Origin of the sequence: Streptomyces sp. CA2R106 (assembly GCF_037034245.1) — a bacterium.
GTDB lineage: Bacteria > Actinomycetota > Actinomycetes > Streptomycetales > Streptomycetaceae > Actinacidiphila.
In genome coordinates this window covers 115,225-172,502 of record NZ_JBAGKC010000013.1, presented here as the reverse complement: position 1 = coordinate 172,502, position 57,278 = coordinate 115,225, and the positions used below count along the sequence as shown (strand labels likewise).

The window sequence follows — 57,278 nt, the reverse complement described above, 5'->3', positions numbered from 1 at the left end:
CACCAGCCACGACCCGGGCACCTGCTTGTCGAACCGCGGCGCCCTCACATGCTCCGGCCCGCTCAGCCCGACCACCAGACGGTTCCCGGCCGCGAGGAACGCGGTGTTCACATCGACACCGACGACGTGCTGCCTCGCGCACTCCGCGTCGGTGAGCAGTCCCGTGTCGCGGACCCAGTCGAACGCCTCCTCGTCGAGCACCTCCTCAGGAGTCCGCTCATGGTGACGGGCGAACAACGCGCTGACGACGGGGTGTTCGTCGGGCGCCTCCGGCGGCGCCGGGTCGACCGCCGCAGTGAGCGAACCGGGCACCGGCCCGGACACCCACGTACCGGTACTGCCGTCCTCCACCGCCCGCGTCGGCGGCCGCAACGCCGTCATCAGCTCCAGCCCCGCCACCGCAGTGGAGCCGCGCGGAGTCAGCACGCGGGCGGCGTAGACGGACAGCACCCGCGCGAGTTCCGCCGGCGGCAGATCGCCCGCGCTCCCCCAGGCACGCGTATCCAGCGCGCCCCACGGCAGCACGGCGAGTTGCACGCACTGCCGCTGCTGCCCCAGCGCCGGGCGGTAGACCCGAGCCCACGGCCCGAAGCCCCGCCTGGTCAGCTGCCACTTCGCCCGGGCGATCTGCCGGACGACCTTGTGGTCCTCCGGCAGCCGCATCGCCCGCCGGTCCGCCAGGTGGTCCGGCAACCCCAACCGCTCGGCAGCCGCCGCGGTGAGCACGATCAGTGGGTCGAAGTCCTTTCCCGACCGGTGCAGCCGCCCTGCCCCGAGTCGGGCGTCGGCGAGGGTCCAGGCCACCAGCTCCGGCACAGTGGCGGCCGGGCACTCCAGCACCAGGCCGCCCGCGCAGTACAGGGAGCCGTCACCGTCCAACACACCGAGCGGACCATGCGCGAACCGCGCATCCCCCGGGCCCGGCGGAAGAGAAGCAGGGGCAGGGGCGGGAGCGGGAGCAGGAGCGGCAACGGGCTCCGACACGCCGCCCACAGCCAACGCCGACGCCACCGGGGCCGGGGTCTCCTGGGGCTCCGGGGTCTCCGGAGTGACGGGCGGTCCGGCGGGTGTCACCGGCGCCGCCGCAGGCACCGGCCGATCCCCCGGGGCCGGGGCGGGGAAACGCTGCGCGAGACCTTCCAGGAGCCGGGCGTAGGCGGCGCGCTGCGGCGGCCGCGGCTCACGCTGCCCCGCCTCCCAGCTACCGACCGCCTCACGACGGGTGCCCAGCGCGTGAGCGACCTGGGCCTGGCTCAGGCCCGCGGCTTCGCGTAGCCGCCTGCGCTCCACCGGAGACGGCAACTCATCGGCAGGCACCTGCTCCAGCAACGCGTCGACCGCTCCGAACAGCTCGTTTTCCGTGGGCACAAGCTCACCTCCACCCGCACCCTACTCCACGTCACACATCCAATCGCTCTTCAACCACGCACCGGCGGTCAAGTTTTCAGGTCCCCGTCGACGGCTCGCGGCGCCGCCTGCCCAACCGCTTCGCGCCGGGCACAGGGCGCCAGGCCACAGCCGTACCGGCAACCGGCAACCGGCGGCGGGAACCGGACGCGGCCGGTGGATGTCGTTCACTGCATCCACCGTGCCGATCGAAGCGAGGGACAGATGAGGCAAGGACGTGTGACGAGATACCTGGCCGCCGCCGCGTTGGTGCTCATCGCGCTGCCGGCCGCCGCGGGGTGCGCCAGCGAAAAGCGTGGTACGGGAGACTCGCCCGTGGCCAACCACCGCGGTGAGGACAGCCCCGCGAACGTCACCAACTTCCCCGACCAGTTCGCCAACATCGCCACCAAGTGCGTTGCCGGCGCACCCGGGTTCCGCGCGTTCGTCACCACCCGCGACGCCGCACCGGTCATCATGGCCGACCCCACCTGCAAGGGCTGAACGGCACACCCGCTCTCGCCGCCGGGCACCTCCCGCACGCTATCCGGCGTCCGCCCCCGTAGGACGGTCCGGGGAGGCGTCCCCCACGGCCGGGCCCGGGGCCGGATGCCGCGCAGCAGGGGCGGCCCCTTCCACCGCAGCCGCCGTCAGGACGGGGAGCGTGGACGGGTCGAACGGGGGCGCCTGGCCGGCGGGCGGGGCGGAGACGGTGACGCCCCGGGCCCGGGCCGTGGCGGTGAAGCTCTCCACCACTCCGGGGCTCGCCAGCAGGATAGCGGTCGGGTAGAGACTCGCCGACAGGGAGCGGCTCCGACCGAAACGGCCCCGGTGGACGATCTCGCCCGGCACCAGCACCTCCGCGAAGGCCCCGCCGCCGCGCTGCACCTGGGACATCACCAGGCCGGTCAGCGCCTCCGCGGCGCGGCCGAGCACCCACTCGCGGCCCGGCACACCCCACAGCGCGCCGCGGATGCCGTCCAGCGCCGTGTCGATGAACTCCCGTGTCAGCAGGCGGTATCCGTCCACCATCCGGATCTCGGTGACCTTCTCCCATGGCACGCTCTCACCGTCGAAACCCACGCTCTGCGGAGCGAGATGGATCGCGCCCAGCCGGTCCAGCAACCGCAGCGGCCGGGCCACCGCCGACGGGACCCGCGGGTGCGCCCCCAGCAGCCGGCTCAGCGAGATCTCCCACGGCTGCGTGACCGGCGCCTGCGGCGTTCCGAGCCGGGCCACCGCGTCCATCACCCAGTCACCGCCCGCCGCGGCCTGCGCGCGAGCCGCGTCCGCGGTCGAGGCGGCCTGCGTCCTGACCGTGGCAGCCGCCGCCACCGCCTGCGTCCTGCCGGTTCCGGCCGCGGCACGCCCGGCAGCGAGCGAACGGCCCGCGGCCCCCCGGCCCGCGGCAAGCACACGGGTAGCGGCACTGCGCGCGGAGGCAACGGGCGCCGGGGCGGGGGGCAGGGGCCGGTGCCGAAACCGGGACCGGGGCGGGAGCAGGCGGAGCGGCCTCGTCCCCGGCGGCAGGCCCCGCCGCGCCCTCCACGCCGGCGGCACGGTCGGGCCCAGCGCCCGACCCAGCGTCGGAACCACGGCCGGACCCGGCGCCCGACCCAGCCTCGGAACCGGTGCCGGTTCCGGGAACCTCGCCCGGCACGGGCCCCGCCGCCGCGCCGTTCACCCGACTCGTCACCGCGCTGCCAATGCCGCGCACCCGGTCACGTAGTGCCATGTCCCCTCCCGTGGGCCCCCACCCGCACCACGCACACGCGCGGCACACACCGCACATCACCCTAAACGCCCCCACCGCACCGGCCGACACGGACAACGGCTCCGGGGCCGGTGGCGGAGAGCGATGGGGGCAGGGCTCAAACCGCCGCGAGTCGGCGGGGGCCGGCGCGTCTCCGCTGCCCGCGGCAGTAACGTGTGGGCCTGTGAACGACAGCGCGACCGAGGTCGACGAACTCCTCTTGCGCCGGCTGCTGCGCGAGCAGCATCCGGACCTCGCCGGGCTGCCCCTGCGGGAGGTGGCCGGCGGCTGGGGCAACCAGATGTGGCGCCTCGGGGAGGAGTTGGCGATCCGGGTGCAGCGGATGGACGCCGGCCCCGACCTCCAGCTCAAGGAACGCCGCTGGCTACCCGCCCTCGCCCCGCGCCTGCCGCTTCCGGTCCCCGTACCGGTACGCGACGGCGCGCCGACCGAGCACTTCGCCAAGATCTGGACCGTCATGACCTGGGTCGCGGGCACGCCACTCGACCACGGCGCCCTCACCCGCACCGAGCACGCGGCCGGCGCACTCGCCGCCTTCCTCGCCGCGCTGCACGACGAAGCGCCCGCCGACGCACCCCGTGCCTCGGACTTCGGCGCGCACCCCAGGGACTGCACCGCCGGCTTCGACAACTTCCTGCACGCCGTGGACCTCGGCCACCTCGCCGACGCCGAGGACCGCATCCGGGCCGTGTGGGACGACGCGGTCACCGCTCCCCCGTGGCAGGGACCACCCGTGTGGGTGCACGGCGACCTCCACCCCGCCAACGTCGTGACCGCCGAGGGCACCCTGACCGGCGTCATCGACTTCGGCGCCCTGCACGCCGGCGACCCGGCATGGGACCTCGCGGCCGCATGGGTCCTGCTGCCCCCAGGCGGCGCCCCGCACTTCTTCGCCGCCTACCCGCCCATCGATGAGGCCACCATGCGACGCGCGCGCGGGCTCGCCGCCATGAAGGGCCTCTTCCTCCTCCTCATGGGCCAGAACGGAGACCGCGGCCTCCCCGGCGGCAAACCCCACTGGGCCCCCGCGGGCCGCGCCGCACTCACACGTGTTCTCCAGGACACACCCGGGTGCTGAACACCTGGGCGGGGGCTGCGACTCACACCTTCCAGCGGCCGGGTCCGCCCGCGGCGGGCCGGTAGCGCACGAGACGGCCGTTACGCAGACAGGCGCGCAGGTGGGCGGCAGTGAGGGGCGCGCGAGGTTCGAGGCGGCGGACGGTGCCCCCACCGGACACGGGTAACGCTGCCACCGGCCCGTTCGGCCCCCGCGCCAAGGGAGCACGCACGGCCGCCGAGACCGACGGCGTGCCGCACCTCCACCGCCAGCGCAGCACGTTCAGCATGGACGACGACGGCGGACTCGATGCCGCCCGCGCGGTCCACGGCGTCAAGTCGCCCGTCCGGAAACGCGATTCGGCCGCGGTAGGCGGCCTCGGCGGGCCCGTCGAGCACCGGATCGGCAGCCGGGGCAACCGGGCGAGCGGCCGGGAGCGGGTACCACCAGGCCGCCCCGCGATCGGGCGGCGCAACGCTCAGGCGGCTTGCAGCGGCCGCCCAAAGGACCTGCGCAGGCTGCCGGGCGCGGCCAGCGGCAGCATCGCGGCCAGCATCCTGCCCTTGACGGTGGCCGGCCGCCGGACGAGTTCGACGTCCACGCGGGTGCCGGCGCCCTCGGGGGTAAGGGTGAAGGTCCAGCCGCCGCCGGCGCCGAAGAGCTTGGAGTCGAGCGTGGTGACGGTGACGGTGTCGCCGCCGGGCTGCCAGTCGTAGCGGGCCCGCTCCCACGCCGCGGAGGTGCCTTCGGTGACCTCGGCCCAGTTCTCGCCGCGGTCGTGGACGACGAAGTGCTCGGCGTCGATGGTGGGCCACGCGGCGGGGCGGTCGGGGCCGAAGTCCGTCAGGACGCCGAGGACGGCGGACGGGCTGAGCGTGGAGACTAGGTGGAACCGGACGACGGCCATGGCGGGATTTCCTTCACCCAAGAAGTAACTGCTCTGACAGGTGACGATCCTGTCATTCGCATGCGTTACCAGTCAAGTCGGTGACGTATAGAGTAGGTGTTCCGGCGTGGCCGCCGCACGCACCGTCAACTGACTGACGCGGCCCGCGGCGCCGCCCGCCACACACCGGCCGCACGGACGGCCATCGCACTCACGGGACACAGAGGTCGCACATGATCGACAGGCGTACTTTCGGCAAGGCGTTCGGGCTCGGCACGGGCGCGGCGGCCGTGACCCTGGCGGGCCTGCCGGGCACCGCGCACGCCGCGGGCGGCACCGGCCACGGCGCGGGGCACACCGCCGCCCCCACCGTGCCCCCGATCACCCCCGGCACCCACACCACCTTCCCCGCGCTCCAGCAGGTCAAGGCGGGCCTGCTGGACGTCGGCTACGCCGAACTCGGCCCCTCCCACGGCCCGGTGGTGGTGCTGCTGCACGGCTGGCCGTACGACATCCACAGCTACGTCGACGTCGCACCGGCCCTGGCCGCTCTCGGCTACCGGGTCCTCGTGCCCTACCTGCGCGGCCACGGCACCACCACGTTCCTGTCCGGCCGCACCCCCCGCACCGCCGAGCAGTCCGCGGTGGCGCTGGACGTCCTGGCGTTCATGGACGCCCTGCGCATCGACCAAGCCGTCCTCGCCGGGTTCGACTGGGGCTCACGCACCGCCGACATCATCGCCGCCCTGTGGCCCGAGCGCGTCAAGGCGCTGGTGTCCACCAGCGGTTACGTCATCACCGACGTCGAGGCGCAGAAGACTCCGGCCGCGGCCGCCGTCGAGCACAACTGGTGGTACCAGTGGTACTTCTCGACCGACCGGGGCAAGCAGGCCCTGGAGGACCCGGAGCAGTGCAAGGCGCTGTGCCGCCTGGTCTGGCAGATCGTCTCCCCGAACTGGGCGTTCGACGACGCCACCTTCGAGCGGACCGCGCAGGCGTTCACCAACCCCGACTACGCCGCCATCGTGCTGTTCAACTACCGCTGGCGGATCGGGCTGCTGGAGACCGGCGCCCGCTACGCCCCCTACGAGAAGCAGCTCGCCGCCGCGCCGAAGATCGGCGTGCCGACCGTCACCCTCGACCCGGCGCTGGACCCCTTCACCCCGGCGGGCGACGGCGCTAACTACCGCCAGTACTTCACCGGCCCCTACGACCACCGCACCATCCAGAACATCGGGCACAACCTCCCGCAGGAGGCGCCCGCGGTCTTCGCCCAGGCGGTCGTGGACGCCGACCACCTCTGAGAAGGCCCCGGCGGCGGGAGTCGGCTGGGACTCCCGCTGCCGGTCCCCCCGCGGGAGAGCGTCGACGGCTTTCGCCGGGCCGGCCCGCAGGTGCGGCGCCCGGTCCGGTCCGCCGACGGCGAAGGCGAACGCGAACGCGAAGGCGAAGGCGACAACGGGCAGTTCGCGGCTGGAGACGGCGTCGCGCCGGGGAAGGAGATGCCGCCGCCCCGGCTCGCGCTCCGGGGCCGCCTCGGGCGGTGGACGCGGGCGCAGTGGTGCCTCACCGCGGGCGGCTGCGCTGCTTTGCGGCCCCCGGGTGTGGCGCAGCCGGATGCCGTGGGCGGGTCGGCGACGGGCACGTTCGAAGGGAAAGGCGGCCGGGTGGGTCGCGGCGCGCTCGTGCAGGGTGTCGGCCTCGGCGGGATCGGTGGCGGCCATGGCCGGCCGCGGACTGACTCAGGTCACCCGGCCCGTTCGCCTCCCGCGTCGCTCCGGCGGGTACGGAGCCGACCGGACCGGACGGGGACGGCTTCCTCGCCGGGGTGCTCGACGGCCGGGGCCCGGCGTCCGCCTGACGGGAGGCGCGGGTGCCCGCGGGCGGAGACGTCCCGGCCCGCGCCGGTGGGGCGCGGGCCGGGACGTCCGGTGGGGCGGGGGTCTTCCTGGGGTGGTGGAGGTCGCCGGCTGCGCGGTCAGTGCCGGTGGGACGGGTCGACGCAGTGGAAGCTGCCGGCGGTGGCCGGGTCGCTGTGGCCGTCGTAGCGGCTGACCTGGGGATAGGTGCACAGGTTGCGGGTGACGGACTGCCCGGCGGCGTTGGTGAGGGTGGCGGGCAGGGACTTGGGCGCCTTGCCGTGCTCGACCCAGGCGGTCACCGCGGCGAGGCCGTCGGTGGTGCCGTCGATGCCGTTGAGTCCGCAGTGGCTGGTGCCGGGTGCGAGGAAGAGGCGGTAGAAGTCGCCGGTCTTCGCCGCGCCGCCGGTCTTGTGCTGGACCTGGTGGAGGTACTGCACGGTGCCCTGCGCGGGGATGTACTGGTCGGCCTCGCCCTGCCAGGTCAGCAGCTTGCCGCCGGCGTCGCGGAAGGCGGTCAGGTCGGGGTCGTCGGTGCCGATCACCTGGTCGTACTCGGCCTCGGACTGCCGGAAGAGCTGGGTGAACCGGCTGTAGGTGATGGTGGACAGGTCCAGGGAGGGGTCCTTCGCCACCCACAGCTGGACCCAGGCGGCGGGCACCTGGAAGGGCGCGCCCTTGACGTTGCCGTCGGCGTCGGGCGCGGTGACACCGGCCAGGCCGCTGATGTCGGCGCCGATCGGGGTGCCGGCCCACAGCTTCCGGCCGGACGTGGTGCGCGGGCCGTCCCAGATCTTGCGGACGACGGTGGCGTCGGCGGCGGTGACGGTCAGGTCCTTGCCGTCGCATGCGACGGTGGTGCCGATCAGCGTGCGGGGGTCGAAGTCGCAGCGGTCGGGGTCCTCGACCAGGCCGTCCTGGACGCCGTCCAGCTTGTCGCAGGCCTTGACCGCGGCCGAGGTGAAGGCGTTGAACTCGCAGGCGGTCGGGTAGGTCTTCTCGTTGTTCATGACGACCTGCGGCCACAGGGTGGCGACTTCGAACTCGTCCCAGTTGACGGCGGGCGCGTCGGCCACGATGCCGTCGTAGTCGTCCGGGTAGCGCTGGGCCTCCATGTAGCCCTCGCGCCCGCCGGTGGAGCAGCCGGTGAAGTAGGAGTAGGCCGGGCCCTTGCCGTAGACGCCGTTGACGACTTCCTTGCCGACGGCCGACGCCTCGTGCTGGGAGCGGGAGGCGAAGTTCTCCAGCAGGGCGGTGTTGACCTGGCCCTTGCTGTTCAGCGCCCAGCTGGTGTCGAGGGCGTCGCCGACGCCGGCGTCGGTGCTGACGGCGGCGTAGCCGCTCTTGACGGCGTTGGCCAGGCCGACGCCGTTGTCACCGGCGAGGAAGGCGCTGCCGCCCAGGCCCTGGAAGCGGCCGTTCCAGCCGGTGGCGGGCAGCCAGGTCTGCACGGTGGCGTGGTCGCCCTGGCCGGGGTGGGTGAGGGTGACGGTGATCTGGCAGTAGGCGGGGACGTCCGTGGCGGTGCCGCCGAGGACGCCGGTGCCCTGGACGGTGCCGCCGGCCCGGCTGACCGCGGTCACGGACTCGACCCTGGTGCCCGAGGGGGCCTTCACCGGCGGTGCGGTGCAGCTGAAGGCGGCGGGGACGGTGCTGTGCCGGGGCGTGGCCGACGCGGTCGGCAGGTACACGCCCGCCGCGGCCAGGGGTACGCCGGCCGCGAGGAGGGTCAGGAGTCGTTTCAAGGGTTTCTCCAAACAGTGAGTGTGCACCTGGGTGTGCGGCCCGGGGCCGTCTTCGCCGAAGACCGATCAGACCGTATCACCGCTTTGAGTGGTGACGAAAGACGGATCGGCGCGGGATAGTTCGCGTCCGTCGGGACGTGGACACACGTGTGTTTTGCGGAGGACATGTGACCCCGCGGCCCCGCGGGGTGCGCCGTCCACCGGTGGAGATCCGGAAACTGCTAGACTTCGCGGCAGGTAGATCCACGAGTCGAGGAGTCACGAACGTGGCGGGTGAGGACGACATCTCCGGGTGAGCCCCGGACCTGACGGCCATCGGACGCGCTGAGCGCGCCTTCCTGGTGGTCGGCTTCGTCGTATCTCGTTTCCCCCATCTGCCCAGGGCGGAAGTCTGCCTTCTGCCCGCAAGCCGTCGAGGTCACCTCCATGTCCGACGCGTCCATCGTCTGCTCGAACCTCTCCTTCGCCTGGCCGGACGACACCCCCGTCTTCCACGAGCTGTCCTTCACGCTCCCGGCCGGCCGCACCGGCCTGGTCGCCCCCAACGGCGCCGGCAAGTCCACCCTGCTCAAGCTGATCGCCGGCCGGCTGCGGCCCACCGCCGGCTCGGTGACGGTCAACGGCACGCTGGGCTACCTCCCGCAGTCCCTGCCGCTCACCGGCGGCCTGACCGTCGCCGAAGTGCTCGGCGTCGCCGACGTGATCCGCGCGCTGGACGCCGTGGAGTCCGGGGACGTGAGCGAGGAGCACTTCACCGCCATCGGCGACGACTGGGACATCGAGGAGCGCACCCGCGCCCAGCTCGACCGCCTGGGCCTTTCCGGCCTCGCGCTGGACCGCACTCTGCACACCCTCAGCGGCGGCCAGATCGTCTCGCTGGGCCTGGCCGCCCAGCTGCTCAAGCGCCCCGACGTGCTGCTGCTCGACGAGCCCACCAACAACCTCGACCTGCCCGCCCGCCACCACCTCCACGACGTGCTCGCCGACTTCTCCGGCTGCCTGCTGCTGGTCAGCCACGACCGCGCCCTGCTGGACCGCATGGACCGCATCGCCGAACCGGGCAGCAGTGAACTACGCCTGTACGGCGGCGACTTCACCGCGTACGAGGAGGCGGTGCGGGCCGAGCAGGAGGTCGCCGAGAAGAACGTCCGCAACGCCGAACAGGACCTCAAGCGCGAGAAGCGGGAGATGCAGCAGGCCCGCGAACGCGCCGAGCGGCGGGCGAGCAACGCCGCGAAGAACCTCAAGAACGCCGGGCTGCCCAAGATCTTCGCGGGCACCATGAAGCGCGGCGCCCAGGAGGCGGCGGGCCGCTCCGGCACGCTGCACGCCTCGCGGGTCGGCGAGGCGAAGGCCCGGCTCGACGAGGCCGGCCGCGCCCTGCGCGACGAGCAGCGCCTGACCCTGGAGCTGCCCGACACCCAGGTGCCGGCCGGGCGCAACCTCTTCCTCGGTACGGCGATGCAGGTGCGGCTCGGCGAGCGGGACGTCTTCGCGCCCGGCGGCGTCGACCTGACCGTCCGCGGCCCGGAGCGCATCGCGCTGGTCGGGCCCAACGGCGCCGGGAAGACCACCCTGCTGCGGCTGGTCACCGGCGAACTCGCCCCCGACAGCGGGGAGATCCGGCGCAACGACGGCCGGATCGCCTACCTCTCCCAGCGGCTGGACCTGCTGGACGTGGACCGCACCGTGGCGGAGAACTTCGCGGACTTCGCCCCCGAGCGGCCCGAGGCGGAGCGGATGAACCTGCTCGCCCGCTTCCTGTTCCGCGGCGCGCGCGCCCATCTGCCGGTGGGTGTGCTCTCCGGCGGCGAACGGCTGCGCGCCACCCTGGCGTGCGTGCTGTGCGCGCAGCCCGCGCCGCACCTGCTGCTGCTCGACGAGCCGACCAACAACCTCGACCTGGTCAGCGCCGGCCAGCTGGAGGGCGCGCTCAACTCCTACCAGGGCGCCTTCCTGGTGGTCAGCCACGACGAGCGGTTCCTCGCCGCGATCGGGGTGGACCGGTGGCTGCGCCTGGCCGGCGGGGCGCTGACGGAGGCGGCCGCGCCCGAGGTGTGAGCCGCCGGTGTGCGACCGGGCCCGCGTGCGAGGCTCCACGCCCCGCGGGCCGCCCCCGACCACTTGGAACGGTTCCCGCCATGCCCCATCCTGCTCTCATCGCCGACGGCCTGGTCCGCGTCCTCGGCGACCGCCGCGTCCTGGACGACGTCTCGCTGACCGCCTCCCCCGGCCACCGGATCGGCCTGATCGGGGAGAACGGCGCCGGAAAGTCCACCCTGCTGCGGCTGCTCTCCGGTGCGGACGAACCCGACGCGGGCAGCGTCACCCGCCCCGCCGACCTCGGCTTCCTGCACCAGGAGATGCCGTACGACGCCGCCACCGCGGTTGCCGCGGTGCTCGACGACGCGCTGCGCGAGGCCCGCGAGGACCTGGCCGTGCTCGACCGGCTCGGCGCGGAGCTGGCCGCCGTCCCCGAGGGCGACGCCCGCCACCAGGTGCTGCTGGACGCCTACGGCAGGCGCCTGGAGCAGGCCCAGGACCGGGAGTCCTGGGACGCCGACCGCCGCGCGGCCCTGGTGCTGGAGGGACTGGGCCTGGGCGCGCTCCCCCACGACCGCACGCTCGGCTCGCTGTCCGGCGGGCAGCGCGGGCGGCTGGCGCTGGCCGCGCTCCTGGTGCGGCGGCCCTCGGCGCTGCTGCTGGACGAGCCGACCAACCACCTCGACGACGGCGCCGCCGCCTTCCTCCAGGAGCAGCTGCGCGCCCTGCCCGGCGCGGTGGTGCTCGCCAGCCACGACCGGGTGTTCCTCGACGCGGTCTGCACCGACCTGGTCGACCTCGATCCGGCGGTGGCCGGCCCGGTCCGCTTCGGCGGCAACTACAGCGCCTACCTGGCCGTCCGCCGCGCCGAACGGGCGCGCTGGGAGCGCCGGTACGCCGAGGAGCAGCAGGAACTGGCGCGGCTGCGGGTCTCGGCGGAGGTGACCGCGCACCGGGTCGCGCCGGACCGCGGGCCGCGCGACCACGAGAAGATGGGGTACGGCCACCGGGCCGGCCGGGTGCAGAGCCAGGTCTCGCGCCGGGTGCGGGACGCCGCGCGGCGGCTGGCGGAACTGGAGCGGGCCCAGGTCGCCCGGCCGCCCCGGCCGCTGCGCTTCGCGGCCGCCGCGCTGGCCGCCACCGCCGGACCGGACGCGGGGCCGGCGGTGGCGCTGCGCGAGGTGCGGGTGCCGGGGCGGCTGGCGGTGGCGGCGTTGGAGGTGCCGGCGGCCGACCGGCTGCTGATCACGGGCGGCAACGGGGCGGGCAAGTCGACGCTGCTCGCGGTGCTGGCCGGGCAGCTGCCCGCCGAGGGCGAGGTGCGGGCGCGCCCGGGGCTGACGGTCGGGCTGCTCACCCAGGACACCTCCTTCGCCCGGCCCGACCGCACGGCCCGGGACACCTACGAGCGGGCACTGGGTGCGCGGCGGGCACAGGAGGTGCCGCTCGCCGCGCTGGGCCTGATGCACACGGCGGATCTGGACCGGCCGGTGGGGCAGCTGTCCGTCGGGCAGCGCAGGCGGCTGGCGCTGGCGCTGCTGGTGGCGCGCCCGCCGCAGTTGCTGCTGCTGGACGAGCCGACCAACCACCTTTCGCCGCTGCTGTGCGACGAGTTGGAGGCCGCGCTCGGGCCCGGCCCCGGCGCGATCGTGGTCGCCAGCCACGACCGCTGGCTGCGCGGCCGGTGGCGGGGGCGCGAACTGCGCCTGGCGCAGGGGCACGTGGTGTATGAGCAGCCGGCGCGGGAGCGGGAGGCGGAGGCGGGCTCAGAGGCGGGCTCGGGGCTGGGGTCGAGGTCAGCGCCGGGGTCGGAGCGAAAGGCGGCGCCAGCGGCGGGGTCGGAGTGAGCGGCGGGCAGCCGGGCGCAGCAGCAGCGCGGCCACGACCCGGCGGAAGACGCCGCTGAGGACGTCGCGTTGCGCACCGGCGTCGTCCGGCGGTCCGGAGCGCGGGGCGGCGAGGAGGAAGAAGAAGCGGAGGCCGGCGGTGAGGCGCTCGACGTCGGCGGCGACCACCTCGATCGGGTGCAGGCCGGTCAGCTCGTGTCCGCGCGCGCCGCGCAGGACGTACCAGGCCCCCCGGGGGGTTGGGTGCGGCGGGGTCCGGGCAGCCGGCCGACGGTTCCCGACGACGCCTGCCGGTGTGGCGGCGGGAGGTGTGCGCCGCGTCGGCCAAGTGGCCGTAGGGCGGGCGGTGGGGCTGCCCCGCCTGCGGTCATCACCGATCGGACCAGTGATGGAGCACGCCTGATAGCGTCCCTCCATGACGACGGAGCCGCCGCCGCAGCAGGCCGTGCCCACCGTGCGGCAGAAGATCGTGCTGGCCGCCGCGCACCTGCTGGAGGCGGAGGGGCCGGAGGCGGTCTCGGCGCGTGCCGTGGCCGCCCGCGCGGGCGTGCCGACGCCGTCGATCTTCCGGATCTTCGGGGACACGGACGGGCTGCTGGAGGAGGTCGCCGAGCACGGCTTCCGGCACTATCTCGCGGCGAAGGCCGAGGTGCTCGCCGGGTCCGACCCGGTCCAGGCACTGCGGGACGCGTGGGACCTGCATGTCCGCTTCGGCCTGGACCACCCCCGGTACTACGCGCTGGTCTACGGCCAGGTCCGCCCCGGTCACCTGCCGCGGGCCGGGCTGCGGACCGCCGCCAGGCTGCGCGGGATGGTGGCGCGGGTCGCCGCCGCTGGGCGGCTGCGCACGAGTGTCGAGTCGGCGACCCAGGTGCTGCACTCTGGCGGGGTGGGCACGGTCCTGACGCTGACCGCCCTGCCCGAGGACGAGCGCGACCTCAGGATCTCCGCCGCGTCCCGCGAGATGGCGCTCGCCGCCCTCACCCTGCCGCCCGCCGCGGCCGGTGCCGCCGCCGGTGTCACCACCCCCGGCGGCGCGGTGGCGTACGGCGCCAGGGCCCTGACGGCCGCGCTCGGGCGGGAGGGCACCGAACTCCTGAGCCCCGCCGAGCGGGCTCTGCTCGCCGAGTGGCTCGACCGGTTGTCCGGCGCGCACCGCTCGGCCGGCTCCTGACCTGCGGCCTGCGCCCGCACCGCGCCGCCGTACGCTTCTGCTGCATCCACGGCCCCCCGGAGCCGTTTCCGGACCGCGCCCGCTCATGGGCCCGAGCCCAGCCAGGAGCCCCGCCCCATGCAGACGTTCACGCCGCCGCGGCCCCCGGCGTACCGAGCCGCGCGACCGCGCGAGAAGAGCGCCCTGCTCCTGTCGCACGTCCTCGCGCCGGCCAACCTGGTCATCGCGCTGCTGCCGCTGATCGGCTGGCACAGCACGCGCAGTTGGCAGGGCGCCGCGTGGGGCCTGCTCGCGACGGTCTTCTGCGGGGCGGTGCCGATCGGCATCGTGGCCCTGGGGGTGCGCCGCGGGGCGCTGACCGACGCGCACATCCGGGTCCGCCGCCAGCGCCTGGTGCCCATGGGCGCGAGTCTGCTGTCCGTCGTGGCCGGAATGGCGCTGCTGTACGGGGCGCACGCGCCGCGCGCGGTCCTGGCCCTGGTCGTCTCGATGCTCGTGGGCCTGGTGCTGTCCCTGGCGGTCACGGCCTGGTGGCAGATCTCCCTGCACAACTCGGTGGCCGGCGGCACCGTCACGGTCCTGGCCCTGGCCTTCGGGCCGGTGGTGCTGGCGGTCGCGGTGGTGGGCGCCGCGGCGATCGGCTGGTCGCGTCTGGCGCTGCGCGCCCATACGGTGGCCCAGGTCGTGGCCGGGACCGCGCTGGGGGCCGCCTCGGGTCTGGTCTTCGCGCTGCTGCGCTGAGCCCGGGTGCGGTCGTGGGCATGGGCATGGGCGCGGATATGTGTGCACATGTGCGGGGGGCCGGTCCCGGCACACCTTGGTGGCCGCCGTTGTCGGGGCCCCGTACGACAACATGTCACCCGCGGTTAAGGTGCGCCCATGACTTCTGCGCACAAGGGCCTCGTCCTCGATTTCGGCGGGGTGCTGACCACGCCGCTGCTGCCCTCCGTCCTCGTCTTTGAGCGGCGCGAGGGGCTGGCCGAACACGCAGCGGTGCGGGTGCTGCTGGGCGACGCGGAGACGGTGCGGCGCACCGAGGCGCTGGAGCGCGGGGCGCTCACCCAGGCCGAGTGGAACGAGGGTGCCGCCGCGCTGCTGGGTGTCCCGCCCGCGAACCTGCTGGGCCGGCTCTTCGCGGACCTGCGTCCGGAGGCATCCGTCATCGCGGCGGCGGCGGCCGCCCGGGCGAGCGGCAGTTGCGGCGCATGAGGGAAGTCCAGGGCTGCTCATATGTTTCTCGGCCCGGGTGCCCCGGAAGTGTGCCCGGTCCGGCACGGCGGGTGCCCGTGCGCTTGCCCGCCGGTGCACGGCCGGTACGCCGAGCGCCGGGCGGCCGGTGCGGCCCGGCTGAAGATCGCCGGCGACGGCACCACCACCCTGTTCGAGCCGCCGGTGCCGCCGTCGGTCCAGTGACTGCGGCAGGCCTGCGCCCGGGTGCCGCCCGGGCAGGAGGGGGCCGTACTGGGCTGGGACGCGTTCGCCGCGGGCCTGCTCACCGACCCGGACGTGTCGGCCGGCTGAGCGCTGCCACCGCGGAACGGTCCGGGAGGACCGGGCGGTAGGTGTGAGTGCGGTGTCGAAACCCCGTATTTGCCACCCATGACGGGTGCGGGAATGATAGGTGGATGCACATGGGCGCCTGTTCCCACGGCCCCGGCGTCAGCGCGCTCGCCGGCGTGGAGCTGTCGGCCCGGTTACCAAGCGCAGCCCATCCACGCCAAGGGAGTGAACGGCCGTGACCAGCCAGTCCGCCTCCACACTCCGATCGCGGTACGTCGAGCAAGCCGCGTCGGACCTGGAAGAAAACCGCCGAGTGCAGCACGAACTGGCCGAGCGGATCAAGGTGTTGCGGCAGGAGGAGGCGCTGCTGCTCGACATCCTCACGCTCGCCGAGCGCCTGGGCCCCTCGGCCGAGTCCGCTCCGCTGCCGGAACAGGCCCACGGCGAGGCCGAGTTCGCCGTGCCCGCGGAGAGCCCTGCGCCCGCGGAGAAGCCCGCACCGGCTGCGAAAGCCGCACCTGCTGCGAAGGCCGCGCGGGCGGGCGGGACGTCGGGCGGCGGGGCCGACCGCGCCAGGCGGGCCGCGAACCAGCCGCTCCTGGGTGACCTGCTGACGCAGCTGCTCGGTACCTACCAGGAGCCGCGGCCGGCCAAGGAGTTGCGGGAGGAGCTGATGGCGAAGCACCCGGAGCGCACCCCGACTCCTCAGGTGGTGCGCAACACCCTGGAGGCGCTGGTGGCCAAGGGCCGTATCCGCCGGCACAAGCAGCAGCGCTCGGTGATGTACTCGCTGGTGCCGTCCGCGCGGTCGGCCGCCGCCACCAAGAGCTGACCTTCTGCCCCGGCGCGGGGCGGCAACGCCAGGCGTCAGGCCACGGAGGCGTTGACGGTCACGGGCACGTTGCCGCGGGTGGCCTTGGAGTACGGGCAGATCCGCTCGGCGGCCGCCGCCAGTTCCTCGGCCGTGGCCTGGTCGACCCCGCCGAGGAAGGGGTTCAGCACGGCGGTGAGGTGGAACTCGCCGTCGTCGCCGTGCACCAAGGTCACCTCGGTGGTGATGTCGGTGCTGGTGAGCTTGATCTTCCGCTCGGCCGCCGCGCGGCGCAGCGCCCCGAGGAAGCAGGCGCCCCAGCCCGCCGCGAAGAGCTGCTCGGGGTTGGTGGCGCCGCCCGCGCCGCCCAGCTCCTCGGGGTGGGCCAGGCTCGTGTCGATCAGTCCGTCCTCGGAGCGGACCTTGCCGCCGTTGCGGCCCTCGCCGGTGACGGTGACGCGGGCGGTGTAGGTGACGGTCATGGGGTTCCCATCTGCGTATGTGTGTGTGAGCAGGGTGCGTCGTCATATGTGCTCGCATCGGCGGGATTTCATCACCGGCTCAAGCAGTGACGTCACTCTGACATCGATCATGTCACCCGTCAATAAGGTGACGCGCGGGCGGAGTCGGCACAGGTTCCGGGGCCGGGGGTATGGTCCCCTGGTGGCCTCGGCCATGCGCGGCGCGCGGGCGTCCGCGCAGATCAGCACCGTCACACCGTCACGAAAGCGCGCCGGCCGGGTCCGGCCGCGGCAGCGGAGAAAGGCACGCGAGCACATGAGCGGCACCGTCAGCTACACCGTCCCCGGCATGCGGATCAGCGAGCAGTCCGTCGAGGTGCCGCTGGACTGGTCCGATCCGGCCCGCGGCACGATCGAGGTGTTCGTCCGGGAGATCGTCGACCCGGCGCGGGCCGGTGAGGACCTGCCGTGCCTGGTGTACCTCCAGGGCGGGCCGGGCGGGAAGGGGCCGCGCCCGGTGGACCGGGGCGGCTGGCTGGGGGTGGCGCTCGAGGACTACCGGGTGGTGCTGCTCGACCAGCGCGGCACCGGCCGCAGCAGCCGCGTGGACGGCCGCCGGATGGCCGCGTTCGCCTCGGCGCAGGAGGGCGCCGACTACCTGGCCTGCTTCCGCGCGGACGCGATCGTCGCCGACCACGAGCATGTCCGCAAGACCCTCTACGGCGGCCGGCGCTGGTCCACGCTCGGCCAGTCGTACGGCGGGTTCCTCACCATGAGCTACCTCTCGCGCGCGCCCCAGGCCCTGAGCGCCTGCTACGTCACCGGCGGGCTGCCCGCGCTCGAACCGTCGGCGGCCGAGGTCTACCGGCGCACCTACCCGCGGGCGGCGGCGAAGAACGCGCTGCTGTACCGGCGCTACCCGCACCTGGTCGAGCAGGTCGCCCGTGTCGCGGACCGGCTGGCGGCGGGCGGGGTGCTGCTGCCGGACGGCGACGTGCTGACCGTCCGCCGCTTCCAGTCGCTCGGCGTCGACCTCGGGATGAAGCCCGGCCACGAGCGCCTGCACTGGCTGCTGGAGGACGCCTGGAGCGGCGGGGATCTGTCGGCGTCCTTCCTGTACCAGGTGCTGGCCCGCACCTCCTTCAGCGGCAACCCCCTGTACGCGGCGCTCCAGGAGAGCATCTACGGCCACGGGCCGGGGCCGACCGGCTGGGCCGCGCAGGCCGAACACGCCCGCCACCCGCACTTCGCCGAGGACGCCCGGCCGCTGCTGTTCACCGGCGAGATGATCTACCCCTGGATGTTCGAGGAGATCGCCGAGCTGCGCCCCTTCCGCGCGGCGGTCGAGTTGCTCGCCGCGCGCGAGAGCTGGCCGCCGCTGTACGACGCGCCGCGCCTGGCCGCCAACGAGGTGCCGGTCGCCGCCGCCGTCTACCACGACGACCTCTACGTGGACGCGCAGTTGCAGCTGGACACCGCGGCCCGGGTGGGCAACGCCCAGGCGTGGGTGACCAACGAGTACGAGCACGACGGCGTCGGCGACCAGCGGGTCTTCACGCGGCTGCGGGAGCTGGTCCGGCAGACCGGCGGCGGCATCGCCGGTTGACCGCCGCGGGCGACCCGTTTGGATGACGCGTCACCCATATGGGCGGGGTGCGGCACGGTCCGAGCCGCGGTTCGGCGCCCCGGTCGGGGCGGGGCTTCAGCGGTCGGTGCCGGCCTGGTCGATGACCGTCTCGCAGATCTCGGCGAGCATCGTGACCTGGCCGGGCGTCAGGTGGTCCAGCAGCAGGCGCCGGACGTCCTCGACATGGCGGGGGGCCGCGGCCTCGATCGCGGCGCGCCCGGCCGGGGTGATCGCGACGTAGGCGCCCCGGCCGTCCTCGGCGCAGTCCTCGCGGGCGAGGATGCCGCGCTTGGCCATGCGGCCGAGGTGGTGGGAGGTCCGGCTCTTCTCCCAGCCGAGCACCTTGGTGAGTTCGGCGATGCGCAGCCGGCCGCCGGGCACGCGGCTGAGCTCCGCGAGGACGGAGTAGTCCGACCCGGACAGCCCGAACTCGCTCTGCATGACCCGCCCGGCCTCGCCCACCAGCAGGTCGTGCATGCGCAGCATGCCGCGCCAGGCCCGTTCCTCGACCGGGGTGAGCCAGCGGGGTGCGGTGTCCATGGACGCATCGTACGAGAAACGCGGTGCCACCGGTGGCCGCCGGCGGGCGTCAGACCTGGTTGGCGCCGCCGTCGACGTACATCTCGGTGCCGGTGACGAAGCTCGACTCGGCGGTGGCGAGGAAGAGCGCGAGGCTCGCGACCTCCTCGGGCCGGCCCATGCGGCCCAGCGGCACCCCGGCGGCCAGCGCCTCGCGCAGCTGGGCGGCCTGCTCCTCGTCGGGGGCGAGGCCGTTGACGCCGGGCGTGGTGATCGGGCCGGGGACGACGGTGTTGACGCGGATACCGCGGCCGCGCAGTTCGTTCGCCCAGGTCCGGGCGAAGGAGCGGATCGCGGCCTTGGAGGCGGCGTAGACGCCGAACGCCTCGCCGCCGACCGTGGCGGCGGCGGAGCCGGTGAGGATCACCGAGGCGCCGTCGGCCAGCAGCGGCAGGGCCTTCTGCACGGTGAAGAGGGTGCCCTTCACGTTGGTGGCGAAGGTCGCGTCGAAGTGCTCCTCGGTGACCTCCTCCAGCCTGGCGAACTCGCCGCCGCCGGCGTTGGCGAACAGCACGTCGATACGGTCCCCGGCCTCGGCGACGGTGGCGTAGAGGCGGTCTAGGTCCGCGAGGTCGGCGCTGTCGGCGCGCACGGCCGTCACCTTCCCGCCGATCTGCGCGGCCGCCCGGTCCAGGACGTCCTTGCGCCGCCCGGTGACGTACACGTGCGCGCCCTCCCGGCTGAAGCGCTCCGCGGTGGCCAGCCCGATGCCGGTGGTGCCGCCGGTGACCACGACCGTCTTGCCGTCCAGCTGTCCCATGACGCACTCCCTTGTCTGTTCAGGTCCCACCAACCCTAAGCAGAGGTGGGTGACACGTCAACCAAATCTGGCCCGCCGCCGGCGCCAGGTCACAGGCGGCGGATCGCGTCGGCGATGGTGGTGGCCAACGTGGCCAGGGCGGTGGCGCCCGGGAGCGCGTCGGCGAGGGCGCGGGAAAGTGCGCGGAGCGTGCTCAGCCGGGGCGCGGGCGCGGCGAGGGTGTCGCGGGCGGCCTCGGCGAGGTCGATCAGGTCGTCGCGGTCGGGGCGCCCGGACCGGGCGAGTTCGTCGACCAGGCGGCCGAGCAGTGCGGAGATCTCCTCCGGTGTGCCGGGCGGCCGCGGCGCCGTCTGGTGCACTTCGCTGTCGGTGAGGGTGACCTCGGCCCTGGCGTCGAGGCCGCTGGCGACGGCGTTGCCGGCCACGTTGGCGCCGCCGCTCGCCTGGATGCCGTTGTTGTGCTGCATGGTGCCCTCCTGTCTGCCCTGCTGCGGGCGTCAGTTCGTGTTCACCAGGGGAATACGGTTGAGCGGGCGCAGCGAGATCCTCGACTTCGGTCCCGAGGCGACGGAGTTGGACGAGACGGACGCGCCCTGGGTCGCGATGATGCCGTTGTTGACGATGACTTCCTGGCGCTGCACCAGTTCGCTGCCGTCGATCCCCCGGGCCTCGGCGAACTCCACGAGCGCGTCCAGGGCCCGCTTCTCCATCGCCTTGAGCGCCATCGTGGCGTCCGCCTTCTGGAAGTGCCGCTGGTGGCGCGGTACCGCGGCCGCCTCCCGCACCCCCGACCCGGGCCCCGTAGTCGAAGCGGTTCAGTGCGGTGATGCGCTTGTTCTGCCGTCGCGTCCGCCAGCTGATCCAGCGGTCCGGGGAGAAGCCGCGCACCGCGCGCACCGGGGCCAGCAGTATCAGGAACGGCGTGCTCACCAGCGACTGCGTCAGCACTTCCACCACGTCGCCCGGCGACGGGCTGGGCAGGAGGCCGTCGATCACGCGGTAGCGCTCCGCCAGCGGCAGCAGTACCGTCTGGAACCCTTCCACGCTCAGGTTGGACCGGGAGCGGACGAAGCGCAGGAAGAGCGAGGTGACCAGTTCGCCGTCCCACGCCGTGGAGTGGGCCGCGAGATACGGCCGGGCGTTCTCCTCCGGGTGGCGCTTGAGCGCGTCCATCGCGTCCTGGCCGATCGTGGTCAGCGGCCGGCCGAGCGGGTCGGCGAGGAAGCGGGGGTCGCCGATGAGGTGGTCCCCGGCGACGAAGAGCCGCTCCTCGATCTCCAGGGCGGGCAGGGCGAGGGTGCGTAATCGCTGGGCGACATGGGTGTACAGCTCCACCACGTCGACGTCCTGCGGGGCGCTGCCGGCCGCGGCCGGGGCGGTGATGTCGAACATCAGGGACCAGGACTCCAGCCGGGTGCCGTACCCGGTGTAGGGCGAGTAGCCGCTGTAGGCGGTGATGTTCCCGCGCGCGTACGCGTCGATCTGGCGCAGGCGGGCGGTGCTGCCGGGGTTGGGCGGCTCGGGCGCGGCCGCGGGGTGGAAGCGGTTCGGGCGCAGGCTCTGGAGGTGGCTGCCGTAGCGGGTGGAGAACTCGAAGGTCAGCGCGGTGGACCAGGCGCCGAGTAGCGCGAGCGGGGTGGTCCAGGGGGCAGGATGCCGAGGAGGCCGGCGAGGGTGAGCGCGAGCAGGGCGGTGAGCAGCAGGTCGCGCTGGTGGCGCCGGGCGTTGGCGAGGTAGGCGTGGCGGAGCACCACGGGGACGTCGCAGGCCGGGGCCGGGGCCACGCCCAGGTGGGGTTCGGCGGCGACCTGCCCGATGAGCGTCTCGGCGTATGCGCGGTCCAGGTAGGCGGCGGCGCACAGGTAGCGGGTGATGTCGTGGCCGCCGCCCCAGCGGGGCGCGGGACCGGCGGGGCCGGGCGTACCGCCGTTCCAGGTGGACGGCCCACCGGAGGCGGCGGTGCTCGCGCCCGCCGCCGGGGCCGCGCCCGCCGTCAGGGCCATGGTGGGCGGTGGCGCGCCGCAGGCGTCGCAGTGCGTGGCCCATGTGCTCGTGCTGGTCACGCCCCGGCCGCATCCGGGGCACTGGGTCGAAGCCGTCATGGCGCTCTCTTCTCCGCGGTCGGGACAGGTGGCTGCTACATGTCGGGGAGGCCGTGGCGCTTGTAGATCGCCTGGCCGCAGATGCTGGTGCCGTTGTCGGTCTGCCAGGTGTGGGAGTCGGTGCAGGCGCCGCCGGGGACCGCGCCGTCGTAGACGTCGGTGAGGCGGACGATGTACTGGTAGTCGTCGGGGATGTCCGCGTTGCAGGGGGTGGCGGCGTTGAAGTAGATCGACAGCGAGTCGTCTTTCTTCTCGGCGTACATGCACTGCCCGGTCACGTAGTTGCGGTTCAGGCAGAGATCGGTGTCGGTGTCGTCGTCGTTGCTGTGGTACCAGGTCATGTCATCGTCGTCGCCGCAGTCGTCGGACGCGACGGAGGTGACGACGTAGTAGGCGCCGGGGTCGGAGCAGTCGGTTGTCTCCGGAGTGGACGGGGTCCAGTCCAAGTCCTCGTCGTTGTAGTTGCTCAGGCAGTCGTCGGCGGTGACGGCGCCGAACGCCTCGTCCTCGGCGCTGAGCGGGGGGACGGTGTCGGTGGGGTCCGCTCCCCCGCTGTCACTGCTGTCGCTGCTGTCGTACGCGTCGCTGCCGTCGTAGGAGCCGTCGTCGCCGTACGAGCTGTCGTCGCTGGTGGTGACGGTGGTCCGGGCGGTGTCGGTCGTGCTGTGGGAGCCGCTGTGCGCGGCCGCGACTGCGATCAGCACGACGAGCGCCACGCACGCGGCGATGGCCACCAGCCACCGCTGGACCGTCGCGTTGCCGCCGGAGACGGCACCGGGCGGCCGTCCGGTGCCTGCCGCCGGGACCGCCGGCGGCTGCACGGCCGGGTCGCGCGGCCGGTTCGGCGTGGCGGCGCCGGAGGACGGGGCGGTGGCGGGGGTGGTCGACGCGGTGGCGGCGGTTGCGGTGAGTTGCTCGGCCCACGCGCCCGGGCTGGGCCGCCGGGCCGGGTCGGGGTCGAGCCCGGCGCGGGCGAGTTCGGCCAGCGCGGGGCTGACCGCGGTGAGCACGGCGGGGTCGCGGGCGGTCTGGTGGCGGGCGAAGAGCCGGACGGCCAGCAGCGCCAGCTTGTGCACGTCGCTGGTCCGGGTGGCCTTCTCCTCCCCGGCGGGGACCTGCCAGTCGGGGGTCTCGGCCTGCGGCAGCACGGTGGCGCCGCGCAGGCGCATGGCGTCGCAGTCGATGAGGAAGCACTCAGGCCGCGGGTCGGTGGTGAACAGCAGGTTCTTCGGCGAGAGGTCGCCGACGGTGATGCCGATCCGGTGCAGCCGGTCCAGGGTGGCGGCCAGGTCGGCCAGGAGCAGCAGCCGGTCCCGCTCGCTGATGGTCAGGCCGATCCGGGCCACGTAGCCGTCGTCGTTGAGCAGGTACTCCAGGTTCGCCAGGCGCGAGCCGCCCGCGGCGGCGCCGGCCATGCCCCGGTAGGCGAAGCGGAAGCGGTCGGGCACGGCGCGCATCAGGAACCCGCGGGCGCGGCCGTCGCGTTCGACGACCGCGGCGGGCCAGGCCGCCTTGCCGCACAGCCACCGCGCGTCGGCGCCGGACAGCTCGCGCAGCAGGCCGACCTGCGCCGCCAGCGCGTCGGCGTCCAGGTCGGGCAGCACGGCCGCGGCGTACTCCTTGTACACCACGTCCCAACCGCCGTCCGGGGCGTGCTTGTTGATCCTCCGGCCGGGGACCTCGTACACGGTGCCCTGGCCGCCGGTGCCCAGCCGCTCGCCCAGGACGAGGGTGCCGTGGTCGACGGCGGGCTTGCGCTCCTCGCTCATCGCGGTGTGTCCCTCCCCGGGTTCAGTTGCCGATGTCGGTCAGGCCGCCGCCGGCCTCGACCACGTTGAGGACGGTGCGGGAGATGGCCTCGCGGGGCACTCCGGCCGGGGTGTAGCAGACGGCGACCATCACGAAGCCCTTGGGGATGCTGCTGTCGGGCGCCGCGTAGATCGGCTCGACGAGGTAGCGGACGGTGCCGTCCGGCTGCCGGGCGAGGACGCCGGCGACCTCGCTCTCGAAGCCCGACATGCCGAGCGCGCCGTTGTTGCTCACCCGCTGGCCGCAGGGGCTGAGGTTCGCCTTCAGCTTGTTGGAGCCGCCGAACCGCGCCGCCACGATGTGGCAGCGTGCGAGGTCCTCGTCGGGGTTCAGGCCGAGCCGGCGCACCGCGAGGCGGGCCTCGTACCAGCCGAACGGGTTGGCCTTCTTCTCCTTGCTGCTGTTGCTGGGCGGGTCCTTCAGGCAGGCCTGGCCGGTCTCGCTGCGCCCGGCGTGCCCGGTGGTGTTGAGAATCCAGCCGGCGCCGTTGGGCTTCGCGCCGGACGGGCGGGAGCGGGTGCAGTCCTCGGCCTCGTCGGGGTCGTCGTCGGTCAGGGCCTCGTGTGCGGCCACGTCGGCCGGGGAGGGCGCGGCGTCGAGCTGCTGCTCCTCCTGCTGCGTCTGCTCCAGCGCGGCGGTGTCCACCTGCGCCAGCACCTGGGTGGTGGCGTCGGCGAGGGAGTGGACGTCGTACGGGACGGGGGCGCCGGTCGCCTGGGCCTCCGCCTGCGCCTGCTGCTTCTTCTGCGCTTCCTGCGTCGCGTAGACGGGCCCGGCGCCGGAGTCGTGGCAGGAGATCTCGCCGGCGCTGTCCAACGGCATCTGAGCGGTGGCGGTGCAGCTGCCGGCCGCTTCACCGTCGACCGTGACGGTGGCCGACAGCTGGACGGTCACCCGGCCGCTGGTGATGCGCCGCCTGGCCTCGCTGGTGGGGGTGATGGAGGTGATGTGGATGTCCACGTCGCAGCCGGCGTCGGAGCAGGCCAGCTCCGGCTGGTCGACCACCTTCGCCGAGACCCCGGCGTCGACGGCGTCGGCCAGCTCCGCGGTGTCGTCGCGGATCTCCTTGCGCAGGGTGCTGTTCTCGGCCGCCGTCAGGTAGCTGACGGTGAAGGCGTCCGCGGTGGTCGCGGTGGCCAGCGTGTAGAGGGCGGTGGGGGCCGCGGTCACGGGGGCCGCGGGGGCTCCTGCCGCGGGGCTCGGCAGGAGAGGGGTGCGCAGGGCGGCCTGCTGGCCGGTGGTGCCGGCGTCGGACGTGCCGGTCGTATCCGTCGTACCGGTGCCGGCGGTCTCGGCGCCGGACCCGTTCGGCACGAACTCCAGCAGCCGGTGCGGGCTCGCGCTCGACACGTACAGGTCGCCCTGGGGCGTGGTCGCCTCGATCGCGGGCACGCCGTCGACGTACCGGGTCGCCGGGTGGTCGCCGGGCAGGACCGTCGCGTCGCTGTCGAGCGCGGCCAGCAGCAGGTTGGCGAGGGTGGCGGGGCTCTGCCCGGCGTCGGGGGTGCGGTCGGTGCCGGTCCCGGGGTCCTTCGCGGCTCCCGCGACCCACTTGCCCGCGAGGTCGGAGCCACCGCCGGTGCCGGCGGCGTCGGAGGAGGGCGCGCCGGGCATCTTGACGTAGGTGGTGCCGCCGACGTTGAGCGTGGTGACGCTGGTCCCGTCGACGGTGGTCTCGCCGAGGGCCTCGCCGGTGGCGGTGGCCCGGGAGGAGGACCAGGTGGCGCCGGCTCCGGCGGGGCGGTACCCCACGCCCGGCTGGAGGGCCAGGTCCACCAGGGCGGCCGCGAACGGGGCCCGGCCGTCCGGGTGTTGCGTGCCGGAGCCGTGCCAGGTCAGCAGGCCCGCGGCCAGGGCGGCGGCGACGCCGGCCGCCACGAGGGCCGCCCAGCGGACGCGTGCGGTCGGGGAGGTGAGCGGGGCGGGAGCGGGGGCCGGGGCGGGACCGGCAGCGGCGGGTGCGGGTGCCGGCTGCGCGGCCGGGCTGCTCCACGTCGAGGTGCCGCGGCCGTGCCCGGCCGGGCCGGCGGAGGCGGTGGGTGCGCAGGCGGCGGGCGCCGCCGGTACGGACCTCGGGGCCGGCGCGCTGGGCGCCTTGGGTGTGGCCGCGGGTGTGGCGGCCTGTGCGCCGGACTGCGCCAGGGACGGCGGCGTCAGGCGCTTGCTGCGGGACGGCTGCGCGGGCCTGCCCAGCGGCGGCGGCACCGCGCGGGGCGTCTGCCGCCACGTCGGCAACGTCGGCTCGTCGGCGTCCTGCCGCCAGTAGTGATCCCCCATCTTGGGCTCCGCTCGGTGTCGTTCCTCGGCGTTCTCCGGTGCCGGCGTCCGGCCCCTGCCGCGGTTCCGCCACCGCGGCACGACGCGTGCCGGACGGTTCGCCACCGCACCAGAACGCTAGGAACGGCCGATGAAATCGTGGTGAAACGGCTCGGGCGCCGCCCGGCCCCGTCGGTGGCGGCTGGTACAACTGCTGTCCGGGCGCACCGCACTTGGGCGCGTACGCCGTGAACCGGCCCGCGGGCGGCGGGCCGCACCTCCACCGGAACCTCCACCCGATCCGACCCCCGGGAGCAGCGCGGATGCGCACCAAGGACCAGCACCTCGACGAGCTGTACGGCCTGCCCGCCCTCACCTTCCCCGGCCCCGGCGCGGCCGGGGAACTGCCCGCGGCGGACGCCGTGGCATGGCGGATCGGCCGGGAGAAGTGGACGTCGGAGGAGCTGTGGCGGGAGGACTTCGCGCGCTTCTGCGCCGAGGTCGACCTCGGCCGGGTGCGGGCGCTGGTCGTCGGGGCGTGGGAGGACCCGGAGGACACCGACCCGTCGGAGGCCATCGACGCGCTGGTGGCCGTACGCGACCGGCTGCCCGCGCTGCGCGCACTGTTCCTCGGGGACATCACCGACAAGGAGTGCCACCTCGCGCGGATCAGCCAGACCGACGTCACCCCGCTGCCGGCCGCCTTCCCCGCGCTGGAGGAGTTCGGGGTGCGGGCCGGCTGGGGCATGAGCCTGGGCCGGGAACTCCGGCTGGACTTCCCCGCGCTGCGCCATGCCGCGCTGCGCCGGCTGACCGTGCAGAGCGCGGGGATGCCGGCGGCGGCCGTACGCGGCATCGCGGCGAGCGGCCTGCCCGCGCTGGAGCACCTCGAACTGTGGCTGGGCGACGCGGAGTTCGGCGCCGACCACGAGGTGGCCGACCTGACGCCGATCCTGTCCGGCGCGCGGCTGCCCCGGCTGCGGCACCTGGCCCTGCGCAACAGCCGGATGCAGGACGAGGTCGCCGCCGCGGTGGCGGGCGCGCCGCTGGTGCCCCGGCTCGACGTCCTCGACCTGTCGTGGGGCGCCCTGACCGACGACGGCGCCGCCGCACTCCTGGACGGGCAGCCGCTGACCCACCTGAAGAAGCTGGACCTGCACTTCAACTTCCTCGGCGAGGCCATGCGCCGGCGCGTCCACCAGGCGCTCGAACCGGCCGGCGTCGAGGTCGACACCGACCCCGGCGCGGCGGACGGCGCCCTGGACCCCGAGATCTGCGCGGGCCCGGTGAGTTACTGACCACTACCGGTCTGGGGCGCGGGTGCTGCGCACAGCCGCCGGGGGGCCGTGATCTACTGCCGTCCGGACGTCCGAACCGACGGAGGCACCCGCCATGGCCACTCCTTCCCCCTCCACTCCGGACCGCGCGGCCTCCTTCGGCCTCGTCGCCGAGGACTACGGCAGGCTGCGCCCGGCCCCGCCGGACGAGGCGATCGACTGGATGCTGCCGGAACACCCGTCCGACGTCCTCGACCTGGCCGCCGGCGCCGGCACCCTCACCGCGCTGCTGCCGTCCCGCGTCCGGCAGGTGCACGCGGTCGAACCGGACGACCGGATGCGCGCCGTGCTCGCCGGCCGCCTGCCCGGCGCCGACGTCCGGGCCGGCACCGCGGAGTCGATCCCGCTGCCGGACGCGTGCGTGGACGGGGTGATCGTCGCCTCCGCGTGGCACTGGTTCGACACCGGCCGGGCGGTCCCCGAGATCGCCCGCGTGCTGCGGCCCGGCGGCCGGCTGGGCATCGTCTGGAACGGTATCGACCGCAGCGTCGACTGGGTGGACCGCTGGTCGAGCGGCCTCGGCGACCACGGCGGCCAGCCCGCCCCCGAGGGCCGCGTCGCCCGCCGGGGCGAGCTGCTGCGCGCGGCGCTGGAGGCGCCGGACTCCCCCTTCGGCGGCCTGGAGCACGCCGTCTTCACCACCACCCGGCGCAGCACCCCCGCGCAGACCACGGCGCTGCTCGGCACCTACAGCCGCGTCATCCTCCTGCCCGAGGCCGAGCGCGAAGCCCACCTCGCCCGGGCCCTCGACGCGCTGTGCGCCGAGCTCGGCATCGGGCCCGACGACGCCTTCGCCCTCCCCTTCCGCGCCCTCGCGTGGCGCACCACCCGCCGCTGACGGCTGGTCGGCGGGGCCGGACCTGGTGGGGGCGGAAGGTGCGGCGCGGGCCGCCGCCGCTCGTCGTCGTGATCTGACAGGCGCCCGCCGCCGGTCCGGCGGTTCCGGACGGGCCGCCCGGCGGTGGGATCGCGGGCCGCGAGGCGGCAGGTCCGCACAAGCGAAGGACCGTAAGGACATGACCTGTGCCCGGACATCCCGGGGCGAGCGGCTGCGGCGCTTCCCTCACCGCCCGGCGGGTGCACCGCGCGGCGGCTGCTGCGTCTGCGGGAGGCCGGGTAACGCGGCCAGCCGGGCCAGGCCCGCGGTCCGCCGGTGGGCGAGGTCGGCGGCGGGCGCCGGGGGTGCACCGGTGGCGGTGGCGGCGACGGCGGCGAACTCGGCCGGGGTGAGGTCGGGGTGGCGGTCGATCCAGCCGGGGTCGGCGAACGGCATGTCCAGGGCGGCGCGGTGCAGGTCCAGGACGAGTCGGGGCGGCGCGGGCGCACGCCCCGACGCGAGCGCGGCCAGCACCGCGGGCCAGTCCACGCGGCCCTCGCCGAGCGGGCGCATCCGGCGTTCCAGGCCGCGGGAGGTCCAGGCGGTGTCCGCGTCGTCGAGGAAGACGGTGTGGGTCCAGTCGGCGACCCGCGCGGCCGCGGCGACCGGGTCCTCCAGCCGGCACAGCACGTTGACCGGGCTGTAGCCGACCAGGAGGCCGCCGTGGCCGACCTGCTCGCGGAAGCGGGCCAGTTCGAAGGTGGTCATCTCCTCGTGGGTCTTCAGCACCAGCGGGAGCCCGTGGTCGGCGCAGCGTTCGGCGAGCCGGCGGACCAGGGGCGCGGTGGCGGCGAGCTGGTCGGCCCAGGGCGGTGCGGTGCTGAAGCGGTCCTCCTCGGTGCCGACGGTGAAGTGCGCGGACTCCGCGCCCAGCCGCGCGGCGGCCCGCACCATGCGGTGCAGGCCGGCTTCGAGGTCGCCGTGGCCGAGCCGGAGCGCGTCGCCGGCGCGCTCCGGCCGGGTGGTGTTGACCGCGCCGAGGCCGACGGCCACGGTGACGTCCGCCGCGCCGAGGGCGGCCCGGGCGGTGTCGAGCGCGGCGCCGTCCAGGTCCGCGTCCACCCACTGCGGGCCGGGCAGGTGGCAGCGGCGCAGGCCGAGGGCGTGCAGCGCGGCCACCATCCCGTCCAGAGTGCCGGGGGCGCCGGGCAGGTCGCGCAGGACGATGCCGCGCGGGTCGCCGCTCATGCCCGCGTCGCCGCCGCGTCCAGCGCGATGCCGTGGCTCTCGGCCGCCGCCCGCACGTGGTCGAGCGAAGTGTGGACGTAGGCCCAGGCGTCCTCCAGCGTCCAGGACGCGGCGGCGTACGCGGCGTGTCCGGGGACCTCTCCTGCGGCCACGCGCTCCTCGTGCCGCTGGACCAGCAGGAAGTAGGCGGCGAGTTCCCCGGGGGTCAGGTCGGGGTGGCCGGCCATCCACTCGGGTTCGTAGACGGAGATCGCCGCGCGGCGGTCGGCGCCGCGGCGCGGCAGATGCGGGGCGCCGCCGTAGTCGCGCACTTCGAGGGAGAGGTTCAGGTCGGGGTTGGCCTCGTACAGGATCGGCAGGATCGCGCCGATGTCCACGCAGCCGTCGCCGACCGGCCGCATCTGGAAGGCGAGTCCGTCGGGGCGGCGGAAGAGGGCGGCGTCCTTGATGTGGGTCTGGCGGACGTAGGGGGCGATGCGGCGGGCGGCCAGGACCGGGTCCTCGGCGCGCTGGAGGACGTTGGCGGTGTCGAAGGTGATGCCGAGGGTGTCGGGTCCGACGGTCTCGACCAGGCGGACGAGTTCGAAGGTGGTGATCTCCTCGTGGGTCTCGAGGTTGATGTGGAGGCCCAGGTCCCGGGCGATGGGTGCGAGGGTGGTCAGGAAGCGGCCGGTGGCGGCGAGTTGGTCGCTCCAGGGGACGTCGGTGCGGAACCGGTCGTAGGCGAACCGGCCCTCGTACGGCTTGATGGTGGCGGTCTCGCCCCACAGTTCGGTGATGCCGACGGCGGCGGCCGCCTCCATCATGCGGCGGAATCCGGCGACGGTGTCGCCGTCGCCGAGGGCGCGCAGTTCGGGCGACTCGGCGGTGTTGTACGGGTTGACCTTGCCGAGGCCGGCTTCGAGGTAGAGGCCCAGTTCGTCGGCGCGGGTGCGCACGTCGGCCAGCTCGCCGGGGTCGAGGGTGTCGCTGAGGTGCAGCAGGGTGCGGAAGAACAGTCCCGCCAGGCCGTGTTCGGCGGCGCGTTCGAGTTGCTGCACGGCGGTGTACTTCGCCGATTCGGGGAGCTTGAGGGCGTCGCTTCCGAGCCGCATGGCGGCTCCTTTCTGCGCGGGGCGGCTCTGCCCAGGGGTTCCGGGGAGAGCACCGGGAAGGAAGGGGGAGGAGCGGGCAGGGGGTCAGGTCAGGTGCGGGCGGCGAGCGCCCGGTCGGGGTCGGGGGCCGCGTCGAGCAGCCGGCGGGTGTAGGGGTGCCGGGGGTCGGCGAGGATCTGCTCCCGGGGGCCCTCCTCGACGATCCGGCCGGCTTGCAGGACGTACACCCGCGAGCACAGGTGGTCGACGACGGCGAGGTCGTGGGAGACGAAGAGGAGGGACAGGCCGAGCTGTTCGCGCATGTCGAGCAGGAGGTTGAGCACCTGGGCCTGCACGGACACGTCGAGCGCGGAGACGGGCTCGTCGCACACCAGGAGCCGGGGCGAGACCGCCAGCGCCCGGGCGATCGCGATCCGCTGGAGCTGCCCGCCGGAGAAGGAGGCGGGGTGGCGGTCCTGGTGGCCGGGGTTGATGCCGACGGTCTCCAGGAGTTCGGCGACCTTCTCGCGGCGGGCGGCGGCGGGCAGCTCGCGCCGGTGGACGAGCAGTCCCTCGGCGACGAGTTGGTGGGCGGTCATCCGCGGGTTGAGGCTGCCGGCGGGGTCCTGGTGGACCATCTGCACCTCGCGGCGGTAGCCGCGCAGCGCGTTGCGGCCCATCGTCAGCAGGTTGCGGCCGTCGAAGGCCAGCGACCCGGCGTCGGGCTGCACCAGCCTCATCACGCACCGCAGCAGCGTGGACTTGCCCGAGCCGGACTCGCCGACCAGGCCGACCACTTCGCCCTGGCCGACCGTCAGGTCCACGTCGGTGAGGGCCTGGTGGGCCGGGCGGCCCGGGGACCGGTAGGTCTTGGACAGTCCGTCGACGGCGAGCAGGCTCATGCGGGTGCTCCTTGGGCCGGGCGGGCGGGGTCGGCGGTGACCGGGCAGGCGGCGCGGTGCGGGCCGGACTCCGGCTGGGGTACGGGCCTGCTGGTGCGGCAGGCGTCCTCGGCGAGCGGGCAGCGCGGGTGGAAGGCGCAGCCGCCGGGGCGCGCGGCGGGGTCGGGCGGGGTGCCGGGCAGCGCGGTGAGGCGGTGCCGGTGGGCGCCCAGCCGCGGCACCGCGCCGAGCAGGGCCCGGGTGTAGGGGTGGCGCGGTTTCTCCAGCAGCGGCCGTACGGGGGCGGACTCCACGACGCGGCCGGAGTACAGGACCTCCACCCGGTCGGCGAAGGAGGCGACCACGCCCACGTCGTGGGTGATGAGCAGCACGGCGAGGCCGCGTTCGCGCGAGACGGTGGTGAGCAGTTCCATCACCTGCTGCTGGACGCGCGCGTCCAGGGCGGTGGTCGGTTCGTCGGCGAGCAGCAGGGCCGGCCGGCAGACCAGCGCCATGGCCAGGGCGACGCGTTGGCGCAGGCCGCCGGAGAACTCGTGCGGGTAGGCGCGGGCGCGGCGTTCGGCGTCGGGGACGCCGAGTTCGCCGAGCATGGCGGCGGCGCGGCGGCGGGCCTGCTTGCGGGGGACGGAGCGGGCCAGCAGCGGTTCGGCGACCTGGTCGCCGACGGTCATCAGGGGGTTGAGGGCCGCCAGCGGGTCCTGGGTGACCATGGCGACGCGGCTGCCGCGCAGCCGGGTGAGGTCGCGTTCGGGCAGGTCGAGCAGTTCGCGGCCGTCGAGGCGGACGCTGCCGGTGAGTGTGACGGAGTCGTCCAGCCGCATCAGGGCGCGGGCGGTGACGGACTTGCCGGAGCCGGACTCGCCGACCAGGGCGAGGCGTTCGCCCGCGTCGATGCCGAAGGAGAGGTCCTCGACGAGGGGGACGGGGCGGCCGCCGGGGCCGGTGGCGGTGATGTGCAGGGCGTTGACATCGAGCAGGCGGGTCACGGCCGGCTCCCCTCGGCGTGTCCAGCGGTGCCGGTGGTGGTCCCGGTGCCGGCGGACGGGTCGGCGGACGGGTCGGCCGCGGTGAGGGCGTCGGCGGCGCTCGCGGCGCGGGCGCGCAGCGCGGGGTCGGTACGCAGGTGCAGCATGTCGCCGAGCAGCCCGAAGGCGGCGGTGGTCACCGCGATGGCCAGCCCCGGGAAGAGCGCGGTCCACCAGGCCGTGGAGACGTATCCCTTGGCGCTGTTCACCATGGCGCCCCACTCCGCGGAGGGCGGTTGGGCGCCGGCGCCCACGAAGGACAGGGCGCCGATGACCAGGACGGTGTTGCCGATGTCGCCGGCCCACTTCACCCACACCGCGGGCAGCGAGTTCGGCAGGATGTGCCGGGCCATCAGCCGTACGGGCCCGACGCCGAGGGTGCGGGCGCCCTCGATGTAGGGCAGGGCGCTGGTCTCGGCGATGATGCCGCGCAGCAGCCGGGCGGTCATCGGCCAGCCGGTGAGGATGAGGGCGACGATCGCGGACTTGAGTCCGGCGCCGAGTGCGGCGGTGACCGCGAGCGCGAAGACCAGGCCGGGGAAGGCGAGGACGACGTCGGTGAAGCGCATCAGCGCCTCGTCGACCAGGCGCGGGCCGAGCGCGGCGGCGACGGCGACGAGCGTGCCGAGCAGCGCGTAGCCCAGGACGATGACCACCGAGGACAGCAGGGTGGTGCGGGCACCGGCCACGATGCGCCAGGCGATGTCGCGGCCCTGGTCGTCGGTGCCGAGCAGGTGCGCGCCGTTGGGGGCGTGCCGGGCGAGGTCGATGTGCGAGGTGTACACGTCGGGTGCCAGCAGCGGCCCGACGACGGCGACGAGCAGCAGGAGCGCGACGAGGGCGACGGTGGCGGTGTCGAGCAGCGGGTTGGGGCCCGAGCGCAGGCCCCAGGCCGTCTTCGGCCGGCGGCGCAGCGGGGGGCGGCGGCCGGGCCGGGGCCGGGGCGCGGCGGAGGTGAGGGTGGCCATGGTCATGCTCCGATCGCGGTGGCGCGCACGCGCGGGTCGCGGACGATCTGGATCAGGTCGACGACGAGGCTGGTGGCGACGACGATCACGCCGATGACCAGCACGCCGCCCTCGACGGAGACGGTGTCCTTCTGCGCGACGGCGTTGGTGAGGAAGGCGCCGAGGCCGCTGCGGCCGAAGACGGACTCCACCAGCACCGCGCCGCCGAAGAGGTAGCCGAACTCGATGCCGAGCAGGATCACCACCGGGGTGAGGGCCTGCGGCAGGACGTGCCGGCGGATCAGCCGCCCGCGCGGCACTCCCCCGGCGCGGGCGACCAGCACGTGCTCGCGGGTCAGGACGCGCAGCAGTTCGGCGCGGGCGACCCGGTAGGTCATGCCGATCTGCGGCACGGCGAGCACCAGGGCGGGCAGGAACAGGTGCTGGACGGCGTCCCAGGCCGCGGCGGGGTTCCCGGCGAGCAGCGCGTCGAGCACGGTGGACCCGGTCACGCGCGGCACGTCGTACCAGGCGGACAGCGAGCCGGAGATGGGCAGGAGGCCCAGCCGGGAGCCCAGCAGGTACTGGAGCATCAGGGCCAGCCAGAAGACGGGCAGGCCCGCGCAGGCCACGACCAGGACGCGGCGTACGGCGTCCCCGGCGCCGCGGTCGCGCAGCGCGGACAGCGCTGCCAGCGGCAGGGCGACGGCCACGCTGATCACCAGGGCGGCGACGACGAGTTCGGCGGTGCCGGGCAGTACGTCCCAGACGGCCTTGGCGACCGGCCCCTGGGTGGAACCGGACGTGCCCAGGTCACCGCGGGCGATCCGGCCGAGGTAGCGCAGCCACTGCACCAGCAGTGGGGAGTCCAGGCCCAGCCGCTGCCGGGCCGCGGCCACCTGGGCGTCGGTGGCACCGGTGCCCGCGGCCACCCGGGCCTCGTCGCCGGGGACGAGCTTGAGCAGGAGGAAGACCACGGTGGCCAGGGTGACCAGGGTCGCGGCCGCGCCCAGCAGGCGGCGCAGCGCCCACAGCGCGGTGGCGGTGGCGGGCCTTCTCATCAGCTCGCCCTGCCCGCGCCGACCGTCAGGTCCCGCAGGGAGACGCCGCCGGCGGCTGCGGGGGTGGTGACGCCGCCGATGTCGGCGCGGCCGGCGTAGGTGTTGTCGATGGTGTAGAGCGGCATCGAGGCGGCGTCGGCGTCGATGGTCTTCTGCGCGTCCTCGTACAGGCCGCAGCGGGTGGCGGCGTCGGCGGAGCGGGCGGCCTGGTTCAGCAGGGCGTCGACCTTGGCGTCGTGGTAGGCGCCCTTGTTGGTGCCGGTCGCGGCGGAGGAGTAGGTGTCGGCCACCATGACGCCGGCGTCCGGGTAGGGGGCGGACTCGGTCAGCAGCATGATGTCGGGGATCTTCGCCGGGTCGTCGAGCATGGTCAGGTAGTCGGCGAAGGCGATCGGCTGGAGCTTGAGGGTGACGCCGATCTGCTTCAGGTCGGACTGGAGCAGGGTGGCCTCGCCGGCCTGCTCGGCGAAGGCCGGCTGGTAGCGCATGGTGAGGGTCTTGCTCTTCAGGCCGGCGGCGGCCAGGTCCTTCTTCGCCGCGGCCAGGTCCTGGTGGACGGCGGGCAGTTTCGGGCGGCAGGTCATGTTGGTGGGCAGCGGGCCGTCGGCGAGGGTGCCGCGGCCGGCGCGGATGTTCTTCAGGCCGCCCGCGTAGTCGTAGGCCGCGCGCAGCGCCTCGCGCAGGGACTTGTCGGCAAGCGGACCGTGGGAGGTGTTGAAGTAGATGACGGCCTGGCCGCCGGATATGTCCTGCGTCTGGAGGCCCGCGCTCTTCAGGTCGGCGGCGGAGTCCGGGGAGACCTGGCCGAGGTCGACGGTCCCGGCCTTCAACTCGTCGCGGACGGTGGCGAACTCGTCGATGCGGCGCATGGTGAAGGTGCGCGGGCGGTCGTCCTCGAAGTCCCAGTAGCGGGCGTAGCGGGTGGTGGTGTAGGTGCCGGCGGACGCGGACTTCAGGGTGTAGGGGCCGGAGCCGGCGTCGTGGTCCAGCAGGTAGGACTGGCCGCGGTCGCTGCCGGCGTGCTGCTTCACCAGGGCGGAGTCGACGATGTAGACGCGGCTGAGCGCGCCGAGGAAGAGCGGGTCGGCCTTCTTCAGCCGCAGCGTCAGGTGGTGGGCGTCGGTGACCTGGGCGGAGGCGTAGGTGCTGATCTGGGCGGCGATCCCGGATTTCAGGTCGCGGTAGCGGTCGAGGCTGTAAGCGACGTCGGCGGCGGTCAGCGGGGTGCCGTCGTGGAAGGTGACGCCGTCGCGCAGGGTGATGGAGACGCTGGTCAGGTCCTTGGCGTAGGTGGAGGCGGTGGCCAGGCGCGGGACCATCCGGCCCTTGCTGTCGTAGCCGACGAGCGTGTCGTACAGCAGCTGGTCGACGTTGTCGGTCTGGGCGTAGCTGGACTGCGCCGGGTCCAGGGTCGTGACCTCGTTGCGGTAGGCGTAGACGAGGCTGCTGCTGCCCGCGCCGGAGGTGGAGCCGCCGCCTGCGGTGCTGCCCGCGGTGCAGGCGGTGGCGCCCAGCAGGGTGGTGGCGACGACGGTGACGGCCAGCCGGCGGGACCTGGCCGGGGCGGGCGGGGCGAGGTGCGACCGCAGGAACGCTGACATGGAAAGGCTCCTCACCTGAGAGACGGGTGTCCTCGAAGCGGGCGCCGCCGCCGCGCGGTGCGCCCTCGGGCTGCCGCGACGGCGGCCCGGAATGCCAGGACGGTATACCGTTTTGTATGAGCGATCCGACGACATCAGGTAAAACCCGTGTTACATGGCTCGTCCGACCGCGAGACCTTTCCCGGATATGCGATTCTGGTATACAGATGGGGTTGGAGCGGGGCGCCGGACCGGCGCCGGCTCCCCCACCACGGCCCCCGACAGCGAGGCGAAGACACCCATGCGCGTGCTAGTGGTCAACTGCAACACCTCGACGGCCATGACCCGGGGCATCGAGGCCGTGGCGCGCGCGGCGGCCCGGCCCGGCACGGACGTCGTGGCCGTCCAGCCCTCCTGGGGCGTGGAGTCCGCCGAGGGCTACTACGACAGCTTCATCTCCGCGGCGGCCGTACTGGACCTGCTGAGCACCACCGCGGAGCGGTTCGACGCCGTGGTGATGGCCGGATTCGGCGAGCACGGGCGGGAAGGGGCGCGGCAGTTGCTGCGCGTACCGGTCGTGGACATCACCGAGGCCGCCGCCCAGCTCGCCTGCCTGCTGGGCTCGCGCTACGGCGTGGTCACCACGGTGCCGCAGGCCGTCGCGCCGGTCCGCGACAGCCTGCGGACCGCCGGGCTGCTGGAGCGCTGCGCGGGCGTGCGCGCCTGCGACATCGGGGTCCTCGCGCTGGAGGAGGACATCGCGCGCACCGCGGACTCGCTCGCCGTCGAGGGCCGGCGGCTGCTGGCGGAGGGCGCGGACGTGCTGGTGCTGGGCTGCGCGGGGATGGGCGGGCTGGACGCCCGCCTGGAGGCAGTACTCGGGGTGCCGGTCGTGGACGGGGTGGCCGCGGCCGTCGCGCTCGCCGAGGCGCTGGTCGGCCTCGGCAAGCGCACCACGGCCGCCGGGCCCTACACGCCGCCGGCCGCCAAGCACCGCCCCGGCTGGCCGGCTGCCCTCGCCGCGCTCACGGCGCCGGCCCCCACCCGCTGACCTCCGCTCCCCGCCCGCCTCCTGCCCTTGCCCGCCTCCTGCCCTTCGTGCCTGAACTGGAGTTGGAATGCTCAATCCCGAACGCCGGCCGCATGTCCCCGGCAGCCACGCGGTCAGCCCGGTGAACTTCGACCCGCAGGTACTGGCGGAGTTCGACTTCCCCGCGCCGCTGCGGCTGATCGACTCCACGCTGCGCAAGACGCTCTTCACCGCCGGGCACACCACCTCCCGGCTCGGATTCCAGCGCATCGCCGAGGCGCTGACCGAGCTGGGTGTGCGCGAGGAGAGCATCAACGTCAACTGGACCGGGGCGACGTACCCGGCCCCGCAGGACTGGGCGCTGCTGGAGGCCGTCGTCGAGGGCGGCTTCCCGTTCCGGCTCAACGTCTACACCGACACGCTCGTCGGCAACGGCCGCGACCACCAGCCGGTCTCGATGCGGCAGACCGTCGACATGCTCGCCGCGGCGGGCGTGACCACCGCCGCCCCGGGCATCCTCCAGGCGCCGGACGACGACGCGCAGAAGCGCCAACTCGACGAGCTGGAGGCGTACTTCGCCTACGCCGGGCAGGCCGGCCTGGACACCACCATCACCTTCGCGCAGGTCGGGCGGCGCGACTTCGACCGGATGCTGGCCATGGCCGACCACGCGGTGCGGCTCGGCGCGCGCCGGCTTGACCTGATGGACTCCACCAGCAGCCTCGCCCCCGAGGCGATGAAGCGCTTCGTGCGCCGCTTCCGGGCCGGGCTGGCCCGGCAGGTGCCGCTGACGATGCACGTCCACGACGAGTTCGGGCTCGCCACCGCGGGCGCGATCGCCGCGGCCACCGCGGGCGCCCACCCGGACGTCGCCATGAACGGCATGTCCTACCGCTGCGGCTTCGCCCCGCTGGAGGAGGTGGTACTCGCGCTGGAGACCCTCTACGGCGTGGACACCGGCCTGCGGCTGGAGCGCATCCAGCACGTCGCCCGGGTGGTGGCCCGCGAGTCGGGTGTGCCGCTGCCGCCGCTGAAGCCGCTGACCGGCGGCTACGCCTACCTCAAGCACATGCCCGGCGACGTGGCCGCCGCCCTCACGCAGGGGCAGGACGCCTTCCCCCCGGTCAGCCACGGCCTGGTGCCGGCCCGGATGGGGCAGGAGATGACGTGGGTGTGGGGCGGCCTCAGCTCCGAGGGCATGGTGCGGGCGCTCGCCGCGCAGCAGGGCCACGACGACCTGACCGGCGCGGAGACCCGGGCCCTGCGCCGCTGCCTGGACGCCGCGGTCGCGGCCGTGCCCGCCTACCCGCGGTGGCTGTCGCCGCAGCAGGCGGCCGCGCGCTTCGACGCGGTGCTGGCGGGCCTGCGGCAGGTGCCGGAACCGGCGTCGGCGCGCTGGGCGTTGCACGCCGCGAACCCGCACGGGCCCTGGCGGGAGCGGGTGCTGGCGCGGGCCGGGGACTCCGCGACCGTCGCCGAACTCGTCGACGCGGCCTGGCAGGAGGTCGAGGCGGCGTCGACGGCGGACCTGGTGGCGATGCTGGCCCACTGCAAGCCGATGGCGGCAGAGCCGGAGCGGGCCGAACCGCACCAGGACGGTGCGGCGGCCGAGGCGCGGGCGGTGCGCGACGGGATGTCGGCGCGCGAGGAGTCCGGTGTGCTGGACGCCGACGGCGCCGTGCGCCGCCTCGTCGCCGAACTCGCCGCGGGCTACGAGCGCGGCCTCGGCTTCCGCTACGTGCTCTCCAGCGCCGGGCTCGGCGCACAGGACGTACTGATGGACGTACGCATCCGCTCCGGGCGCGAGGAAGAGGTCGAACTGCACCGCGCGCGCCGGGAGTTGCGCACCATCATCGACAATCGTCTGGCCCAGCTGCTGATCCTTGCGGAGGTTACCCCATGACCAGCCGGCCCGCCGGAGACACCGCTGCCGGCCCGCCCGCGGCCCGCCCGTCGTCCGCCGAACCCTCGCTGGCCGCGCAGACCTACACCGCGCTGCGCCGCCGCATCCTGGTCGGCACCTATCCGCAGGGGTCGCGACTGCCGGAGCAGAAGATCGCCGAGGACCTGTCGGTCTCGCGGGTGCCGCTGCGCGAGGCGATCCAGCAGTTGGAGACCGACAGCCTGGTCCGCACGGTGCCGCGGCGCGGCGCCGTGGTGGACACCTGGACCACGCAGGCCGTCCACGACCTGTTCGACGTCCGGCTGGCGCTGGAGGTGTCCGCCGCGGGGCTCGCCGCCCGGCGGATGGCACAGGGCCAGGACGCGACCGACATGGAGGCCGCGCTCGCCCGCTCGCACCGCTACCTGGACGGCGCCGGCGGGCACGACGACCTCAGCGTGGCCGAGGCGAGCGCCGCCTTCCACCAGGCGGTCGTGCTCAGCACCGGCAACGCCCTGATGTCCTCGCTGATGAACGCGGTCGTCAGCCGCATGGTGTGGCTGTTCTACCTGACCTCCGGCCGCGACCAGAACCTCGCCTGCCAGGAGCACCACGAACTGTTCGACGCGATCCGCTCCGGCCACCAGCGCACCGCCGAGTCGGTGGCGTACGCGCACATCGAGCGCGGCCGCATCCCGACCCTGAGCGCTTTCGGGAAGTGACATGACCCAGCACGACCAGCGGCCCGGCCACCGGGCCGGCAGCCTGCTTCTGACCGGCGCCCGCCCGTGGGGCGGCGACGCCGTCGACGTCCTGATCCGCGACGGCGCCGTCGCCGCCGTGACTCCCCCGGGCGCCGCCGCGCCCGCCGGACCGGGCACGCCCGCGCTGGACGCGCCCGAGCTGGACGCGGCGGGCCGGCTGCTGCTGCCCGCCTTCAGCGACACCCACGTCCACCTGGACTCCAACCGGGTCGGGCTGCCCTGGCGCCCGAACGACTCCCCGGGCGGCATCTGGCCCAACGTCCTGCACGACCGCGCCCACTGGCGTACGGCGGAGACCTCGATCGAGGAGCGCGCCCGGCACCTGCTGGGCGTGCTCGTCGCCCACGGCACCACGCGGGTCCGGTCGTTCGCGCAGATCGACGCCGACGCGGGGCTGGAGCGCTTCGCGGCGGTGCGCGCCGCGCGCGAGCACCACGCGGGCCGCGCCGAGGTGCAGATCGTGGCGTTCCCGCAGGCGGGGCTTCTGCGCGAGCCGGGGGTGCCCGAGCTGATGGCGCGGGCACTGGAGGAGGGCGCCGACGTGGTCGGCGGCATCGACCCCTGCGCGCTGGACGGCGACCCGGTGCGGCACCTGGACATCGTCTTCGGACTGGCCGAGCGGTTCGGCGCGCCGGTGGACGTCCATCTGCACGAGCCGGGCGAACTGGGCCTGTTCAGCCTGGCGAAGATCATGGAGCGCACCGCGGCCCTGGGGATGGCCGGGCAGGTCACCGTCTCGCACGCCTTCGCGCTCGCGCACCTGCCGGAGCCGAAGCTGCAAGAGGCCCTGGAACGGATGGCGGAGCTGGACATCGCCGTGACCACCTGCGCGCCGGCCGGTCCGAACACGCTGCCGCTGACGAAGCTCACCGGGGCGGGCCTGCGGGTCGGTCTCGGCGACGACGGCCAGCGCGACTACTGGTCGCCGTACGGAAACGGCGACCTGCTCGACCGGACCTGGCAGCTGGCCTTCACCAACGGCTTCCGCAACGACCCGCAGGTGGAGCACGCGCTCGCCGTCGCCACCGCCGGGGGCGCCCGCATCGTCTCGGGCACGGCGCCGCGGCCGGGCGGCGGCCCGTACCCGGGGGTCGCGGTGGGCGACCCGGCGGACTTCGTGCTGCTGGACGCGCAGGCGCCCGCGGCGGCCGTGATGGACCGGCCGCGCGGCCGGGTGGTGCTGCGCCGCGGCCGGGTGGTGGCCGTGGACCTGATGCTGGTCGACGCGTGATCCGGCTGCGCGCCGACCACGTCCTGGCCTGGGCGGGCGCGGACCACGTGCTGCTGCGTGACGGCGAGGTGGCCGTGGACGGCGGCCGGATCGTGGGTGTCGGGCCGCGGACGGCGGCGGCGCCGGCGCCGGGCGTCGAGGTCGTGGAACTGGGGGCGGCGCTGCTGATGCCGGGGCTGATCGACCTCGACGCGCTCGCCGACATCGACCACGCCCTGCTGGACTCCTTCGGCGACCCCCAGCTCGCGCGGGACCTCAACTGGTCGCAGCGGTACGCCGCGGACGGCCCGCGGGAGGTGTTCAGCCGGGCGGAGAAGGCCTTCGTGCGCCGGTACGCCTTCGTCCAGTTGCTGCTGCACGGCGTCACCACCGCGATGCCGATCGCCGCGGAGACGCACAGCGGCTGGGCCGAGACCTACGACGAGGCCGTGGACATGGCGGACGAGGCCCGCGCGCTCGGGCTGCGCTGCTATCTCGGACCCAGTTACCGGTCCGGGGTCAACGTGGTGCGCGCGGACGGCACCGCGGCGGTGTGGTGGGACGAGGCGGCCGGGCGGGCCGGTTTCGACGGCGCGGTGCGCTTCGCGCGCCTGCTGCGTGAGCGGGGCGACGACCTGCTGCGCCCGGTCCTGCTGCCCTGCCGGATCGAGACGGTGACGGACGAGTTGCTGACCGCCACCGCCGAGGCGGCGCGCACTTTGGACGTCAAGGTCCGGCTGCACTGCCTGCAAGGCGTCGGCGAGCGGGCCCGGCTGGCCGAACAGGGGCGCGGCGACCCGCTGTCGGTGCTGGCGCGGACCGGGCTGCTGGGCGGACGGCTGCTGGTGCCGCACGGCATCCACCTCGACGCGCACTCCTCGGTCGGGGCGGGCACCGACCGGGACCTGGCGCGGCTGGCGGCCCACCAGGTCAGTGTCATCCACTGCCCGTTGACCTCGGCCCGCTACGGCTCGGCCATGGAGACCTTCGCCCGTTACCGGGCGGCGGGGGTGAACATCGCGCTGGGTACCGACTCCTTCCCGCCGGACCTGGTGCGCGGCATGGACTTCGGGGTCAACCTCGCGAAGGTGCAGAGCGGCCGGCTGGACACGGCCACGCCCGCGGACTACGTACGGGCGGCCACCGTGGCCGGGGCGCGGGCGCTGGGGCGCGCGGACCTGGGCCGGATCGCGCCGGGCGCACAGGCCGACCTGGTCGCCTTCGCGCTGGACGACCTGCGGGACGGGGTGCTCGACGACCCGGTCCGCACCCTGCTGTACAACAGCAGCGCCCGCGCCGCCCGCCTGTCGATGGTCGCCGGGCGCGTGGTCGTCCGGGACGGGCGAGTGCCGGGGGTGGACGCGGCCGTCCTGCGGGCGCGGGCGCAGGAGCTGTTCGGGCGGATGAAGGCCGGCTACGGGGTGCGGGACCGGCGGGGGCGTTCACCGGAGCACCTGTTCCCGCCGAGCTTCCCGCTGTCCTGAACTCCGGTGCGCGCGGGGGGCGTCAGCGGCGGTCGTAGCGCAGGTCGGGCCGGCGCAGGACGTCGCCGATCCAGTCGAGGGTGAAGGCCGCCAACTCCCGTGGGGGGCCGGTGTGGCGGCGCGGCTCGATGCCCGGCCACTCCTGCGTGGGCTGGAGGCTGCAGAGGTGCAGTTCGGTGCAGAGCACGCTGTCCGCCTCCAGGCAGGCGCCGACGGCGAAGCCGTGGACCCGCTGCCAGGGCAGGTCCACCACCAGCCGCATCTCGTCGTGCTCGGCGGTGTTGCCGTCGTCGTCCGGTTCGTCGTGCGGGAAGAACAGCACGAACGTGTCGTCGGGCCGGCAGGGCCAGTCGGCGGCCCCGGCCCGTACCAGGCGCAGGAACTCCCGTTGTGACGCCGCGCACGTCGCCGGGGTGGGGTCGTCCTCGTCGAAGGAGAACCAGAGGGGGTCCATACCGGGAGCGTAGGGCGGTGCGGCCCGGTCGTACGACGGGTTTACCCCGCGGGGCGGGCGGGGGCGGGGACTTGACGGCGCCCATCTCTAAGGTAAGGCTTACCTAAGCATTAAATGACAGCGTGTTGCGCCGCCCGGACGCGCGGCGCCGCCCTGCCCGTACGCCCTATCAGCCCCAACCTCCCCAACCGCCCGATCCGTCTGGAGGACCGACATGCCCCTGGAGCACTCGGAGACCATCGCCCAGCTCGCGAACGGTGAACTCAACGACGTCGTCAAGGCGTTCGCCGCGAACCCCGCGTACCGGGCCGCCGAGTGGGAGGAGCTCACCACCGAGCAGAACCCCTACCGCCGGCCAGTGCGCCCGGACGACCTGGCGTGGCTGGACTACGGCCGGAAGATGCCGGCGGCCAAGGCGCTCAAGCTGAGCGCGCTGCTCGGCCACCGGATGCTGCGCAACGTCTACGACAGCGGTCTGCTCTTCCTGCCGCCCGCCGCCGACGAGGCCGCCGGGCGCGACGCGGCCACGTTCTACAGCGACGAGAACCGCGTGCTCGGCGCGCTCGCCGCCCCGATCCTGGAGCAGCACCTGTTCAGCCTGCTGGACGGCGAGCGCAAGTCGCTGCCCGGCTACTCCCCCGACCAGGTCGCCACCGCCGTGCAGGAGTACCACCAGCAGCGGCTGGCCGAGCCGAACCGCGCGTTCACCACCGCGCTGGGCACCAAGGACCGCAAGGCGTCGGCGACGTTCGTGCTGCTCCAGCTGACCGCCTACCTCCCGGCGGCCTACCTCGCCACCGGGCGGGCCGCACTCGGCGAGTTCGACACCGCCCACCCGGGCGCGCGCACCGCGCTGCTGGACGACTACCGCACCTGGGCGGGGCTGCACGAGGAGTACCGGGCCCTGGTGGAGGGCGGCGGCCTGAAGACCACCACGGGCGCCTACTGGCAGCTGTACCTGGGCACGTCGCTGGCCCGGGGCAACCACCTGCACTGGCTCTCCCGCGACCGCGAGCGCTACCCGGAGTTCCTAGGCGCGCTGGTGCAGCACAGCATCGACCGGGCGGTGACCGCGGCCCGCCTGGCCGAGGTCTTCGAGGACGGCCTCGGCGTACGCTCCGGGCTGCTGCCGCACCTGGCCGAACAGACCAGCCACCTGCGGGAGTCCACCGACCGCTGGATCGCGCCGCTGCACCGCCTGTACGGGCCGGCCGGCGTGGAGCGCTTCCACCACGGCTTCGCGGACGCCGCCTGGTTCGCGCAAGCGTGGGACGAGGACCTGGCGCTCCAGCTCGCCTGGGCCGACGACATCCCGCTGCACCAGGAGAAGGCCGAGCGCATCCACCGCCACATCCAGGACAACGGCATCACCGTCGACCTCGACACCTTCGTGGAGAGCCACGAGGAGACCTCGACCACCCATGTGCACAACGAGCACCGGCTGGTGATGGTCGAGCGCGGCGAGATGCACTTCTGGAACAACGTCACGCACAAGATCGACCTGCACGAGGGCGACAAGGTGCTCATCCCGGTGTCGCGGCTGCACGGCTCCACGGTGCTGTCCGGCGAGTGCACCTACCACCAGCCGATCATCCCCGAGGAGATGTACGCCCGGTTCTGACCGCCGGCCGCCTCCGGTCCCCGGCGACCGCGCCGGAAGCCCTCCGACCCGGGATGGAGTCCCCCAGCATGCCCTCCCCTGTGCCCGACGCCCCTTCCTCCCGCCTTCCCTCCGACGGCCCCTCCCCCGGTGCTCCCGCCGGCTCCGGCTCCGCCTCCCCCCGCCCGGCGGCCCCCGGGGTGCGGACCCTCGGCGACGTGCCGGACTGGGGCCCGGCCGCCGCCTCGGACTTGCTGGCCACCCTGGTCGGCACCGAGCAGCCCTTCCCCTGCACCTTCGCGGTCGCCGCCGCCAAGAAGGAGTCCCTGCGCTTCGGCTTCGTCGGCAGCGCGCACGACCCGGCCGCGTGGGCGCCGCTCGCCGGCATCCTGCGCGAGTACCTCGACATCTACCGCGACCTGGGCAAGGACACCTCGCTGGTGGTGTTCTTCGGGCCGCCCGAGGAGCATCCGCTCGGCCTGGCCGAGTACTTCCACCGCTTCTGGGCGGTGCTCCAGCACCTGCACGACGGCGACACCGAGCCGTGGCCGGCCGGCACCCCGCTGGACCCCGAGGACCTGTGGTGGGAGTTCAGCTTCGCCGGCACCGAGATCTTCGTGGTCTGCAACACCCCCGCGCACGTCGACCGGCACAGCCGGCACAGCCCGCACTTCATGATCACCTTCCAGCCGCGCTGGGTCTTCGAGGGCCTGGAGCCGCACACCCCGCGCGGGGCCAGGGCCCGCCAGGTGATCCGCAACCGCATCCGGCGCTTCGACGGCATGGAGCCGGCCCCGCAGCTCGGCAACCACGGCGAGGAGGGCAACCGCGAGTGGCGGCAATACTTCCTGCCCGACAGCCCCGAGGGCAGCACCCCCTCCTGCCCGTTCCTGGCCCGGGCCGGCGCCCGTGAGCCGGCCGCGACCGGCGGCAGCCACCTGGTGCTGGTCAACGACGAGGGCCAGTCCTCGCTGTGGCCGGCGGCCGTCCCGGTACCGCCGCACTGGCACCCGACCGGCGTACGCGGCTCGCGCGAGGCGTGCCTGGCGTATGTGGTGCGGGTGTGGACGGACATGCGCCCGGCCTCCTCGCGCCGGCGCGACCTCGATCCGGTGGGGTAGCGCGGCGCGGGCCCGTACCGGGGGCGGGGACGCGAACTCCCGCCGCCGGTACGGTCGCGAGTGGGGGCGCCGTACGGGCGGTCCACAGCCGTACGGACGGTGCGCCGGTCCTTACCCGGCGCCCGGGGCCAGGGGGGCGAGGCCGTCCAGCAGCACGTCGAGCTTGCGGGCGAACCAGCGCTCCGGCTCGCCCCGGACGATGCCGGCCAGCGCCTCCCGCAGCCGCGGGTCGATCTCCTCCAGCGCGTCCGGCAGTTGTTCGCGCCGCAGTTCGGCCGCCCGCTGCGGGGTCGTGGCCTCCCCGTCGTCCTCGCCGCCCTGCCCGGCCAGGAAGAACATCAGCACCTGCTCGTGGACGACGTCGTGCGCCAGGATCGCGCTCTCGGCGCGGAAGCCGGCGTCCACCAGGCGGCTGACGACGCGCCCGTTCACCTTGCCGTACGCCTCGGAGTTGCCGCGAAGCGAGACGATGTGGCCGGCCAGGCCCGGGTGCCGCTCCAGCAGCCGGTAGGTCGCCCACGCGTGCGCCGCCAGGTCCTGGCGCCAACTCCCGGTCGGCTCGGGCCAGTCCGCGGCCGCGACGACCGCGTCCACGGTGGCCGCGACGAGGTCGTCGCGCGTGGCGAAGTAGCGGTAGAGCGTGGAGTGCTTGGTGCCCAGGCGCTGGGCGACGGTGCTCATGCCGAGCCTGCCGAAGCCGACGGCGACGGCCGCGCGGACGATCGCCTCGCGGTCGACCTGCGGCGGGCGGCCCAGCCGGGGGGTGCGCGGGGCCCGCCCCGCGGCCGGCGGCGCCTGGGTCCGTCCCGGCGGGGCCTCGGTCCGGCGCGGCGGGGCCGGCTCGCTCTTCCCGGTCATGGGCTCATTCTTCCCCAGCGGCCCCGACCTGGGCGAACCCGCCCGCCGGCCACCTTTAGCGACAGCCCGTTGCCAATGACTTTGGTAAGGCATACCTTTCTTTCGTTGCCCCCGCTCGCCCGCGACCGTACGGAGTGCCCCATGCCCCCGATCCAGGAGGAGCTGCGCCTGCGCGCCCGGCAGACCCGGCCGCGGGTCCGGGTCCGCCGCGCGCAGGTGCTGCGCACCGCCGAGCTGACCGCGCGGATGCGCCGGATCACCGTCGGCGGCCCGGACCTGGCCGGCTGCGCGGAGGGCGGACTGCCCGCCGACGCATGGAAGTTCATGCTCCCGCCGGCCGGGCGCCGCACCGTGGACCTGCCGGCGGCCGGCCCCGACGGCGCCCCCGCCTACCCGCCGGGCGCTCACCCGCCGGTGCTGCGCGCCTTCACCGCGCGCCGGATCGACCCGGACCGCAACGAACTGACGGTGGACGTGGTGCTGCACAGCGACACCCCCGCGAGCGTGTGGGCGCGCACCGCCCTGCCGGGCGACGAGGTCGCGCTCGCCGGTCCCCGGCACGACTTCGCCCCCTGCGCGCAGGCCGCCTGGCATCTGCTGGCCGGTGACGAGGCGGCGCTGCCCGCGATCGCGGCCATCCTCGAGGCGCTGCCCGACGGCACCCCTGTGGTGGCGCTCATCGAGGTCGACGGCCCGGCCGACCGGCTCGAACTGGCCGCGCCCGCCGGCGCGGACGTGCGCTGGCTCTACCGCGACGGCCTGCCGGCCGGGCCCGGCGGGCCCCTGGAGAAGGCGGTGCGCGACATCGGCCGGCCCTTCGCCGGGGCCCAGGCGTGGGTCGGCGCCGAGGCGGGCGCCGCCCGCGCGATCCGCCGCTGCCTGCTCGACGAACGCGGCCTGCCGCGGCCCCAGTTGCAGGCATCGGCGTACTGGAAGCGGGAGTTGACCAGTGACGAGCGGGACGTCGAGGTCCTTGCCGCGTACCAGGCCGCGGTGGCCGCCGGCGGCGACCCCTTCGACCCGTCCCTCACCACCGAAGCCGACCTGGCATAGCCCGCACCCTCGGCCCACCATGAGCCGCGCAGGCGTGCGCACCCCCACGTGCCCATGCTCCGGGACTTCCCCGCGGCCGCAGGCGGCGACCCGCAGGGCATCCGGGCATGCCGAACGCGGCCGGTCGCCGCCGCCGATCCGCGACTTGCCACCCGCCGCAGGCGGCCAGCCGCACCGCGGTCAGGCGCACGCGCAACAGCCGATCGGCGACCACGCCCGTCAGTCGCCAGCCCGCTTCCCCCTCCACTGCGGCCTCAAAGCAGCGGACAACGCGGCACCCGGGCCGCCTGAGCCAGCCAACCGCGTTCAGCAGCCCGGGACCTACGCCCGCGGTACCGGCCACAAGGGACAGGCCGCGCCACCTTGAATCCCCCCGAGGCGACTCCGGTGGGCCCCGCGGATCGGCGCGCGCCGAGCAGATGCCGTCCCACGGCCGCCGACGGCGAACTGCCGGGCAGCCGGGCGCGCGTCTACGCGTACCCGCAGGAGCCCACCAGGCCACACCCCGCCCTCCCGCGAGTCACCGCCGCGGGCGGCACATCGCACGGCATCCGGCCACTGCGGACACGGCCGTCAGCCGTAACCGCCACGGGACTGACCCTCGGCCCCACCGTCGGCCCCGCCTCCCTCAGCACCGCGCACCTGGGGTTGCCGGACGTGCGGTCGGCCTGGCCGGGCAGGGCCGGGTCCTCCCCAGTCGCTGGGGCGAGAGTTTTACGGGCGGGCGGGGAGGGATTTGCGGTCGAGTTTGCCGATCGCGGTGAGGGGGAGGGCGGGGAGGGCGGTGAGGCGGTCGGGGGTTTTGAAGGCGGCCACGCCGCGGTCGCGGAGGAAGGCGGCCAGTTGCGCGGGGGTGGGGCAGGCGGCGCCGTCCGCCAGGACGACGAACGCGGTGATGCGCTCGCCGAGCACGGGGTCGCGCTCGCCGACGACAGCGGCCTGCCGTACGGCCGGATGGGCGGCGAGGTGCTCCTCGACCTCCTCGGCGGAGACCTTCTCCCCGGCGCGGTTGATGACGTCCTTCACGCGCCCCTCGACCGCGAGGTTGCCGCCGGGCAGGCTGCGCACGAGGTCGCCGGTGCGGTACCACCCGCCGGTGAACGTACGGGAGTTGTGCTCGGGCAGCCGGTAGTAGCCGCGCAGCGTGTAGGGGCCGCGGGTGAGCAGTTCACCGACGGCGCCCTGCGGGACGGGGTGCCCGTCGGAGTCGACGACCCGCACCTCGTCGCCGGGGCTGAGCGGGCGGCCCTGGCAGGACAGCACCAGTTCCTCGGGGTCGTCGGGCCGAGTCAGGCACAGCAGTCCCTCGGCCATGCCGAAGACCTGCTGGAGGGTGCAGCCGAGCACGGGCCGGACCCGCGCGGCCGTGGCGGCGTCGGGCCGGGCGCCGCCGACCTGGAGCAGCCGCAGGCTGGAGAGGTCCTCGGGCAGCCACTCCTGCGCGTCGAGCCACATCGCCAGCAGCGACGGCACGAGCGCGGTGGCGGTGACGCGCTCCTCGGCGACCAGCCGCAGCGACTCCTGCGGGCTCGGGTCGTCGGGGAGGACCACGGTGCCGCCGACCGCGAGGGTGCCGAGGACCCCGGGGCAGGCGAGCGCGAAGTTGTGGGCGGCCGGGAGGGCGGCGAGGTAGACGGTGCCGCGGTCGAAGCCGCAGACCTCGGCGGCGGCGCGGGCGTTGTACGCGTAGTCGTCGTGGGTGCGCGGGATGAGTTTGGGCAGGCCGGTGGTGCCGCCGGACAGCAGGAAGAGGGCCGCGTCGCCGGAGGGGCCGGGCGGGGGCAGCGGGGTGTGCCGCAGGGCGCGGCCGGCGCGTTCCACGGCGTCGAGCGCGGTGAACTCCTGTGCGTCGCCGGCCACGAGGACGTGCCGCAGGGCGACGCCGGGCAGCGCGGCCACCCGGCGGGCGGTGTCGCGGTGGTCGTGGCCGAGGTAGCGGTCGGCGGTGAGGTAGGCGCGCGCGCCGGCGAAGCCGCACAGGTGGGCGATCTCGCGTTCGCGGTGGGCGGGCAGGGCGTAGACCGGCAGGGCACCGATCCGTAGCAGGGCGAAGGTGGCGAGGACGAACTCGGGCCGGTTGGGCAGGTGGACCACGACGCGGTCGCCGCGGGCCAGCCCGAGTGCGAGCAGCCCGCGGGCGAGGTCGTCGGCGCGGGTGTCGAGTTCCCGGTAGCCGATACGGGCGCCGCGGGCCACCAGCGCGGTGCGGTCGCCGTGTTCGGCGGCGGCGCGGCGCAGCAGCTCGCCGAGCGGTTCCCCCTTCCAGTAGCCGTCGCGGCGGTGGCGGTCGGCTTCCTCGGCGGGCCAGGGTACGCATCCGGGCAGCATGCGGGTCCTCTCGGCGGGTTCGCGTGCGGGCAGGGCGGCGGGACAGGACAGCGGGACGGCGGAAAGGCGGGACGGCGGCCGGGGACGGCGCCGGGAAGGGCGTCGGGAAGGGCGTCGGCGGGCGCGGGTCAGGGGCCCGGCACCAGGTGGGGCGCGACGCTGGCGAGCTTCTCGCAGGTCTCGCGGTACTCCCGGGCGGGCCGGGAGACCCCGACGATGCCCGCGCCGGCCCGCAGCCAGGTGCGGCCCTGGTGGGTGTAGACGGTGCGCAGCGCGAGCGCCGCGTCGAGGTCGCCGTCGGCGGTGGCGCGCAGCACGGCGCCGGAGTACAGCCCGCGGGCCGGTTCGTGGGCGGCGATCACCTCGTACGCCGCGGGTTTGGGGATGCCGGAGGCGGTGACGGCGGGGAAGAGCGCGGCCAGGGCGTCCCAGCTGGTGCGGTCCGCGCGCAGCCGGCCGCGGACCCGGGAGCCGAGGTGGCGGACGCTGCCGCGCTCCTTGACCGCCATGAACTCCTCGACGGCCACGCTGCCGGGTGCGCACAGGGCGCGCATCTCGGTGTCGGCGAGCTGGACGGACACGGCGTGCTCGTAGATCTCCTTGACGTCGGTGCGCAGTTCGGCGGCGGCGCGGGCGTCGCGCTCGGGGTCGCCGGTGTGGCGGGCGCGGGTGCCGGCCAGCGGCTGGGAGGTGACGAGGCCGTCGGCGCCGACCTCGGCGACGGTCTCGGGGCTGAAGCCGGCGGCGCGCAGGTCCGGCAGGTCGAGCAGAAAGGAGCGGGCGGGGGTGTTGGCGCGGCGCCCGGCCGCGTAGGTGGCGGGGAAGTCCAGCGCGAAGGGCACTTCGACGCGGCGGGAGAGGATGACCTTCTCCAGGTCGCCACGGTTGATGCGGGCGACGGCGTCGGCGACGGCCTGTTCGTAGGCGGCCGGGCCCTCGGCCTCCACGTCGAGGGGGCGGGCGGGGCGGGCGGTTTCGGTGCCGGGGGTGCGGGCGGCGGCCAGGACGCGCTGGAGCAGGTCGGGTGCGGCGCAGCGTACGTCGAGCCCGCCGGTGCCGATCTCGGCCTCGACGGCGGGTACGAAGGCGTGGGCGAGCGGCTGTTCGGGGTCGGCCGGGGTGCGGCCGATCGCGGCGGCGGCGCTCTCGAAGGCGACCCAGCCGTAGGCGCGCCAGTCGGCGACGGGTGCGCTGGCCAGGGCGGCGCCGAGTTCCTGTGCGGCGTGGCCGCAGGTGCGCGGGGCCGCGCGGCGCTCGCCGTTCCACTCGGTCTCGACGCGGTCCTGGCGGACCGTCACCTCGCCGAGGGCGCCGGCGGCGAACCACCAGCGGCCGTCCTGCTCGTAGACGGCGCAGCGGTCGGCGAGGCGGGACCGGGCGAGCCGGACGGCGGTGGCGAGGGGGTCGGGGACTCCGGGGGCCCGGGTGTGCAGGTAGCGCGGGGCCGGGGCGTGGGCGTGGGCGGGGGCGTGAGGGGCCACGGGGGGACCGTCCTGTGTCGTCTGGCGGCGGGGGCGCGGTGCGGGGCGCCACGGTGCGGGGTGCGGACCGGGCGGCGGAACGGGCACGGCGGGTCGGGCGGATCGGCGGGAAGCCGTGTGCATACTGACACATTGTCGCGAATTACTAAGGCAAGCCTTGCCTAACCGCACTGAGCCTAACTAGCATCCGCCGGTGTGTCCACGTGTGATCCGCGGCGGACACCGCCGTACGAGGCCCCGGCCGCGCCGCCGCGGTGCCGTCCACCGAGCGAGGGAGACCTGTGACGCCGCCCGATCCGAGCAGCCCGCCCACCGCACCCGACCCCGCCGCACCAGCCCCCTCCGCGCCCGGCCCGGGCCCCCGCTCGAGCCCCGATCCGGACTCCGACCCGCGGCTCGACCTGGAGCGGCTGCGCGCCACCGTCGCCGACGTCCTCGGCGTGGCGCCCGAGCAGGTCGGCGACGACGACAACCTCCTGGAACTCGGCATCGAGTCGGTCCGCGTGATGGCGATCTCCGCCCGGCTGCGCAGGTACCGGCTGCGGATCGGCTACGCGCGGATGATCGAGGAGCCGACCCTGCGGGCGTGGTGGCGGCTGATCGCCGAGGCCGCGGGCGACAGGGCCGCCGGATGAGGGCGCCGGACGCCACCCGCTCGCCGTGGCTGCGCGCTTTCCGCCCGCTCGGCCCGGACGCGCCGGCCCTGGTGCTCTTCCCGCACGCCGGGGGCAGCGCGGGCTTCTACCGCTCGCTCGCCGTCCGGTTCGGGCCGGAGGTGGACGTACGCGCCGTGCAGTACCCGGGGCGCGAGGCCCGCGCCGGGGAGGCGCTCGTCGACGCCATGGACGTGCTCGCCGACCGCGTGACCGAGGCGCTGCTCCCGCTGACCGGGCGGCGGCTGGCGATCCTCGGCCACAGCATGGGGGCGCTGGTCGCCTACGAGGTGACGCGCCGCCTGGAAGCGCAAGGCGCCCTCGTGGAAAGGCTGTTCGCCTCCGCGCGGCACCCTCCGCACCTCCACGACCCGGCCTGCCACGACCCCGGTTACCACGCCCCGCCCGACCGCGAGCGGCTGCGGCACCTGCTCGACGACGGCGCCTTCGCCGAGATGCTGCGCGACACCGGCGGCACCCCCGCCGCGCTGCTGGACCAACCGGAGATGCGCGACTACCTGCTGCCCATCGTCCGCAACGACTACCGGCTGGTGGAGACCTACCGGCCCGCCCCCGGGCCGGCGCTGCGCACCGGCGTGGTGTCGATCGCCGCCGAGGGCGACGGCACCGTGACCGCCGCGCAGGTCGAGGGGTGGCGGCGCACCACCCAGGGGCCGTTCGAGCATCTGACCTTTCCCGGCGGCCACTTCTACCTGCTGGAGCGCCCGGACACCCTCGCCGCCGCGGTGCTCACCAGGCTCGGCTGGGGCGCCTCCGCGCACTGACCGCGTACGACCGCGCACCGATTACCGACCACCGCCCGCGGCGCCGCGGCCGTACGGACTCGTACCCGGACCCCCGCGCGCGCCCCCGCCCCCGCACGCCTCCAACGACACCAAACCCACAAGGGAGTTGACCATCGTGGCTGCCGGCACACCGCTGCCCGCCGGTTCCGTGGACCCCGTCGCCGTCGTCGGCATGGCCGTCCGCCTGCCGGGCGCCGACACACCCGAGGACTTCTGGCGCAACCTGCGCGCCGGCACCGAGTCGCTCACCTCGTCCACCGACGAGGACCTGGCCGAGGCCGGGCTGCCGCCCTCGGCCGCCGCCGACCCCGCGCGGGTCAGGACCCGCCCGGTGCTCGAGGGCGCCGAGTTCTTCGACGCGGCCTTCTTCGGCTACAGCCCCGGCGACGCCGACGTCATGGACCCGCAGCACCGGCTGTTCCTGGAGTGCGCGTGGGAGGCGCTGGAGTCGGCCGGCTACGACCCGCGCGGCCTGGCCGAGCGCGCGGTGAGCGTCTTCGGCGGCACGGGCCCGGACAGCTACTTCCTCCACCACCTGCACCCGCACCGGCGCGCGGCCGGGCCGGGCGCCGGGCCGGTGCAGCACCTGCTGGGCAACAGCGCGGACTTCCTCGCGCCGCGGGTGTCCTACGTCCTGGACCTGACCGGGCCGAGCGTGACCGTGCAGGCCGGCTGCTCCACCTCGCTGGTCGCCGTCCACCTCGCGGTGCAGAGCCTGCTCACGGGCGAGTCGGACCTCGCGCTGGCCGGCGGCGCGACCGTCTACTTCCCGCAGCGGGCCGGATACGTCCACCGCGAGGGCGGCGTCAACTCGCCGGACGGGCACTGCCGGGCCTTCGACGCGGCCGCGGCCGGCACCACGCCCGGCGACGGGGTCGCCGTCCTCGCGCTGCGCCGGCTGTCCGACGCGCGGGCCGCCGGGGACCCGGTGCTCGGGCTGATCCGCGGCACCGCGGTCAACAACGACGGCGGGGGCAAGGCCGGCTTCACCGCGCCCGCGGTGGACCCGCAGACCGACGTGGCCGCCGAAGCGCTGGCGCTGGCCGGGCTCGAACCGGCCGACATCGACTACCTGGAGGCCCACGGCACCGGCACCCCGATGGGCGACGCGCTGGAGGTCACCGCGCTCGCGGAGGCGTACGCCTCGGCCGGGCCCGGCAGGTTGCGCCTGGGCACCCACAAGCCGAACGTCGGCGACACCTGGGCGGCGGCGGGCGCGGTGGGGCTGGTCAAGGTGCTGCTGTCGCTGGCCCACGAGGAACTGCCGCCGCTGGCCAACTGGCAGCGGCCGCACCCGGAGATCGACTTCGCGCGCACGCCGTTCCGGCTCGCGGCGGAGGCGAGCGCCTGGCCGCGCGGGGAGCGGCCGCGGCGCGCGGCGGTGCACACGTTCGGGATCGGCGGGACCAACGCCCACGTGGTGCTCCAGGAGGCGCCGCCCGCGCCCGCCCGGCCCGAGCCGCCCGCGCCCCGAGCGGGCCGGGTGCACGTCCTGCCGCTGTCGGCGCGCAGCGACGGGGCGGTCCGGGCGCAGGCCGCCCGGCTGGCCGCGCACCTGGAGCGGCACCCCGAACTGCCGCTCGACGCGGTGGCGTTCACGCTGCTGACCGGGCGGGCCCGGTTCGCCCGCCGCGCCGCGGTCCTCGCCGGTGACCGCGACGGCGCGCTGGCCGCGCTGCGGGTGCTGGCCGCGGGCGGCACGCCGTCGTACGGCCCCGGGTGGGCGGTGCTGCGCCCCGGCGGCGGAGCGGCGGAGGCGGCTGCCGAGGAGTCGTACGGGGACACGGCCGCGCTGCGGCAGGCGGCCGCCTGGGTGGCGGGCGGCGAGGGCGAGCCCGCGGTTGCCCCCGACGGGGTACGGCAGCGGGTCGTGCTGCCCACCTACCCCTTCGAGCGGGCCCGGCACTGGGTCGCGCCCCCGCCGTACGCGGGGGAGCCGGGGGCGGCGGGGGCGGCGGCCGGGCAGCCGCATCCGCGGCCCGCGCTGGAGAACGCGTACGCGGCGCCGTCCGACCGGCTGGAGGAACTCGTCGCGGGCGCGTGGGGCGATGCCCTGGGCATCTCCGGCATCGGCCGCGACGACAACTTCTTCGACCTCGGCGGCCACTCCCTGCTCGCGGCCCACGTCACCGCCACCCTGCGCGGTGTGCTGCCGGTCCCGACCGACGCAACCGACCTGCTGGCCGCCCCGCCCACCCCGGCCGGCCACGCCGACCGCCTCCGCGACCGCCTGCACACCGCGCTCGGCGCCCTGACCGACGACGAAGCCGCCGCCCTCGCGGCGAAGTTGGCGTGAGGCGTCCCCGGCACCGCTCCCCCGCGGTCGTCGGCCCGGCGGGCCCTACCGGCCAGGCACCGCGGGGAACGACGCCGGTCGGGTGCCTGCTCGGACGCGTACGACGGCGCCCGCGGCACGGAAGCCCGGCGGGCCGGACAGCGTCGGCCCCGGGGCCCGCGGACGCGCGACCGACACGCCCGGGGCCGCGGCGCACCGCCGTACGCCTCCCCCGCGGCCCGGGGCCCCTTGACTCCGCGCCCTGACCCCACCTCTTGACCCGACCTCTTGACCCGACCCCTTGACTTCACCCCCTCACCCGAACGGAAGCCGGGAGACAGGCATGACCGACGAACGCTCGCAGGAATCGCCCGGGCAGCACGGGCTGTCCGACGCCAAGCAGCGGCTCCTGGACCGGTGGCTGGCCGGTGCCGCCCGGCCGGAGGGCATCGGCCGCAGCGGCGGGCAGGGGCCGGTGCCGGCCACCGCGGCCCAGCGCCGGATGTGGGTGCACGCGAGGCTGCTGCCCGGCACCGCCGCGTACAACATCGGGCAGGCCGTACGCCTGACCGGACCGCTCGACGTGGTCGCGCTGCGCCGGGTGCTGGCCGAACTGCTGGAGCGCCACGAGGCGTTGCGCACCACGCTCGCCGAAGCCGACGGCGTGGTGCGGCAGGTGGTGGCGCCGTCGCTCGAACTGCCGTGGGCCGAGGCCGACTCCGGGGGCGACCGGAGCGGTGAGGCGGCGTGGATCGGCGCGCTGGACACCGAGCCGTTCGACCTGGAGCTGGGCCCGCTGGTGCGGTTCGGCCTGCTGCGGCACTCCTCGACCGAGCACGTCCTGATGCTGGTGGTGCACCACGCGGTCGCCGACGGGCTGTCGCTCGCGGTGCTGCTGCGTGAACTCTTCACGCTGTACGAGGCGTTCACCTCCGGTCTGCCGAGCCCGCTGCCCGCGCCGCAGGTCACCTACCGGGACTACGCGCGCTGGCGCGAGGAGCGGGAGGCGGGTCCGGAGTACGCGGCCCATCTCGCGGCGTGGTGCGAGGAGTTGGGTGGACAGCCGCCGCGGCTGGACCTGCCCGCGGACCGGCCGCGCCCGCAGGTCGCCGGCTCCCGGGCGGTCTCGCACCGCTTCACGCTGGCGCCCGAGGTGTGGTCGGTGGTGCGGGAGTTGGCGCGCGGCCATGACGCGACGCCGTACATGGCGGTGGTGGCCGCGTTCACGGTGCTGCTGCACCGCTACACCGGGCAGCAGGCGGTGCCGGTGGGCTCGGTCGTCCACGGCCGGGAGCGGCCCGAACTGCGGGACGCGGTGGGCTGCTTCGCGGACACGGTGGTGCTGCGCACGCGGGTCGAGCCGGAGCTGCCGTTCGGGGAGCTGCTGGACCGGGTGCGGAGCACCTGCCATGAGGCGTACGCGCGGCAGGAGGTGTCGCTGGACGCGGTCGCCGCCGAGCTGCGCTGGGACCGTTCGGCCGGTGCCGGGCCGCTGCCGCAGGTGCTCGCGGTGATGCAGAGCCCGCCGCGGGGGGCGCGGGTGGCGGGGCTGCGGGCGGAGCCGGTGGAGCAGGAGGTGGACTCGGCGCGCTTCGACCTGGTGCTCAACTGCTGGGAGGACGGCGGCACGCTGCACGGCGCGGTCACCGGCAACGCCGACCTGTACGACGCGGCGACGGTGGCCAGGACCGCCGGGCACCTGGTGCGGCTGCTGGGCGACGTCGCCGGGCGCGGCGGGCAGGCGGCGGTCGGCGCGCTGGAGGTGGTGCCGGACGAGGAGCGGGAACTGCTGCTGCGCTGGGGCCGCCCGGTGGAGGGCGACGACCCGCTGGTGGACCGGGACCTGGCCGCGCTGGTGCGGGAGGCGGCGCTGCGCGACCCGGGCGCGGTGGCCGTGGAGTGCGGCGGACAGTCCCTCACCTATGGGGAGTTGGAGGCGCGGGCGGCGGCGCTCGCGGCGCGGCTGCGGGCGGCGGGGGCGGGTCCTGACACGCTGGTCGGGGTGCTGCTGGAGCGTTCGGTGGACCTGGTGGTGGCGCTGCTGGCGGTGCTGACGTCGCAGGCCGCGTTCGTGCCGCTGGAGGTGTCGTGGCCGGCGGCGCGGGTCCGGGAGATCACCGAGCGGTGCGGGCTGGCGCTGGTGGTCGGCGCGGCGGACGCGGACCGGCTGCTGGCCGGCAGCGGCGTGGCGGTGGTCCGGCCGGACGCGGACGGCGAAGGCCCGGACGGGGAGGCGGAGTGGGCGCCGTCAGGACCGGCCGACATGGAGCGGATCGCGTATGTGATCCACACCTCGGGCTCCACCGGCACCCCGAAGGGCGTGATGATCCGGCAGCAGGCGATCTGCAACCGGATGCTGTGGCAGATCGGGAAGCTGGGCCTGCGGCCGGACGACGCGGTGCTGCACAAGGCGCCGCTGGGCTTCGACATATCGGTCAACGAGATCTTCCTGCCGCTGGTGGCCGGTGCCCGGCTGGTGGTGGCCGAGCCGGGCGACGACGGCGACGTGGACCGGCTGCTGGCGACGGTCGAACAGCGCGGGGTGACGTTCCTGTACATCGTGGCCTCGATGCTGGATGTGCTGCTGGAGCGGCCCGGCGCGGCGGCCGGGCT

General features: G+C 75.0%; 47 protein-coding genes (2 of these 47 only partly in view). 24 read left to right on the top strand and 23 right to left on the bottom strand.

The annotated features are described in order from the left end of the window. Positions 1–1,368 carry the 5' portion of a telomere-associated protein Tap gene (gene tap, locus WA788_RS20355; protein WP_335979331.1) on the bottom strand. It extends 804 nt beyond the left edge of the window, so 1,368 of the gene's 2,172 nt are visible here — the first part of the coding sequence; its start codon is at positions 1,366–1,368; its stop codon lies beyond the left edge, outside the window. Positions 1,369–1,626: 258 nt separating this feature from the next. Here tap and WA788_RS20350 point away from each other — a divergent pair, with 258 nt between their 5' ends. After that, positions 1,627–1,890 carry a hypothetical protein gene (locus WA788_RS20350; protein ID WP_335979330.1) on the top strand — a complete coding sequence of 88 codons (264 nt, stop codon included), beginning with the start codon at positions 1,627–1,629 and terminating at the stop codon, positions 1,888–1,890. 39 nt (positions 1,891–1,929) lie between these two features. On the opposite strand, the gene WA788_RS20345 is transcribed toward WA788_RS20350, so the two are convergent. Further along, on the bottom strand, positions 1,930–2,721 hold the full coding sequence (locus tag WA788_RS20345; protein ID WP_335979328.1) for a hypothetical protein: 792 nt from the start codon (positions 2,719–2,721) through the stop codon (positions 1,930–1,932). Positions 2,722–3,323: 602 nt separating this feature from the next. Here WA788_RS20345 and WA788_RS20340 point away from each other — a divergent pair. Then, a complete protein-coding gene (locus WA788_RS20340) occupies positions 3,324–4,238 on the top strand; it encodes a phosphotransferase (protein ID WP_335979327.1) in 915 nt (304 codons plus the stop codon). Positions 4,239–4,695: 457 nt separating this feature from the next. Here the strand turns inward: WA788_RS20340 and WA788_RS20335 are convergent, their stop codons facing one another. Beyond that, a complete protein-coding gene (locus WA788_RS20335; RefSeq protein ID WP_335979325.1) occupies positions 4,696–5,124 on the bottom strand; it encodes a hypothetical protein in 429 nt (142 codons plus the stop codon). A 212-nt stretch (positions 5,125–5,336) separates the two neighbouring features. Between WA788_RS20335 and WA788_RS20330 the strand changes: the two genes are divergently transcribed. Then, the gene (locus tag WA788_RS20330) at positions 5,337–6,407 is read left to right on the top strand and encodes an alpha/beta fold hydrolase (RefSeq protein ID WP_335979322.1); all 1,071 of its coding nucleotides are present in this window, start codon (positions 5,337–5,339) and stop codon (positions 6,405–6,407) included. Positions 6,408–7,081: 674 nt separating this feature from the next. Here the strand turns inward: WA788_RS20330 and WA788_RS20325 are convergent. After that, positions 7,082–8,707 carry a tannase/feruloyl esterase family alpha/beta hydrolase gene (locus WA788_RS20325; RefSeq protein ID WP_335979319.1) on the bottom strand — a complete coding sequence of 542 codons (1,626 nt, stop codon included), beginning with the start codon at positions 8,705–8,707 and terminating at the stop codon, positions 7,082–7,084. Between the two features lie 426 nt (positions 8,708–9,133). On the opposite strand from WA788_RS20325, the gene WA788_RS20320 reads away from it, so the two are divergent. From WA788_RS20320 to WA788_RS20295, 6 genes are all read left to right on the top strand, one after another. Continuing rightward, on the top strand, positions 9,134–10,768 hold the full coding sequence (locus WA788_RS20320) for an ABC-F family ATP-binding cassette domain-containing protein (protein WP_335979318.1): 1,635 nt from the start codon (positions 9,134–9,136) through the stop codon (positions 10,766–10,768). Between the two features lie 80 nt (positions 10,769–10,848). After that, entirely contained in the window at positions 10,849–12,597 is a 1,749-nt protein-coding gene (locus WA788_RS20315; RefSeq protein ID WP_335979316.1) for an ABC-F family ATP-binding cassette domain-containing protein, read from the top strand. Between the two features lie 415 nt (positions 12,598–13,012). Further along, complete coding sequence (locus WA788_RS20310) at positions 13,013–13,771, top strand: TetR/AcrR family transcriptional regulator (RefSeq protein ID WP_335979314.1); 759 nt, start codon at positions 13,013–13,015, stop codon at positions 13,769–13,771. A 117-nt stretch (positions 13,772–13,888) separates the two neighbouring features. After that, positions 13,889–14,512 (top strand): hypothetical protein, encoded by a 624-nt coding sequence (locus tag WA788_RS20305; RefSeq protein ID WP_335979312.1) that lies wholly within the window; start codon positions 13,889–13,891, stop codon positions 14,510–14,512. Positions 14,513–14,650: 138 nt separating this feature from the next. Then, the gene (locus tag WA788_RS20300) at positions 14,651–14,980 is read left to right on the top strand and encodes a hypothetical protein (protein ID WP_335979310.1); all 330 of its coding nucleotides are present in this window, start codon (positions 14,651–14,653) and stop codon (positions 14,978–14,980) included. A 526-nt stretch (positions 14,981–15,506) separates the two neighbouring features. Continuing rightward, on the top strand, positions 15,507–16,103 hold the full coding sequence (locus tag WA788_RS20295; protein WP_335979308.1) for a hypothetical protein: 597 nt from the start codon (positions 15,507–15,509) through the stop codon (positions 16,101–16,103). Between the two features lie 35 nt (positions 16,104–16,138). On the opposite strand, the gene WA788_RS20290 is transcribed toward WA788_RS20295, so the two are convergent. Beyond that, positions 16,139–16,564 (bottom strand): Ohr family peroxiredoxin, encoded by a 426-nt coding sequence (locus WA788_RS20290; protein WP_335979306.1) that lies wholly within the window; start codon positions 16,562–16,564, stop codon positions 16,139–16,141. A 295-nt stretch (positions 16,565–16,859) separates the two neighbouring features. Here WA788_RS20290 and WA788_RS20285 point away from each other — a divergent pair, with 295 nt between their 5' ends. Then, complete coding sequence (locus WA788_RS20285) at positions 16,860–18,149, top strand: alpha/beta fold hydrolase (RefSeq protein WP_335979346.1); 1,290 nt, start codon at positions 16,860–16,862, stop codon at positions 18,147–18,149. A 96-nt stretch (positions 18,150–18,245) separates the two neighbouring features. On the opposite strand, the gene WA788_RS20280 is transcribed toward WA788_RS20285, so the two are convergent. From WA788_RS20280 to WA788_RS20250, 7 genes are all read right to left on the bottom strand, one after another. Further along, positions 18,246–18,710, bottom strand: coding sequence for a MarR family winged helix-turn-helix transcriptional regulator (locus tag WA788_RS20280; protein WP_335979304.1), 465 nt, complete (start codon positions 18,708–18,710; stop codon positions 18,246–18,248). A 49-nt stretch (positions 18,711–18,759) separates the two neighbouring features. Beyond that, a complete protein-coding gene (locus WA788_RS20275; protein WP_335979302.1) occupies positions 18,760–19,509 on the bottom strand; it encodes an SDR family oxidoreductase in 750 nt (249 codons plus the stop codon). An 89-nt stretch (positions 19,510–19,598) separates the two neighbouring features. After that, on the bottom strand, positions 19,599–19,976 hold the full coding sequence (locus WA788_RS20270; protein ID WP_335979300.1) for a hypothetical protein: 378 nt from the start codon (positions 19,974–19,976) through the stop codon (positions 19,599–19,601). Positions 19,977–20,006: 30 nt separating this feature from the next. Next, positions 20,007–20,294 carry a hypothetical protein gene (locus tag WA788_RS20265; RefSeq protein ID WP_335979299.1) on the bottom strand — a complete coding sequence of 96 codons (288 nt, stop codon included), beginning with the start codon at positions 20,292–20,294 and terminating at the stop codon, positions 20,007–20,009. Positions 20,295–21,107: 813 nt separating this feature from the next. After that, complete coding sequence (locus WA788_RS20260; RefSeq protein WP_335979297.1) at positions 21,108–21,572, bottom strand: hypothetical protein; 465 nt, start codon at positions 21,570–21,572, stop codon at positions 21,108–21,110. Between the two features lie 74 nt (positions 21,573–21,646). Next, positions 21,647–23,380, bottom strand: a complete 1,734-nt coding sequence (locus WA788_RS20255; RefSeq protein WP_335979296.1) for an LppU/SCO3897 family protein — start codon at positions 23,378–23,380, stop codon at positions 21,647–21,649. 22 nt (positions 23,381–23,402) lie between these two features. After that, positions 23,403–25,697 (bottom strand): DNA/RNA non-specific endonuclease, encoded by a 2,295-nt coding sequence (locus WA788_RS20250; protein ID WP_335979294.1) that lies wholly within the window; start codon positions 25,695–25,697, stop codon positions 23,403–23,405. A gap of 302 nt (positions 25,698–25,999) precedes the next feature. On the opposite strand from WA788_RS20250, the gene WA788_RS20245 reads away from it, so the two are divergent. Next, the gene (locus WA788_RS20245; RefSeq protein WP_335979292.1) at positions 26,000–26,974 is read left to right on the top strand and encodes an STM4015 family protein; all 975 of its coding nucleotides are present in this window, start codon (positions 26,000–26,002) and stop codon (positions 26,972–26,974) included. Positions 26,975–27,068: 94 nt separating this feature from the next. Beyond that, the gene (locus WA788_RS20240; RefSeq protein ID WP_335979290.1) at positions 27,069–27,851 is read left to right on the top strand and encodes a class I SAM-dependent methyltransferase; all 783 of its coding nucleotides are present in this window, start codon (positions 27,069–27,071) and stop codon (positions 27,849–27,851) included. A gap of 225 nt (positions 27,852–28,076) precedes the next feature. Here WA788_RS20240 and WA788_RS20235 read toward each other — a convergent pair whose 3' ends face one another. From WA788_RS20235 to WA788_RS20205, 7 genes are all read right to left on the bottom strand, one after another. Further along, a complete protein-coding gene (locus tag WA788_RS20235; RefSeq protein WP_335979288.1) occupies positions 28,077–29,078 on the bottom strand; it encodes a sugar phosphate isomerase/epimerase family protein in 1,002 nt (333 codons plus the stop codon). Further along, positions 29,075–30,172, bottom strand: coding sequence for a sugar phosphate isomerase/epimerase family protein (locus tag WA788_RS20230; protein ID WP_335979286.1), 1,098 nt, complete (start codon positions 30,170–30,172; stop codon positions 29,075–29,077). The genes WA788_RS20235 and WA788_RS20230 overlap by 4 nt, the downstream gene beginning before the upstream one ends. Positions 30,173–30,261: 89 nt before the next feature. Then, complete coding sequence (locus WA788_RS20225) at positions 30,262–31,053, bottom strand: ABC transporter ATP-binding protein (RefSeq protein ID WP_335979284.1); 792 nt, start codon at positions 31,051–31,053, stop codon at positions 30,262–30,264. Further along, positions 31,050–32,039, bottom strand: a complete 990-nt coding sequence (locus WA788_RS20220) for an ABC transporter ATP-binding protein (RefSeq protein WP_335979283.1) — start codon at positions 32,037–32,039, stop codon at positions 31,050–31,052. Before WA788_RS20220 ends, WA788_RS20225 begins: the two co-directional genes overlap by 4 nt. After that, positions 32,036–33,052, bottom strand: coding sequence for an ABC transporter permease (locus WA788_RS20215; RefSeq protein ID WP_335979281.1), 1,017 nt, complete (start codon positions 33,050–33,052; stop codon positions 32,036–32,038). Before WA788_RS20215 ends, WA788_RS20220 begins: the two co-directional genes overlap by 4 nt. Then, positions 33,049–34,086, bottom strand: coding sequence for an ABC transporter permease (locus WA788_RS20210; RefSeq protein WP_335979279.1), 1,038 nt, complete (start codon positions 34,084–34,086; stop codon positions 33,049–33,051). Before WA788_RS20210 ends, WA788_RS20215 begins: the two co-directional genes overlap by 4 nt. After that, positions 34,086–35,687, bottom strand: coding sequence for an ABC transporter substrate-binding protein (locus WA788_RS20205; protein WP_335979277.1), 1,602 nt, complete (start codon positions 35,685–35,687; stop codon positions 34,086–34,088). The genes WA788_RS20210 and WA788_RS20205 overlap by 1 nt, the downstream gene beginning before the upstream one ends. Positions 35,688–35,967: 280 nt before the next feature. On the opposite strand from WA788_RS20205, the gene WA788_RS20200 reads away from it, so the two are divergent. The 5 genes from WA788_RS20200 to WA788_RS20180 all read left to right on the top strand — a co-directional run bounded on the left by WA788_RS20200 (position 35,968) and on the right by WA788_RS20180 (position 42,036). Further along, entirely contained in the window at positions 35,968–36,717 is a 750-nt protein-coding gene (locus WA788_RS20200; protein ID WP_335979276.1) for an aspartate/glutamate racemase family protein, read from the top strand. A 67-nt stretch (positions 36,718–36,784) separates the two neighbouring features. Next, entirely contained in the window at positions 36,785–38,599 is a 1,815-nt protein-coding gene (locus WA788_RS20195) for a 2-oxo-4-hydroxy-4-carboxy-5-ureidoimidazoline decarboxylase (protein WP_335979275.1), read from the top strand. Beyond that, positions 38,596–39,300 carry a GntR family transcriptional regulator gene (locus tag WA788_RS20190; RefSeq protein ID WP_335979271.1) on the top strand — a complete coding sequence of 235 codons (705 nt, stop codon included), beginning with the start codon at positions 38,596–38,598 and terminating at the stop codon, positions 39,298–39,300. The genes WA788_RS20195 and WA788_RS20190 overlap by 4 nt, the downstream gene beginning before the upstream one ends. A gap of 1 nt (position 39,301) precedes the next feature. After that, entirely contained in the window at positions 39,302–40,573 is a 1,272-nt protein-coding gene (locus tag WA788_RS20185; protein WP_335979269.1) for an amidohydrolase, read from the top strand. Next, on the top strand, positions 40,570–42,036 hold the full coding sequence (locus WA788_RS20180; RefSeq protein WP_335979268.1) for a chlorohydrolase family protein: 1,467 nt from the start codon (positions 40,570–40,572) through the stop codon (positions 42,034–42,036). The genes WA788_RS20185 and WA788_RS20180 overlap by 4 nt, the downstream gene beginning before the upstream one ends. A gap of 22 nt (positions 42,037–42,058) precedes the next feature. Here the strand turns inward: WA788_RS20180 and WA788_RS20175 are convergent, their stop codons facing one another. After that, positions 42,059–42,490: a hypothetical protein gene (locus WA788_RS20175; protein WP_335979266.1), complete on the bottom strand. Its 432-nt coding sequence runs from the start codon at positions 42,488–42,490 to the stop codon at positions 42,059–42,061. Between the two features lie 214 nt (positions 42,491–42,704). Here WA788_RS20175 and WA788_RS20170 point away from each other — a divergent pair, with 214 nt between their 5' ends. Then, positions 42,705–44,111, top strand: coding sequence for a hypothetical protein (locus WA788_RS20170; RefSeq protein WP_335979264.1), 1,407 nt, complete (start codon positions 42,705–42,707; stop codon positions 44,109–44,111). A gap of 68 nt (positions 44,112–44,179) precedes the next feature. Next, positions 44,180–45,211 (top strand): YqcI/YcgG family protein, encoded by a 1,032-nt coding sequence (locus WA788_RS20165; protein ID WP_335979262.1) that lies wholly within the window; start codon positions 44,180–44,182, stop codon positions 45,209–45,211. Between the two features lie 111 nt (positions 45,212–45,322). Here the strand turns inward: WA788_RS20165 and WA788_RS20160 are convergent, their stop codons facing one another. Beyond that, a complete protein-coding gene (locus tag WA788_RS20160; protein WP_335979260.1) occupies positions 45,323–46,069 on the bottom strand; it encodes a TetR/AcrR family transcriptional regulator in 747 nt (248 codons plus the stop codon). Between the two features lie 141 nt (positions 46,070–46,210). Here WA788_RS20160 and WA788_RS20155 point away from each other — a divergent pair, with 141 nt between their 5' ends. Beyond that, complete coding sequence (locus WA788_RS20155) at positions 46,211–47,122, top strand: siderophore-interacting protein (RefSeq protein ID WP_335979259.1); 912 nt, start codon at positions 46,211–46,213, stop codon at positions 47,120–47,122. Between the two features lie 714 nt (positions 47,123–47,836). Here WA788_RS20155 and WA788_RS20150 read toward each other — a convergent pair. After that, positions 47,837–49,450, bottom strand: a complete 1,614-nt coding sequence (locus WA788_RS20150) for a (2,3-dihydroxybenzoyl)adenylate synthase (protein WP_335979258.1) — start codon at positions 49,448–49,450, stop codon at positions 47,837–47,839. A gap of 128 nt (positions 49,451–49,578) precedes the next feature. After that, positions 49,579–50,931, bottom strand: a complete 1,353-nt coding sequence (locus WA788_RS20145; RefSeq protein ID WP_335979256.1) for a salicylate synthase — start codon at positions 50,929–50,931, stop codon at positions 49,579–49,581. Positions 50,932–51,212: 281 nt separating this feature from the next. On the opposite strand from WA788_RS20145, the gene WA788_RS20140 reads away from it, so the two are divergent. The 4 genes from WA788_RS20140 to WA788_RS20125 all read left to right on the top strand — a co-directional run. Then, a complete protein-coding gene (locus WA788_RS20140) occupies positions 51,213–51,566 on the top strand; it encodes a phosphopantetheine-binding protein (RefSeq protein WP_335979254.1) in 354 nt (117 codons plus the stop codon). Further along, on the top strand, positions 51,563–52,369 hold the full coding sequence (locus WA788_RS20135) for a thioesterase II family protein (protein ID WP_335979253.1): 807 nt from the start codon (positions 51,563–51,565) through the stop codon (positions 52,367–52,369). Before WA788_RS20140 ends, WA788_RS20135 begins: the two co-directional genes overlap by 4 nt. 136 nt (positions 52,370–52,505) lie before the next feature. Beyond that, positions 52,506–54,686: a beta-ketoacyl synthase N-terminal-like domain-containing protein gene (locus tag WA788_RS20130; RefSeq protein WP_335979252.1), complete on the top strand. Its 2,181-nt coding sequence runs from the start codon at positions 52,506–52,508 to the stop codon at positions 54,684–54,686. Positions 54,687–55,008: 322 nt separating this feature from the next. Continuing rightward, positions 55,009–57,278, top strand: partial view of a non-ribosomal peptide synthetase gene (locus WA788_RS20125; protein WP_335979250.1) — the 5' portion only. 1,174 nt of this gene lie beyond the right edge of the window; 2,270 of the gene's 3,444 nt are visible here — the first part of the coding sequence; the start codon lies at positions 55,009–55,011; its stop codon lies off the right edge, out of view.

What these genes read in the sequence shown, in the direction of transcription:
- WA788_RS20235 (WP_335979288.1), bottom strand. Translation starts at nt 29,078, where the DNA reads ATGAGCGGCGACCCGCGCGGCATCGTCCTGCGCGACCTGCCCGGCGCC.
- WA788_RS20255 (WP_335979296.1), bottom strand. Translation starts at nt 23,380, where the DNA reads ATGAGCGAGGAGCGCAAGCCCGCCGTCGACCACGGCACCCTCGTCCTG.
- WA788_RS20135 (WP_335979253.1), top strand. Translation starts at nt 51,563, where the DNA reads ATGAGGGCGCCGGACGCCACCCGCTCGCCGTGGCTGCGCGCTTTCCGC.
- WA788_RS20240 (WP_335979290.1), top strand. Translation starts at nt 27,069, where the DNA reads ATGGCCACTCCTTCCCCCTCCACTCCGGACCGCGCGGCCTCCTTCGGC.
- WA788_RS20310 (WP_335979314.1), top strand. Translation starts at nt 13,013, where the DNA reads ATGACGACGGAGCCGCCGCCGCAGCAGGCCGTGCCCACCGTGCGGCAG.
- WA788_RS20170 (WP_335979264.1), top strand. Translation starts at nt 42,705, where the DNA reads ATGCCCCTGGAGCACTCGGAGACCATCGCCCAGCTCGCGAACGGTGAA.
- WA788_RS20330 (WP_335979322.1), top strand. Translation starts at nt 5,337, where the DNA reads ATGATCGACAGGCGTACTTTCGGCAAGGCGTTCGGGCTCGGCACGGGC.
- WA788_RS20315 (WP_335979316.1), top strand. Translation starts at nt 10,849, where the DNA reads ATGCCCCATCCTGCTCTCATCGCCGACGGCCTGGTCCGCGTCCTCGGC.
- WA788_RS20160 (WP_335979260.1), bottom strand. Translation starts at nt 46,069, where the DNA reads ATGACCGGGAAGAGCGAGCCGGCCCCGCCGCGCCGGACCGAGGCCCCG.
- WA788_RS20195 (WP_335979275.1), top strand. Translation starts at nt 36,785, where the DNA reads ATGCTCAATCCCGAACGCCGGCCGCATGTCCCCGGCAGCCACGCGGTC.
- WA788_RS20175 (WP_335979266.1), bottom strand. Translation starts at nt 42,490, where the DNA reads ATGGACCCCCTCTGGTTCTCCTTCGACGAGGACGACCCCACCCCGGCG.
- WA788_RS20210 (WP_335979279.1), bottom strand. Translation starts at nt 34,086, where the DNA reads ATGAGAAGGCCCGCCACCGCCACCGCGCTGTGGGCGCTGCGCCGCCTG.
- WA788_RS20200 (WP_335979276.1), top strand. Translation starts at nt 35,968, where the DNA reads ATGCGCGTGCTAGTGGTCAACTGCAACACCTCGACGGCCATGACCCGG.
- WA788_RS20190 (WP_335979271.1), top strand. Translation starts at nt 38,596, where the DNA reads ATGACCAGCCGGCCCGCCGGAGACACCGCTGCCGGCCCGCCCGCGGCC.
- WA788_RS20205 (WP_335979277.1), bottom strand. Translation starts at nt 35,687, where the DNA reads ATGTCAGCGTTCCTGCGGTCGCACCTCGCCCCGCCCGCCCCGGCCAGG.
- WA788_RS20185 (WP_335979269.1), top strand. Translation starts at nt 39,302, where the DNA reads ATGACCCAGCACGACCAGCGGCCCGGCCACCGGGCCGGCAGCCTGCTT.
- WA788_RS20335 (WP_335979325.1), bottom strand. Translation starts at nt 5,124, where the DNA reads ATGGCCGTCGTCCGGTTCCACCTAGTCTCCACGCTCAGCCCGTCCGCC.
- WA788_RS20215 (WP_335979281.1), bottom strand. Translation starts at nt 33,052, where the DNA reads ATGACCATGGCCACCCTCACCTCCGCCGCGCCCCGGCCCCGGCCCGGC.
- WA788_RS20270 (WP_335979300.1), bottom strand. Translation starts at nt 19,976, where the DNA reads ATGCAGCACAACAACGGCATCCAGGCGAGCGGCGGCGCCAACGTGGCC.
- WA788_RS20320 (WP_335979318.1), top strand. Translation starts at nt 9,134, where the DNA reads ATGTCCGACGCGTCCATCGTCTGCTCGAACCTCTCCTTCGCCTGGCCG.
- WA788_RS20225 (WP_335979284.1), bottom strand. Translation starts at nt 31,053, where the DNA reads ATGAGCCTGCTCGCCGTCGACGGACTGTCCAAGACCTACCGGTCCCCG.
- WA788_RS20285 (WP_335979346.1), top strand. Translation starts at nt 16,860, where the DNA reads ATGAGCGGCACCGTCAGCTACACCGTCCCCGGCATGCGGATCAGCGAG.
- WA788_RS20280 (WP_335979304.1), bottom strand. Translation starts at nt 18,710, where the DNA reads ATGGACACCGCACCCCGCTGGCTCACCCCGGTCGAGGAACGGGCCTGG.
- WA788_RS20230 (WP_335979286.1), bottom strand. Translation starts at nt 30,172, where the DNA reads ATGCGGCTCGGAAGCGACGCCCTCAAGCTCCCCGAATCGGCGAAGTAC.
- WA788_RS20290 (WP_335979306.1), bottom strand. Translation starts at nt 16,564, where the DNA reads ATGACCGTCACCTACACCGCCCGCGTCACCGTCACCGGCGAGGGCCGC.
- WA788_RS20305 (WP_335979312.1), top strand. Translation starts at nt 13,889, where the DNA reads ATGCAGACGTTCACGCCGCCGCGGCCCCCGGCGTACCGAGCCGCGCGA.
- WA788_RS20250 (WP_335979294.1), bottom strand. Translation starts at nt 25,697, where the DNA reads ATGGGGGATCACTACTGGCGGCAGGACGCCGACGAGCCGACGTTGCCG.
- WA788_RS20245 (WP_335979292.1), top strand. Translation starts at nt 26,000, where the DNA reads ATGCGCACCAAGGACCAGCACCTCGACGAGCTGTACGGCCTGCCCGCC.
- WA788_RS20155 (WP_335979259.1), top strand. Translation starts at nt 46,211, where the DNA reads ATGCCCCCGATCCAGGAGGAGCTGCGCCTGCGCGCCCGGCAGACCCGG.
- WA788_RS20165 (WP_335979262.1), top strand. Translation starts at nt 44,180, where the DNA reads ATGCCCTCCCCTGTGCCCGACGCCCCTTCCTCCCGCCTTCCCTCCGAC.
- WA788_RS20150 (WP_335979258.1), bottom strand. Translation starts at nt 49,450, where the DNA reads ATGCTGCCCGGATGCGTACCCTGGCCCGCCGAGGAAGCCGACCGCCAC.
- WA788_RS20275 (WP_335979302.1), bottom strand. Translation starts at nt 19,509, where the DNA reads ATGGGACAGCTGGACGGCAAGACGGTCGTGGTCACCGGCGGCACCACC.
- WA788_RS20300 (WP_335979310.1), top strand. Translation starts at nt 14,651, where the DNA reads ATGACTTCTGCGCACAAGGGCCTCGTCCTCGATTTCGGCGGGGTGCTG.